This window comes from Nocardia stercoris, assembly GCF_003696265.1.
GTDB lineage: Bacteria > Actinomycetota > Actinomycetes > Mycobacteriales > Mycobacteriaceae > Nocardia > Nocardia stercoris.
In genome coordinates this window covers 971073-1026109 of record NZ_RFFH01000001.1, presented here as the reverse complement: position 1 = coordinate 1026109, position 55037 = coordinate 971073, and the positions used below count along the sequence as shown (strand labels likewise).

58 protein-coding genes and 2 tRNA genes (2 of these 60 cut by a window edge) are annotated in these 55037 nt (G+C 69.7%); 31 read left to right on the top strand and 29 right to left on the bottom strand.

The features are described from left to right. Positions 1–567, bottom strand: the 5' portion of a protein-coding gene (locus EBN03_RS04650; RefSeq protein ID WP_122186515.1) for a dihydrofolate reductase family protein. Its footprint begins 18 nt before the window's first position; only the first 567 of its 585 coding nucleotides appear in the window; it begins with the start codon at positions 565–567; its stop codon lies off the left edge, out of view. Positions 568–798: 231 nt separating this feature from the next. Between EBN03_RS04650 and mutM the strand changes: the two genes are divergently transcribed. Beyond that, entirely contained in the window at positions 799–1650 is an 852-nt protein-coding gene (gene mutM / locus EBN03_RS04645; protein WP_122186514.1) for a bifunctional DNA-formamidopyrimidine glycosylase/DNA-(apurinic or apyrimidinic site) lyase, read from the top strand. Positions 1651–1689: 39 nt separating this feature from the next. Here mutM and EBN03_RS04640 read toward each other — a convergent pair whose 3' ends face one another. Both EBN03_RS04640 and EBN03_RS04635 read right to left on the bottom strand, forming a co-directional pair. Further along, entirely contained in the window at positions 1690–2331 is a 642-nt protein-coding gene (locus tag EBN03_RS04640) for an NAD(P)-dependent oxidoreductase (protein WP_122186513.1), read from the bottom strand. Then, positions 2328–3248, bottom strand: a complete 921-nt coding sequence (locus EBN03_RS04635; RefSeq protein ID WP_122186512.1) for an EamA family transporter — start codon at positions 3246–3248, stop codon at positions 2328–2330. The genes EBN03_RS04640 and EBN03_RS04635 overlap by 4 nt, the downstream gene beginning before the upstream one ends. Before the next feature lie 78 nt (positions 3249–3326). Between EBN03_RS04635 and EBN03_RS04630 the strand changes: the two genes are divergently transcribed. From EBN03_RS04630 to EBN03_RS04620, 3 genes are read left to right on the top strand one after another with little or no spacing between them, the layout of a single operon-like run. Continuing rightward, positions 3327–4208, top strand: coding sequence for a LysR family transcriptional regulator (locus EBN03_RS04630; RefSeq protein WP_122186511.1), 882 nt, complete (start codon positions 3327–3329; stop codon positions 4206–4208). A gap of 55 nt (positions 4209–4263) precedes the next feature. Beyond that, on the top strand, positions 4264–5016 hold the full coding sequence (locus tag EBN03_RS04625; protein WP_122186510.1) for a FadR/GntR family transcriptional regulator: 753 nt from the start codon (positions 4264–4266) through the stop codon (positions 5014–5016). 2 nt (positions 5017–5018) lie between these two features. Continuing rightward, positions 5019–5684 carry a sterol desaturase family protein gene (locus tag EBN03_RS04620; protein ID WP_407671077.1) on the top strand — a complete coding sequence of 222 codons (666 nt, stop codon included), beginning with the start codon at positions 5019–5021 and terminating at the stop codon, positions 5682–5684. A 127-nt stretch (positions 5685–5811) separates the two neighbouring features. On the opposite strand, the gene rnc is transcribed toward EBN03_RS04620, so the two are convergent. From rnc to EBN03_RS04600, 4 genes are all read right to left on the bottom strand, one after another. After that, on the bottom strand, positions 5812–6549 hold the full coding sequence (rnc, locus tag EBN03_RS04615) for a ribonuclease III (protein WP_122186508.1): 738 nt from the start codon (positions 6547–6549) through the stop codon (positions 5812–5814). Positions 6550–6569: 20 nt separating this feature from the next. Continuing rightward, entirely contained in the window at positions 6570–6752 is a 183-nt protein-coding gene (rpmF, locus tag EBN03_RS04610; protein ID WP_122186507.1) for a 50S ribosomal protein L32, read from the bottom strand. A gap of 2 nt (positions 6753–6754) precedes the next feature. Continuing rightward, complete coding sequence (locus tag EBN03_RS04605) at positions 6755–7432, bottom strand: YceD family protein (RefSeq protein WP_199742620.1); 678 nt, start codon at positions 7430–7432, stop codon at positions 6755–6757. Between the two features lie 130 nt (positions 7433–7562). Next, positions 7563–8312 (bottom strand): DivIVA domain-containing protein, encoded by a 750-nt coding sequence (locus EBN03_RS04600; RefSeq protein WP_122186506.1) that lies wholly within the window; start codon positions 8310–8312, stop codon positions 7563–7565. A gap of 272 nt (positions 8313–8584) precedes the next feature. Here EBN03_RS04600 and EBN03_RS04595 point away from each other — a divergent pair, with 272 nt between their 5' ends. The 3 genes from EBN03_RS04595 to coaD all read left to right on the top strand — a co-directional run bounded on the left by EBN03_RS04595 (position 8585) and on the right by coaD (position 10639). After that, positions 8585–9061: a GtrA family protein gene (locus EBN03_RS04595; protein WP_122186505.1), complete on the top strand. Its 477-nt coding sequence runs from the start codon at positions 8585–8587 to the stop codon at positions 9059–9061. A gap of 90 nt (positions 9062–9151) precedes the next feature. Then, a complete protein-coding gene (locus EBN03_RS04590; protein ID WP_122186504.1) occupies positions 9152–10111 on the top strand; it encodes a hypothetical protein in 960 nt (319 codons plus the stop codon). Positions 10112–10144: 33 nt separating this feature from the next. Continuing rightward, positions 10145–10639: a pantetheine-phosphate adenylyltransferase gene (gene coaD / locus EBN03_RS04585; protein ID WP_122186503.1), complete on the top strand. Its 495-nt coding sequence runs from the start codon at positions 10145–10147 to the stop codon at positions 10637–10639. Positions 10640–10683: 44 nt separating this feature from the next. Here the strand turns inward: coaD and EBN03_RS04580 are convergent, their stop codons facing one another. Next, positions 10684–11304: a TetR/AcrR family transcriptional regulator gene (locus tag EBN03_RS04580; protein ID WP_233608116.1), complete on the bottom strand. Its 621-nt coding sequence runs from the start codon at positions 11302–11304 to the stop codon at positions 10684–10686. A gap of 163 nt (positions 11305–11467) precedes the next feature. On the opposite strand from EBN03_RS04580, the gene EBN03_RS04575 reads away from it, so the two are divergent. Then, positions 11468–12274 carry a tyrosine-protein phosphatase gene (locus EBN03_RS04575; protein WP_122186502.1) on the top strand — a complete coding sequence of 269 codons (807 nt, stop codon included), beginning with the start codon at positions 11468–11470 and terminating at the stop codon, positions 12272–12274. A gap of 116 nt (positions 12275–12390) precedes the next feature. On the opposite strand, the gene rsmD is transcribed toward EBN03_RS04575, so the two are convergent. Both rsmD and EBN03_RS04565 read right to left on the bottom strand, forming a co-directional pair. After that, on the bottom strand, positions 12391–12951 hold the full coding sequence (gene rsmD / locus EBN03_RS04570; protein ID WP_122186501.1) for a 16S rRNA (guanine(966)-N(2))-methyltransferase RsmD: 561 nt from the start codon (positions 12949–12951) through the stop codon (positions 12391–12393). Further along, complete coding sequence (locus tag EBN03_RS04565; protein WP_122186500.1) at positions 12948–16352, bottom strand: pyruvate carboxylase; 3405 nt, start codon at positions 16350–16352, stop codon at positions 12948–12950. The genes rsmD and EBN03_RS04565 overlap by 4 nt, the downstream gene beginning before the upstream one ends. Before the next feature lie 348 nt (positions 16353–16700). On the opposite strand from EBN03_RS04565, the gene EBN03_RS04560 reads away from it, so the two are divergent. Beyond that, positions 16701–18116, top strand: coding sequence for a short-chain fatty acyl-CoA regulator family protein (locus EBN03_RS04560; protein WP_199742619.1), 1416 nt, complete (start codon positions 16701–16703; stop codon positions 18114–18116). Between the two features lie 81 nt (positions 18117–18197). Here EBN03_RS04560 and recG read toward each other — a convergent pair whose 3' ends face one another. Together recG and EBN03_RS04550 are read right to left on the bottom strand one after the other, a co-directional pair. Next, complete coding sequence (recG, locus tag EBN03_RS04555) at positions 18198–20468, bottom strand: ATP-dependent DNA helicase RecG (protein WP_122186498.1); 2271 nt, start codon at positions 20466–20468, stop codon at positions 18198–18200. Further along, positions 20469–22070 (bottom strand): DAK2 domain-containing protein, encoded by a 1602-nt coding sequence (locus EBN03_RS04550; RefSeq protein WP_233608115.1) that lies wholly within the window; start codon positions 22068–22070, stop codon positions 20469–20471. Positions 22071–22381: 311 nt separating this feature from the next. Here EBN03_RS04550 and rpmB point away from each other — a divergent pair, with 311 nt between their 5' ends. Together rpmB and EBN03_RS04540 are read left to right on the top strand one after the other, a co-directional pair. Beyond that, positions 22382–22573 (top strand): 50S ribosomal protein L28, encoded by a 192-nt coding sequence (rpmB, locus tag EBN03_RS04545; RefSeq protein WP_122186496.1) that lies wholly within the window; start codon positions 22382–22384, stop codon positions 22571–22573. A gap of 84 nt (positions 22574–22657) precedes the next feature. Further along, positions 22658–23170, top strand: a complete 513-nt coding sequence (locus EBN03_RS04540) for a GNAT family N-acetyltransferase (protein WP_122186495.1) — start codon at positions 22658–22660, stop codon at positions 23168–23170. Here EBN03_RS04540 and EBN03_RS04535 read toward each other — a convergent pair. Then, the gene (locus EBN03_RS04535; protein WP_122186821.1) at positions 23167–24006 is read right to left on the bottom strand and encodes an NAD(P)H-binding protein; all 840 of its coding nucleotides are present in this window, start codon (positions 24004–24006) and stop codon (positions 23167–23169) included. The genes EBN03_RS04540 and EBN03_RS04535 overlap by 4 nt on opposite strands. Before the next feature lie 82 nt (positions 24007–24088). On the opposite strand from EBN03_RS04535, the gene EBN03_RS04530 reads away from it, so the two are divergent. Next, a complete protein-coding gene (locus EBN03_RS04530) occupies positions 24089–25015 on the top strand; it encodes an AraC family transcriptional regulator (RefSeq protein WP_122186820.1) in 927 nt (308 codons plus the stop codon). On the opposite strand, the gene EBN03_RS04525 is transcribed toward EBN03_RS04530, so the two are convergent. From EBN03_RS04525 to EBN03_RS04515, 3 genes are all read right to left on the bottom strand, one after another. Next, positions 25012–25254 carry a hypothetical protein gene (locus tag EBN03_RS04525; RefSeq protein WP_122186494.1) on the bottom strand — a complete coding sequence of 81 codons (243 nt, stop codon included), beginning with the start codon at positions 25252–25254 and terminating at the stop codon, positions 25012–25014. The two genes, EBN03_RS04530 and EBN03_RS04525, sit on opposite strands and share 4 nt — an antisense overlap. Before the next feature lie 67 nt (positions 25255–25321). Then, positions 25322–25999 (bottom strand): uracil-DNA glycosylase, encoded by a 678-nt coding sequence (locus tag EBN03_RS04520; protein ID WP_122186493.1) that lies wholly within the window; start codon positions 25997–25999, stop codon positions 25322–25324. 49 nt (positions 26000–26048) lie between these two features. Further along, positions 26049–27023 carry a thiamine-phosphate kinase gene (locus EBN03_RS04515; protein ID WP_233608113.1) on the bottom strand — a complete coding sequence of 325 codons (975 nt, stop codon included), beginning with the start codon at positions 27021–27023 and terminating at the stop codon, positions 26049–26051. Positions 27024–27162: 139 nt separating this feature from the next. On the opposite strand from EBN03_RS04515, the gene EBN03_RS04510 reads away from it, so the two are divergent. Together EBN03_RS04510 and EBN03_RS04505 are read left to right on the top strand one after the other, a co-directional pair. Beyond that, positions 27163–27792, top strand: coding sequence for a DUF3515 domain-containing protein (locus tag EBN03_RS04510; RefSeq protein ID WP_122186492.1), 630 nt, complete (start codon positions 27163–27165; stop codon positions 27790–27792). A gap of 7 nt (positions 27793–27799) precedes the next feature. Then, positions 27800–28171 (top strand): DUF488 domain-containing protein, encoded by a 372-nt coding sequence (locus EBN03_RS04505; protein WP_122186491.1) that lies wholly within the window; start codon positions 27800–27802, stop codon positions 28169–28171. Positions 28172–28204: 33 nt separating this feature from the next. Here EBN03_RS04505 and EBN03_RS04500 read toward each other — a convergent pair whose 3' ends face one another. From EBN03_RS04500 to EBN03_RS04490, 3 genes are all read right to left on the bottom strand, one after another. After that, on the bottom strand, positions 28205–28510 hold the full coding sequence (locus EBN03_RS04500) for a DUF6191 domain-containing protein (protein ID WP_233608112.1): 306 nt from the start codon (positions 28508–28510) through the stop codon (positions 28205–28207). A 17-nt stretch (positions 28511–28527) separates the two neighbouring features. Continuing rightward, positions 28528–29604, bottom strand: coding sequence for a D-alanine--D-alanine ligase family protein (locus EBN03_RS04495; protein ID WP_122186489.1), 1077 nt, complete (start codon positions 29602–29604; stop codon positions 28528–28530). Between the two features lie 75 nt (positions 29605–29679). Further along, positions 29680–30675 (bottom strand): NAD(P)H-dependent glycerol-3-phosphate dehydrogenase, encoded by a 996-nt coding sequence (locus EBN03_RS04490; protein WP_122186818.1) that lies wholly within the window; start codon positions 30673–30675, stop codon positions 29680–29682. Positions 30676–30758: 83 nt separating this feature from the next. On the opposite strand from EBN03_RS04490, the gene cofC reads away from it, so the two are divergent. The 3 genes from cofC (at position 30759) to EBN03_RS04475 (ending at position 34596) form a co-directional block, all read left to right on the top strand. Further along, entirely contained in the window at positions 30759–31442 is a 684-nt protein-coding gene (cofC, locus tag EBN03_RS04485; protein ID WP_122186488.1) for a 2-phospho-L-lactate guanylyltransferase, read from the top strand. A gap of 62 nt (positions 31443–31504) precedes the next feature. Beyond that, a complete protein-coding gene (locus EBN03_RS04480; protein WP_122186487.1) occupies positions 31505–33685 on the top strand; it encodes an RNA degradosome polyphosphate kinase in 2181 nt (726 codons plus the stop codon). Then, a complete protein-coding gene (locus EBN03_RS04475; RefSeq protein WP_122186486.1) occupies positions 33682–34596 on the top strand; it encodes an NUDIX hydrolase in 915 nt (304 codons plus the stop codon). The genes EBN03_RS04480 and EBN03_RS04475 overlap by 4 nt, the downstream gene beginning before the upstream one ends. Positions 34597–34669: 73 nt before the next feature. Here EBN03_RS04475 and EBN03_RS04470 read toward each other — a convergent pair whose 3' ends face one another. From EBN03_RS04470 to leuC, 3 genes are all read right to left on the bottom strand, one after another. Next, positions 34670–35257 (bottom strand): HU family DNA-binding protein, encoded by a 588-nt coding sequence (locus EBN03_RS04470; RefSeq protein WP_122186485.1) that lies wholly within the window; start codon positions 35255–35257, stop codon positions 34670–34672. Positions 35258–35423: 166 nt separating this feature from the next. Next, on the bottom strand, positions 35424–36023 hold the full coding sequence (gene leuD, locus EBN03_RS04465) for a 3-isopropylmalate dehydratase small subunit (protein ID WP_122186484.1): 600 nt from the start codon (positions 36021–36023) through the stop codon (positions 35424–35426). 35 nt (positions 36024–36058) lie between these two features. Continuing rightward, entirely contained in the window at positions 36059–37483 is a 1425-nt protein-coding gene (gene leuC, locus EBN03_RS04460) for a 3-isopropylmalate dehydratase large subunit (protein WP_122186483.1), read from the bottom strand. Positions 37484–37542: 59 nt separating this feature from the next. On the opposite strand from leuC, the gene EBN03_RS04455 reads away from it, so the two are divergent. Together EBN03_RS04455 and EBN03_RS04450 are read left to right on the top strand one after the other, a co-directional pair. Then, on the top strand, positions 37543–38253 hold the full coding sequence (locus tag EBN03_RS04455; RefSeq protein WP_122186482.1) for an IclR family transcriptional regulator: 711 nt from the start codon (positions 37543–37545) through the stop codon (positions 38251–38253). Positions 38254–38263: 10 nt separating this feature from the next. Continuing rightward, positions 38264–38764, top strand: a complete 501-nt coding sequence (locus EBN03_RS04450) for a pyridoxamine 5'-phosphate oxidase family protein (protein ID WP_122186481.1) — start codon at positions 38264–38266, stop codon at positions 38762–38764. 43 nt (positions 38765–38807) lie between these two features. Here EBN03_RS04450 and EBN03_RS04445 read toward each other — a convergent pair. The 4 genes from EBN03_RS04445 to EBN03_RS04430 all read right to left on the bottom strand — a co-directional run bounded on the left by EBN03_RS04445 (position 38808) and on the right by EBN03_RS04430 (position 41440). Next, positions 38808–38880: transfer RNA gene (locus EBN03_RS04445), tRNA-Glu, on the bottom strand. 34 nt (positions 38881–38914) lie between these two features. After that, a tRNA-Gln gene (locus tag EBN03_RS04440) sits at positions 38915–38986 on the bottom strand. Positions 38987–39168: 182 nt separating this feature from the next. Then, complete coding sequence (gene gltX / locus EBN03_RS04435) at positions 39169–40629, bottom strand: glutamate--tRNA ligase (RefSeq protein ID WP_122186480.1); 1461 nt, start codon at positions 40627–40629, stop codon at positions 39169–39171. 13 nt (positions 40630–40642) lie between these two features. Then, positions 40643–41440, bottom strand: a complete 798-nt coding sequence (locus tag EBN03_RS04430; RefSeq protein WP_122186479.1) for a fumarylacetoacetate hydrolase family protein — start codon at positions 41438–41440, stop codon at positions 40643–40645. Between the two features lie 174 nt (positions 41441–41614). On the opposite strand from EBN03_RS04430, the gene EBN03_RS04425 reads away from it, so the two are divergent. The 4 genes from EBN03_RS04425 to EBN03_RS04410 all read left to right on the top strand — a co-directional run bounded on the left by EBN03_RS04425 (position 41615) and on the right by EBN03_RS04410 (position 46590). Next, a complete protein-coding gene (locus tag EBN03_RS04425) occupies positions 41615–42802 on the top strand; it encodes an MFS transporter (RefSeq protein ID WP_199742618.1) in 1188 nt (395 codons plus the stop codon). A gap of 269 nt (positions 42803–43071) precedes the next feature. Then, positions 43072–43668: a TetR/AcrR family transcriptional regulator gene (locus EBN03_RS04420; protein ID WP_158675536.1), complete on the top strand. Its 597-nt coding sequence runs from the start codon at positions 43072–43074 to the stop codon at positions 43666–43668. A gap of 2 nt (positions 43669–43670) precedes the next feature. Further along, complete coding sequence (locus EBN03_RS04415) at positions 43671–43973, top strand: antibiotic biosynthesis monooxygenase family protein (protein WP_158675535.1); 303 nt, start codon at positions 43671–43673, stop codon at positions 43971–43973. Positions 43974–44085: 112 nt separating this feature from the next. After that, complete coding sequence (locus EBN03_RS04410) at positions 44086–46590, top strand: serine/threonine-protein kinase (protein WP_122186477.1); 2505 nt, start codon at positions 44086–44088, stop codon at positions 46588–46590. Here EBN03_RS04410 and EBN03_RS04405 read toward each other — a convergent pair. Further along, complete coding sequence (locus tag EBN03_RS04405) at positions 46571–47233, bottom strand: response regulator (RefSeq protein WP_122186476.1); 663 nt, start codon at positions 47231–47233, stop codon at positions 46571–46573. The two genes, EBN03_RS04410 and EBN03_RS04405, sit on opposite strands and share 20 nt — an antisense overlap. Then, the gene (locus EBN03_RS04400) at positions 47230–48402 is read right to left on the bottom strand and encodes a sensor histidine kinase (protein WP_122186475.1); all 1173 of its coding nucleotides are present in this window, start codon (positions 48400–48402) and stop codon (positions 47230–47232) included. Before EBN03_RS04400 ends, EBN03_RS04405 begins: the two co-directional genes overlap by 4 nt. Positions 48403–48554: 152 nt before the next feature. Here EBN03_RS04400 and EBN03_RS04395 point away from each other — a divergent pair, with 152 nt between their 5' ends. Further along, positions 48555–49430, top strand: coding sequence for a sterol desaturase family protein (locus EBN03_RS04395; protein ID WP_122186474.1), 876 nt, complete (start codon positions 48555–48557; stop codon positions 49428–49430). A gap of 194 nt (positions 49431–49624) precedes the next feature. Beyond that, positions 49625–49786: a hypothetical protein gene (locus tag EBN03_RS34015; protein ID WP_158675534.1), complete on the top strand. Its 162-nt coding sequence runs from the start codon at positions 49625–49627 to the stop codon at positions 49784–49786. Between the two features lie 110 nt (positions 49787–49896). Here the strand turns inward: EBN03_RS34015 and EBN03_RS04390 are convergent, their stop codons facing one another. Further along, positions 49897–50904: a 3-isopropylmalate dehydrogenase gene (locus EBN03_RS04390; protein ID WP_122186815.1), complete on the bottom strand. Its 1008-nt coding sequence runs from the start codon at positions 50902–50904 to the stop codon at positions 49897–49899. 168 nt (positions 50905–51072) lie between these two features. On the opposite strand from EBN03_RS04390, the gene EBN03_RS04385 reads away from it, so the two are divergent. The 6 genes from EBN03_RS04385 to EBN03_RS04365 all read left to right on the top strand — a co-directional run. Further along, positions 51073–51312, top strand: coding sequence for a type II toxin-antitoxin system Phd/YefM family antitoxin (locus EBN03_RS04385; protein WP_147471462.1), 240 nt, complete (start codon positions 51073–51075; stop codon positions 51310–51312). 291 nt (positions 51313–51603) lie between these two features. Further along, entirely contained in the window at positions 51604–51855 is a 252-nt protein-coding gene (locus EBN03_RS04380) for a type II toxin-antitoxin system Phd/YefM family antitoxin (RefSeq protein WP_122186472.1), read from the top strand. Next, on the top strand, positions 51848–52270 hold the full coding sequence (locus EBN03_RS04375) for a type II toxin-antitoxin system VapC family toxin (RefSeq protein WP_122186471.1): 423 nt from the start codon (positions 51848–51850) through the stop codon (positions 52268–52270). Before EBN03_RS04380 ends, EBN03_RS04375 begins: the two co-directional genes overlap by 8 nt. 29 nt (positions 52271–52299) lie before the next feature. Further along, complete coding sequence (locus tag EBN03_RS33600) at positions 52300–52614, top strand: hypothetical protein (RefSeq protein WP_147471461.1); 315 nt, start codon at positions 52300–52302, stop codon at positions 52612–52614. A 186-nt stretch (positions 52615–52800) separates the two neighbouring features. After that, the gene (locus EBN03_RS04370; RefSeq protein WP_122186470.1) at positions 52801–54126 is read left to right on the top strand and encodes a purine-cytosine permease family protein; all 1326 of its coding nucleotides are present in this window, start codon (positions 52801–52803) and stop codon (positions 54124–54126) included. 11 nt (positions 54127–54137) lie between these two features. Next, positions 54138–55037, top strand: the 5' portion of a protein-coding gene (locus EBN03_RS04365) for an amidase (protein WP_122186469.1). 573 nt of this gene lie beyond the right edge of the window; only the first 900 of its 1473 coding nucleotides appear in the window; it begins with the start codon at positions 54138–54140; the stop codon falls past the right edge of the window.

Sequence of the window (55037 nt, the reverse complement as noted above, 5' to 3'; positions counted from 1 at the left end):
CTTGACGAAGGCCACCCCGTCCTCGAACACCCGGCTGCTCAGCACCCGGAACCGATTCGGCGCGGGCAGTGCGGGTCCCGCGCCGAACATCCGCCGGCCCGCCCCCAGCACGATCGGGTGCAGCTTGAGCATGATCTGGTCGATCTCCGGCAGCAGCACCTGCGCCAGCTCACCACCGCCGCACAACCAGATCCCGAGTCCCTTCTCGCGCTTGAGCTCTCGCACCCGGCGCAGCGGATCTGCGGCGATCAGTTCGACATTCGGCGCGGGCGGCTCCGGCAGCGTGGTCGACACCACGAACTGCCGCAGATGCTCGAACGGGCTGGCCGTGCCGGTGCGCACGGCGAAATCGTGGGTCTTGCGGCCCATCAGCACGGTGTCGAAGGTGGTGCCGGGACTGCGGTCGATGCCGAGCGCCTCGCGCACCTTCGTGGGGAGCGTCTCGGGGTACTGCCGGTTCGTCGCGTCCCGATGGTCGGAGCCGATCGGGAAGAAGTCGACGTCGCCCGCCTCGGTGGCGATGAAGCCATCGATCGTCGCGGATACGTAATAGGTCAGCTTGCGCATCGGGTCTCCTCGACGACGGGTCCGCAGTCGTAGGTGCCGGCAGCCCAACCGAGCTCCCCCGCCGAGCCTGCGAGATCGAACTACACCTCACGGTAACTCGCCCGAGCCTTCCCGTCATCGGGAACCGACGCCGGATTTGCCCGATATACCCCGGCGGGGTTCCGCGCACCGGCCGCCGGATCCACCCCCTGACCGGCGGGCTCGCGAACCCGCCCGACTAAGCTCGACGGCATGCCCGAGCTGCCCGAGGTCGAGGTGGTGCGGCGCGGTCTGGCAGACCATGTCGTCGGCCGCACCCTGCTGTCCGTCGACGTGAACCATCCCCGCTCGGTTCGCCGGCACCTGGCCGGAGCCCCGGATCTGGTCGCGCGGCTCACCGGGAGCCGGGTCGCCGGCGCGCACCGCCGCGGCAAGTTCCTCTGGCTGACCTTCGCCGATCAGGACGACGCGCTCATGGTGCATCTGGGTATGAGCGGCCAGATGCTGATCCGCCCCTCCGATACACCCCGCGACAAGCACGCCCACATCGTCGCGGAGCTGGGCGGCACCCAGCTGTCCTTCGTGGACCAGCGCACCTTCGGCGGCTGGTGGCTCGACCCGATGGTCGAGGTGGACGGCACCGTCGTCCCGGAGTCGGTGGCGCACATCGCCCGTGACCCGTTCGACCCCGCCTTCGACCCGAAAGCCGCTGCGGCGCGGCTACGTTCGAAGCGCAGTGAGATCAAACGGGTCCTACTCGACCAGACCGCCGGCCTGTCCGGCATCGGCAACATCTACGCCGACGAATCACTGTGGCGCGCGAAGATTCACCCGAGCCGCGCGGCCGGCGAACTGAGTGCCGCGGCCGCCCGCAAGCTGGTCGACGCGGCCGGCGAGGTGATGGCGGAGGCGCTCGCCGCCGGCGGCACCTCGTTCGACTCGCTGTACGTGAACGTCAACGGCAACTCCGGCTACTTCTCCCGCTCGCTGAATGCCTATGGGCGCGAAGAGGAACCGTGCGGCCGCTGCGGCGCCGCGATCCGCCGGGAGAAGTTCATGAACCGCTCGTCCTACTACTGCCCCCGCTGCCAGCGCCCCATTTGACCGGCCGAGGCGGTCAGCGCTACAGCCGAACGCACGATGTCAGACGGCCGCGGCGATCGTGAAATGGCGGTCGGGGCCGGGCATTTCGAGTTCGTCGACGACAGCGATCGCGAGATCGGGTGCGGTGATCCGCGAGGTGCCGTCGTCGTCGACGAGCAGGGTGTCCGTTCCACGCCGGTACCGGCCGCTGCGGTCCCCTGGTTCGAGGATCGCGGGCGGGCTGAGATACACCCAGTCGCCGTAGGAGTGCTCGTGGCAGGCGTGGAACTGGGCGAGGCTGGCCCGAGCGACCTCACGCCAGGCCGCGGGCACGCGGACGGGGTCGTCGATCAGTAGCCGGCCGGGGCGATCCGGGGAGCGGAGAGGCGCAGCGCCGCCGACGACGAGCACCCGGGTGCCGTGCCGCTGCGCGACGTCGAGGAAGGTGCGGGTGAGCGGTGCGAGGCGCGATTCGTCGCCGGGGGCGAGCCGGATGGTCAGGACCGCGGCGTCCACGTCCGCGAGCGCGGGGCCCAGTGCGGCGGGGTCGGCGGCGTCGACCGCGCGCACGGTCAGCCGGACACCGGGCCGGGCCGGTGCCGGGCGGCGTGCGAGCGCCGTGAGGTGGTGACCGCGGTCGAGGGCTTCGGAGACGATCGCGCTTCCGGCCGTGCCGGTCGCACCGAGGACGGCGATTCTCATGAGGTCGGTGCTTCCTTCTTCTCGGATGGGGCGAGCTGGCCGGCGACCATCGCGGTCAGTGCGAGGGCGAAGCCGGTCAGTTGGACGGCAGTGAGGCCTTCTCCGGCGACGGCCGCGCCGAGGACCGCGGCGACGAGGGGGGAGAGCAGGCCGAGGAGCGCAGTCGCGGTCACGGGGAGCTGACGGATGCCGGAGAACCAGAGCGTGTAGGTCAGCAGCGCGCCGATCAGGCCGAGCCACAGGTAGCCACCGATCGCCGGGACGTCGATGCCCGGGGGTATGCCGTCGATGGCGAGGGCGGGGACCAGCAGGACGAGGCCGGCGGCGGTCAGCTGCCATCCGGCGAGGCCGACAGCCGAGACTCCGTCGGGGCGGCCCCACTTCTTGGTGAGCACGACCCCGGTACCCATCGAAACGGCTCCGGCGAGGCCGGCGAGGATCCCGAGGGGGTCCAGAGCCGCGGCGGGCCCGATGACGACGAGCCCGACGCCGACTATTCCGACTGTCCCCCAGAGGATCCGCCACCGGGACAGGCGTTCGTGCAGGACGGCGACGGCCAGGAACGCGACTACCAGGGGCTGCGCGGCTCCCAGGGTCGCGGCGACACCGCCGGGCAGTCGCTGGGCGGCGAGGAAGAGCAGTGGGAAGAACACGCCCATGTTCAGCGTGCCGAGCACCAGGCTCTTCCACCACCACGAGCCGTGCGGTAGGCGGCGGGCGATCAGCAGGCCGATCACTCCGGCCGGCAGGGTGCGCATCAGCGCGGCGAACAGGGGGTGCCCGGCGGGCAGCAGATGCGTGGTGACGATGTAGGTCGTGCCCCAGGCCGCAGGGGCGATGGCAGTCAGCCAGATCCGGGCGGCACGGCCGGTCGCGGGGCGCTGCAGGATCGGGGTGGGGCTGGTCGTTGTGCTCACAGGTTTATGCTCCCGAGCCGTGCAGGATGAGTCCAACGCATTGTTGTCATGTGATCAATGCACTGCAATCATTGATTAATGGAGCTTCAGCAGATGCGGTACGTCCTTGCGGTGGCGCAGGAGCGGAACTTCACTCGGGCGGCGGAGCGGTGCCATGTCGTACAGTCCGCACTCAGCCATCAGATCAAGGCACTGGAACGCGAGCTCGGGGTGGAGCTGTTCGCCCGCACCAGCCGTCGCGTCGAACCGACCGCCGCCGGCGAGGCGTTTCTGGCGTCCGCCCGGGCCAGCCTGGACGCCGCCGATCGTGCGATCGCCGATGCCGCCGCGGCATCGGGGAAGATCCGCGGCACGCTGACCATCGGATTGATCCCCACCGTCACCGCGATCGACGTCCCGGCCACACTCGCACGATTCCATCGGACGCATCCCGAGGTACGGATCAACGTCCGCACCGGCGCCAGTGACGAGTTCATCGCCGCCATCGAGGGCGGCGCCATGGACGTGGCCGTGCTCGGGCTGCCCGCCGAGCAGTCACATCGCGGAGTGACCATGCAGGTGCTGGCTCGAGAACGCCTCGTCGCAGTCGTGGCCGCCGGCCACCCGCTCGCCGGCCGACGACGAGTGCGCTTGGCGGAACTGGCCGACGAGACCTTCGTCGACTTCCCCGACCGGACGCCGGGACGCGCCCAGTCCGATCTCGCCTTTCAAGCCGCCGGCGTCCGCCGCGACGTCGCGTTCGAGGCGATGAGCACGGACCTGATCCTGGGCCTCGTCGCACAGGGTCTCGGGGTCGCCCTGCTCGCCCCGGGCCTGGTCCCCGACGGGAACGGCCTGCACGCGATCCCCGTCACCGATGGACCGACTCGTGTCCAGTGCCTGGCGTGGAGCGGCTTCAACGCCTCACCCGCGGCACAAGCCTTCGTCCAGGGGTTTCCGGGAGACGGCGACACACACTGAACCGCGACTGGTCTGACCACTTGACCACCGGACCACAAGGGCGCAGAGTGGTCGTATGGCATGGACACCTGTGGTGAAACGCTCCGTCGCCGGCGATGTGTTCGAACAGATCGCCGACGAGGTACTCAGCGGAGAACTGGCGGTCGGCAGCTCGCTACCCAGCGAACGACAGCTCGCCGAGGCCTTGGGCGTTTCGCGGCCGGCCGTCCGCGAAGCACTGCAACGACTGTCGGCAGCCGGACTCGTCTCCGTCCGCCAGGGCGGCACCACGACCGTCCTCGACTACCGGCGCAGCGCCGGGCTCGAGGTGCTCCCCCGACTGCTGCTACGCGGCCGGACCATCGATCCGGCCGTGGCACGCAGCGTGCTGGAGGCCCGGCTGCACAACGGACCCAAGATCGCCGAACTGGCCGCTGCGCGCGTCCGCGCACACCCCCGTCATGCCCAGGTCGTCACCGTCCTTCGCGAACTGGACGAGACGACCGATCGCCTGGCGGAATCCACCGATCCGCTGGCACAACAGCTCATCGCACTCGAGTACTGGGACCACGTCCTCGATCTCGCCGACTCGATCGCTTTCCGGCTGATGTATTCCATGCTGCGCGCGGCCTACGAGCCCGCGCTCCCCGCACTGGCTCCGGTCATGTCCGCCGAGGTGGGCAATATCGGCGCCTACCGACATCTGGCCGCCGCGATCGGCGCGGGCGCGCCCGACCTGGCAGCCGACCGGGCACGCGCCCTCCTCACCCCGGCCACCACCGCACTGCTCGACGCGCTCGACGCGGCGACACCCACCGACGAGGTATGACCATGTCCGACACCGAACGCACCCTGCGCCGCGGCCTCACACTGCGGGCGGCCGCCCGCGAATTCGCCCGGCACCCGTCCCCCTGGATGATCGGCGTCACCCTGATGGTGAGCCTGACCGCGCGAATCCTGCTGGGCGACTGGCAGATCACCGATGCGATCGTTCCTGTCGCGATCATCGGCCTGTTCCCAATGTACGAGTGGGTGATCCACGTGACGATCCTGCACTGGCGCCCACGCACTCTCGGACCGCTCACCCTCGACAGCGAACTCGCCCGCGAACACCGCAAGCATCATGTCGACCCGCGCGCGATCCCGCTCATCTTCATCCCGACCCGCTCGCTCGCGGTGGTCATCGCGGTGCTCGCCGCGATCGCCCTGCTGGTCTTCCCCCGCGTCGCACTGGGCCTGACCTTCGTGCTCACCGTCACCGTCGTCGGACTGGTCTACGAGTGGACCCACTATCTCATCCACACCGACTACAAGCCGAAACACGCGATGTACCGGGCGATCTGGCGCAACCATCGCCACCACCACTACAAGAACGAGCACTACTGGTTCACGGTCACCACGGCGAACACCGCCGATCGACTCTTCGGTACCGCCCCCGACCCGGCGGCCGTCCCGACGTCGCGCACCGCACGTCATCTGCACGGAGAACCAGCGTGAGCGACAACGGAATTCGCGAACCGATCAGCTGATCAGCGGCAGCCGACACCGGACAGCAGTGTGGTCCGGAGACAGCAGTGTGGCCCCGGCAGAGAGCCGAGGCCACACACGTACTGCGCGAAGTAGTTCAGGCTTCCGCCGTCAGGGCCTGCCAGGCGGCGCCGGCGGCCTTCTGCTCGGCTTCCTTCTTGGAGCGCCCCACGCCCTGACCGTAACCCTGACCGCCGACCATGGCCGTGGCGGTGAATTCCTTGTCGTGGTCGGGACCGGTGGAGGTGATCTCGTAACTGGGCACGCCGAGTCCGCGTTCGGCGGTCAGCTCCTGCAGGCTGGTCTTCCAGTCCAGACCGGCGCCCATGCGCGGACCGCGCTCGAGCAGGTCGGCGAAAAGCCGCAGCACCACGCTGCGCGCCACCTCGATGCCGTGCTGCAGGTGAACCGCGCCGAGCAGCGACTCCATGCCGTCGGCCAGGATGCTGGCCTTGTCGCGGCCGCCGGTGAGTTCCTCGCCCTTGCCGAGCAGCAGGTAGCGGCCCAGGCCGCCGTCGCCCAGCAGGCGGGCGACCTCGGCGAGCGCGTGCATGTTCACCACGCTCGCGCGCAGCTTCGCCAGCTCGCCCTCGGACTTGTCCGGGTGCTCGAGGTACAGCCGCTCGGTGATGCTCAGACCGAGCACCGAGTCGCCCAGGAACTCCAGGCGCTCGTTGGTCGGCAATCCGCCGTTCTCGTACGCGAAGGAGCGATGTGTCAACGCGAGCCGGAGCAGCTCCGGCTCCACCTCGACACCGAGCGCGGCGGTCAGGCTGGAATGATCGGCGGCCTCACCCACAGCGGGTGAGGCCGAGCCGTCCTTGCCTGTTGTCATTGTCGCCTACCCGGACCGGGTCAGACGGCAGCGGTGACCTGGCGGCCCTTGTAGGTGCCGCAGCTCGGGCACGCGATGTGCGGCAGCGTCGGCTGACCGCAGGCGCGGTTCGGGCAGGTGATCAGGGCGGGCGCAGTGGCCTTCCACTGGCTGCGCCGCGAGTGGGTGTTCGAACGGGACATCCGGCGCTTCGGAACGGCCACGACTACTTCTCCTCTGTCGTCGAACTCGCCGACCCGTTCCGGGCGGCAAGCGATCGGTCTACGTGTGATTCATCGGTGTCGTCGACACCGGTGCCGGGGGCCCCGTCTCCGGGAGCCTCAGCCGCGAACTTCGCAAGCTTGGCCCAGCGAGGGTCCAGTATCTCATGACTGTGATCCGGACCCGCAATCGCCATCCGCACTCCACATTCCGAGCAGAGCCCGGGACAGTCGGGTTCGCACAGCGGCTGCAGCGGCAGCTCCAGGCCCACCACGTCCGCGATCACCGGTTCCAGGTCGATCTCGTCGTCGACCAGGCGGTGGATCTCGTCCTCGGTGGTGGTCTGCTCGGTGGCACTGTCCGGGTAGGCGAACAGCTCCGTGATCGATACCTCGAGTTCGTCGGTGAACGACTCGAGGCAGCGGGTGCATTCACCGGCCAGCGGCGCGGTGAGCGTGCCGGTGACCAGCACACCCTCCGAAACCGACTGCAGCGTCAGGTCGAGTTCGACCTCGGCGCCCGCCGCAATGGCCACCATGTCCAGCCCGATCCGTTCCGGTGCGGTGACGACCCGATGCTCCTCGCGCATCGACCCCGGCTTGCGGCCGAGGCTGCGGACATCCAGCACGAAGGGCGCGTCGCCGTGACGGCGACGCGAACCGGAACCGGATTCGGCGGGCATCGAGAACTCACTCACGATCTACGGAAGGGGACGTGGACAACCAGGGAATCCTACACCGGGGCATGCCCGGTTCCCCAATCGGCGCCGCGGCCCGGAACCCGTCCGGCCGGTGTGAGCTGCGGATATCCCGCTACCGGCGGAACTCCGCCGCATAGTCCATGACCGCGCCGGCGCCGCTGCGCAGCTGCTGCCGGCCCCGGCCGACCTGCCGCAGCGTCGAGTTCATCAGCTCCTCGAAGTCCGCCAGCTTGGTGTCGACATAGTGGTCGCATTCGGCGCGCAACCGGTCGGCCTCGGCCTGCCCGGCGTCGATGACCCGCGCCGACTCGGCGTGTGCCGCCCGGACCACCTCGGTGGCCTCGACCAGACGCTGCTGCTCGGCCTTGCCCTCCGCGACCGATCGGTCGAACGACGCCTGCCCGGCCTGGATCATCCGCTCGGACTCGGTGCGGGCCCGGCCGGTGACCGCCTCGAACTCGGCCTTGCCCTCGGCCACGGTCCGCTCGGCCTCGGTCTGCGCGGCGGCCACCGTGCGGTCGGCGTGGGCGCGGGCCTCCGACACCATGCGGTCGGCGTGCGCCTTCGCGTCGGCGAGGATGCGGTCGGCCTCCTCGCGCGCCTTGGATACGGTCAGCCGCGCCTGCTCGGTGGCGGTGGTCACCGCGGTCTCGGCGGAGGTGCGGGCGTCGTTGACGATCTTGTCGCGGTGGTCGAGAACGTCCTGCGCGTCGTCGAGTTCGCCGGGCAGGGCCTCGCGGACGTCGTCGAGCAATTCGAGGACGTCGCCGCGCGGGACCAGGCAATTGCGGGTCGGCGGGAGGCCGCGTGCCTCCTCGACAATGGCCACCAGTTCGTCGAGCGCCTCGAATACGCGGTACATGGTGCCTTCCCCACTTTCGTGCAGAGCTGTTGCGCTGGTGCGACGTCGGTTGCGCAAGTGCGCCGCGCGACGCCGGTTCCACTCCCAGCCCAGTGTGCCCCTGGTCACGATCCGGTGCCCAGTCCGTTCCCGGTGTGTCGGCCGAGCTGTTTCCTAAGACACAGTCGAACAAGGGGAGGAATTCCCTCCGCTTCGGTAGCGTTCAGTACCGGCCGGTACCCCGGCGCGGGCTCGAGCCGTCCGGGCCCGCGAGTTCGATCGGATTGTTGACGATGAGTGTCCTGGAGCCGGCCTGCCCCGGTACGCCCTCGGCGCCACCCTCGGTGGCGCCGAGCCGCTCCGCACGATTCGGCGCCTTCGTCCGGGGTGACCGCTGGCAGCAGCAACTCGCGCGCTTCACGATCGTCGGCGTCCTCAGCAATATCGGCTACTTCCTGTTGTTCCTGCTCTGCTACCGCGAGGGCTCCGAGGTGGCCAATGTCGTCGGCGCGCTCGTGAGCACCGCCATCGCCAACGAACTGCACCGCCGCTTGACTTTCCGTGCCGCCGATCGCGTCGGCTGGCTGGCCGCACAGTTGGAGGGCGGCGGCATCGCCGTGGCCGGGCTGATCGCCACATCGACCGTGCTGGCCGTGCTGAACCACACCGTGCGCAGTCCGGGCAGCGCCGCCGAGGCCGGGACGGTGATCGTGGTGACCGGGCTGGTGGGCGCGGTGCGCTTCGTCCTGCTGCGCCGCTGGGTGTATTAGCCGGAACCGCACGGTTGCCGGGAACCGTTCGCCCCCTTGCGGCGTCGAAGCCCTACGAATCCGTTTCGCCGACCGAACAGCGAGGTTCGTATGCAGCAATGTCAGGGGATCCCGCGCAGCGCCGACGAGGAGATCCGCCGGGTGTGCAGCGGCGGTTACCGCCAGCGGCTCCGCCGGGCCACCAGAACCCATCCGGCCGCGCGGACCGCCGCCGCCACCCATGATCGCCACCGCAGCACCGTGCTGGCCACGCTGCGAAACCTGGCGCCCGGCAGCATCGTCAGCCATCAGTCGGCGGCGCTGCTGTACCGGGTGCCGGTGGAGCTGTCACTGCTCGACCGCGTGCACGTGACCCGCAATCGCAATCACGGCGGCCGGATCACCCCGACCCTGGCCGTACACGTCGCCGCCGTGGACACGGTCGCCGAACTCGCCGGCCTGGCGGTCACCACGCCCGCACGCACCGTGGTCGACTTGGCCCGGACCGTGCCGTTCGAGGCCGCGGTGGTCGCCGGCGACGCGCTCGCCCGCGAATACGGGGTCACCGCAACCGATCTCACCGCCGAACTGCACCGCGCCGCCCGCCGGGTGGGCATCGGCACCGCCCGCCAGGTAGTGGCGTTCCTGGACCCGCGCAGCCCCGGCATCGGTCACTCGCGCAGCCGAGTCATGTTGCGCCGCCTCGGCATACCGCAACCCCGCTCGCAGGGCGATGTCCAGTCCCACGACCGGCGCCGGCTCGGCCGCGTCGACTTCTGGTTCGGCGACACCGGAGTGGTCGGGGTCTTCGACGGCCATCTCCGCTACGGGCGGGCCGTCCATCCCGGCGGCGACGTGGTCGAGGCCCTGGCCCGGGAGCAGAGCCGCGAGGAAGCCCTGCGCCGCCACGGATTCCAGGTGGTCCGCTGGACCTGGGACGAACTGGCCGACGGCACGGCCGCGGCCCGCATCCGTGCCGCCCTGGCCCGCGCCGGCCGGCATCGCCCGCAGGGGCACATCCGTCCGGCCGAACTACCCGCGCCCCGGCCGCTCACGCTCCGGCCGCTCTGACCGCCGCCACCGGTGGCTGTTAGCGTTTCGCTCATGGCAGGAGCAGTGTGCCCCGGATCCTTCGATCCGGTGACCAACGGACATCTCGACGTCATCCGGCGGGCGGCGACGCAATTCGACGAGGTCGTCGTCGCGGTGCTGTTCAACCAGAGCAAGCAGGGCATGTTCACCGCCGACGAGCGCATCGAGATGCTGCGCGAGGTGACCGCGGACCTGCCGAACGTGCGGGTGACGGCGGGATCCGGCCTGGTCGTGGACTTCACTCGCGCGCAAGGCTTCTCGGCGATCGTGAAGGGCCTGCGCGACGCGACCGACTTCGGGTACGAAGTGCAGATGGCGCAGATGAACCGGCACATCAGCGGTGTCGACACGTTCTTCGTCACCACCGATGCCCGCTACAGCTTCGTCTCCAGCAGCCTGGTCAAGGAGGTGGCCGCCTACGGTGGCGACATCTCCGAGCTGGTGCCGAAGCCGGTGCACGCCCGGCTGCTGGCCAAGATCGCCGAGCGCAAGGCCGAGCAGGGCTGAACCCGAATGCCACCCGCCGAGCACGAGCGGGTGGCACCGGGCGCTCAGCCCGGTTCCGTCCCCGGAATCCGCAGCGCCGGGAACCAGATGTCGGCGAGGACCTCGGCGGCCCGCTCGGCCGAGACGTCGATCGTGCCGTGCAACGCCCAGCGGGTGAAGAACCGTTCCAGTTGCGCGACAAGAAGTTCCACGCGCAGCGCGGCCTCTTCCCGACGATCGGCGGGCCAGCGGGACAGGTAGCCGGTCATGCCGGTCGCCATCGCGGCGATCCCTTCGCGGGCGACGGCACGGAACTCCGGTTCCAGCACCGCGGCCTCGTCCCAGGCTGGTAGCAGGTCCTTGTTCTCCTCGAACCAGGCGATGGATTGCCGTACCCAGGCGACGAATTCGGTGCGTGAATCGGTGCGCAGCGCGTGCTCGAGGTTCTCGAAGGAGCGCGCCACACCCATCGAGGTGGCCTCGGCACCGATCTCCCGCAGTACGTCGACCTTGCCGTTGAAGTACAGGTAGAAGGTCGCCCGGCTGCAGCCGACGACGGCCGCGATGTCGTCGATGCGGACCGCGCCGTAGCCCTGCTCGGCGAACAGCTGCCGGGCCGCCTCGACCAGCCGGGCCCGGGTCTGCTTCTTCTGTTCCTCGCGTAGCGAGGTCCGGCGTGCGTTCACGGGGCACGGTAACACCAGGCGAATAGTCCGGTTCCACCCCCACGCGGTGTTCACTGACTGTATATCTATTCGCTAGACATCATGTCAGTCAAATGCTCGACCGTCGTGCCACAGTGCTCTGTGGCCCGGCGGATGCCGGGGCTTCAACCGAAAGGGAACACCCATGATCCGACCTCGCACGATCGGCGCGACCGTCGTTCTGGCCGCCGCCCTGACCTTCGGGGTCTCACCGGGCCTGGCGTTCGCGGTCGACCCGCCGACGCCGACCCCCAGCGTCGTACTCGACCCGACCGCGCGCTCGCTCAACCTCTCCGGCGTGATCAACGCCCGCGACGTCGGCGGATACAAGACCACCGACGGACACACCGTCCGCACCGGCCTGGTGTTCCGCACCGCCGCGCTGAACGCGGCCACCACCACCGACGTCGCCGCCCTGGCCGCCCACAACGTGGTCTCCGTCCACGATCTGCGCACCAACTACGAGCAGCTGCTCTCCGGTGCCGACAAGATCCCCGCCGGTGCCACCGAACACCACGACGACGTCCTCGGCGGCCTCCCGCCGACCTCGGGGTCTGCCACCCTGTCGAACGCGGCCAACGCGTACCCGGAATTCATCACCGCGCCGGGCGCGAACGCGGGCTTCGCCGACGTGATCAAGGACATCGCGTACAACAACGGCGGCGTCCTGTTCCACTGCACCGCGGGCAAGGACCGCACCGGCTGGGCGGGCGCGGTGCTGCTCACCCTGCTGGGTGTCGACAAGGCCACCGTGTACTACGACTTCATGCTGTCGAGCTACTACCGCGACGCCGCACCCGGTGACGTCAACAACGGCGTGACCGCCGCCGAGCTCGATTCGGCCTTCGCCCAGGTGAATACGACCTACGGCAGCTTCGACAACTACGTGAGCACCGGTCTCGGCCTCACCGCCGCCGATATCGCCGCCCTGAAGGCCAAGCTGCTGTCCTGACGACACCCGCCCGCACCCGGCGAAACCGGGTGCGGGCCACGGCAATCCCGCGCTACTCGGCGCCGGCCGGCTCGGATCGACCCCGATCCCGGACCGAATCCGGTACCGGCCGAATCCTATTCGGAGTCGAAGGTCGCCAGATCCAGCCGGGTCTCGCCGTACTTGCGCGACTTCTCGGCGGACATCCCCGCCGGCCAGGCGGTCTCCGGCGTACGGGTGCCGCGCTCCACGATCACCAGCGCGTCCGGTGCCAGCCAGCCGTTACCGGCCAGCGCGGCCAGATCGGCGGCGACCTCGGCCGTGTCCACCGCGTACGGCGGATCGGACAACACCAGGTCGTAGGGTTCCACGGGCGCCCCGGCCAGCACCGAAGTGACTGTGCTCTGCCGCAATTCGGCGCCCGGCAAGCCCAGCACGGCGATATTGGCGCGGATCACCGCCGCCGCGGCGCGATCGGACTCCACCAGCAGCGCGTGCGCCGCGCCGCGCGACAGCGCCTCCAGTCCCAGCGCGCCCGAACCCGCGTACAGGTCCAGCACGCGCAGTCCCGCGAAATCGAACCGCGCGCCGACCACGTTGAACAGCGCCTCCCGCACCCGATCCGAGGTGGGCCGGGTACCGGCGGGCGGCACCTTCAGGCGCCGGCCACCGGCCGACCCGGCCACGATCCGCGTCATTGCGCCGCGGTCTCGTTGAGCCGCAAGGCGACCAGCAGGTCACCGCCCTCGACCTGCTGCACCGGACCGATGGCGATCCGCTCGACCACACCCGCGCGCGGCGCGGTGATCGCGGCCTCCATCTTCATGGCCTCGATGGTGCCGATTGCACCGCCCGCCTCGACCACGTCCCCCTCGGCGACGGCCAGGGTCACCGCACCGGCGAACGGCGCCGCGACGTGGCCGGGGTTGGTCTTGTCGGCCTTCTCCGCCACCGGGATCTCGCTGGCGATCGACCGGTCCCGCACCTGGACCGGCCGCAACTGGCCGTTGAGGATGCACATCACGGTCCGCATGCCGCGGTCGTCGGGTTCGGAGATGGCTTCCAGCCCGATGAGCAGCGTGACACCCTTCTCCAGCTGCACCCGGTGTTCCTCTTCCGGCCGCAGGCCGTAGAAGAACTGGTTCGCCGACAACATCGACGTGTCGCCGTACTTCTCGCGGTGCGTGAGGAATTCGGCGGCCGGGCCGGGGAACAGCAAGCGGTTCAACGTCTCCCGGCGCTGCTGCGAGGTGCCGTCCAGACCGGCGCGGTCCTCGCTGGTCAGCTCGGTCTCCGGCTTGGCCGGACCGCGGCCGGCCAGGGCCCGGGTGCGGAACGGCTCCGGCCAGCCACCGGCCGGAGTGCCCAATTCGCCACGCAGGAAACCGATCACGGAATCGGGGATGTCGTAGCGGGCCGGGTCGGCGGCGAAGTCCTCCACCGACACACCGGAACCGACCAGCGACAGCGCCAGGTCGCCGACCACCTTGGACGACGGGGTCACCTTCACCAGACGGCCCAGAAGACGGTCCGCCGCGGCGTATTTGGCCTCGACCTCCTCGAAGCGGTCGCCCAGGCCGAGCGCGATCGCCTGCTGCCGCAGGTTCGACAGCTGACCGCCCGGGATCTCGTGGGTGTACACGCGCCCGGTCGGCGACGGCAGCCCGGACTCGAACGGCGCGTACACCTTGCGCAGCGCCTCCCAGTAGGGCTCCAGATCGCACACGGCCTGCAGGTCCAGCCCGGTGTCGCGCGGCGAATTCGCCGCTGCCGCAACGATCGCCGACAGCGCGGGCTGGGACGTGGTGCCCGCCATGGGCGCCGACGCACCGTCGACCGCGTCCGCGCCGGCCTGCCACGCCGCCAGATAGGTGGCGAGCTGGCCGCCCGGGGTGTCGTGGGTGTGCACGTGCACCGGCAGGTCGAAGTTCTCCCGCAGCGCGGTGACCAGGGTGTGCGCGGCCGGCGCCCGCAGCAGCCCGGCCATGTCCTTGATGGCCAGCACGTGCGCACCGGCCTCCACGATCTGCTCGGCCAGCTTCAGGTAGTAGTCGAGGGTGTAGAGGTCCTCGGCCGGGTTCGACAGGTCACCGGTGTAGGACATCGCGACCTCGGCGAGCGCGGTCCCGGTCTCGCGGACCGCGTCGATGGCGGGGCGCATCTGGTCGATGTTGTTGAGCGCGTCGAAGATCCGGAAGATGTCGATGCCGGTGTCGGTGGCCTCGCGGACGAACGCCCGGGTGACCTTCTCCGGATACGGGGTGTAGCCCACCGTGTTCCGGCCGCGCAGCAGCATCTGCAGGTTGATGTTCGGGATCGCCTCGCGCAGCGCCGCCAGCCGCTCCCACGGGTCCTCGTGCAGGAAGCGCAGCGCCACATCGTAAGTCGCGCCACCCCAGCACTCGACCGACAGCAGCTCCGGCGTGAGCCGGGCCACGTGCCCGGCCACCTGCAGCAGGCCGTTGGTCCGCACCCGGGTGGCCAGCAGCGACTGGTGGGCGTCGCGGAAGGTGGTGTCGGTGACGGCCAGCGCAGGCTGTTCCCGCAGGGCCCGCGCGAAACCCTCCGGCCCCAGCGCGAGCAGCCGCTGCCGCGAGCCGGGCGGCGGCGGCACGGTCAGGTCCAGCGCGGGCAGCTTGTCGTGCGCGTAGATCTTCGACGGCCGGGCGCCGTGCGGCTGATTGACCGTGATGTCGGCCAGGTAGCGCAGGATCTTGGTGCCGCGGTCGGCCGAGCCGCGCTGCGTCAGCAGGTAGGGCCGCTCGTCGATGAACGAGGTGGTGACCCGCCCGGCCCGGAAGTCCGGGTCGTCGAGCACCGCCTGCAGGAACGGGATGTTGGTGGCCACACCACGGATCCGGAACTCGGCCACCGCCCGGCGCGCCCGCGCCACGGCCTGCCCGAAATCCCGTCCGCGACAGGTCAATTTGACCAGCATCGAGTCGAAGTGGGCGCTGACCTCGGCACCGAGATTGGCCCCGCCGTCGAGCCGGATACCGCCACCGCCGGGGCTGCGGTAGGCGGTGATCCGGCCGGTGTCGGGCCGGAACCCGTTGGCCGGATCCTCGGTGGTGATCCGGCACTGCAGGGCGGCACCGCGGATGTGGATCGAATCCTGGCTCAGGCCGAGGTCTGCCAGCGACTCACCGGACGCGATGCGCAGCTGCGCCTGCACCAGGTCGACATCGGTGATCTCCTCGGTCACCGTGTGCTCGACCTGGATCCGCGGATTCATCTCGATGAAGACGTGGTTGCCGCGCTCGTCGAGCAGGAACTCGACGGTACCGGCGCAGCTGTACCCGATCTGCCGGGCGAACGCCACGGCGTCCGCGCAGATCCGTTCCCGCAGTTCGGGATCCAGGTTCGGCGCGGGTGCCAGCTCGATCACCTTCTGGTGCCGGCGCTGCAGCGAGCAGTCTCGCTCGAACAGGTGGATGACGTTGCCCTGCTGGTCGGCGAGGATCTGCACCTCGATGTGGCGGGGGTTGACCACCGCCTGCTCCAGGAACACCGTCGGGTCGCCGAACGCCGACTCCGCCTCGCGGGCGGCCGCCTCGATCGACTCGCGCAGTTGCGCCCGGTCGGCGACCCGGCGCATGCCGCGCCCGCCACCGCCGGCGACGGCCTTCACGAACAGCGGGAAGTGCATCGACTCGGCGGCCGTCAGCAGCTCCTCGACATCGGCCGAGGGGGCGCTGGAGTCCAGGACCGGCAGTCCGGCCGCGCGGGCGGCCGCGATCGCGCGCGCCTTGTTACCGGTCAGCTCCAGCACCTCGGCCGACGGGCCGATGAAGGTGATGCCGGACTCGGCGCACGCGGCGGCCAGGTCGGGGTTCTCCGACAGGAAGCCGTACCCGGGGTAGATCGCGTCCGCGCCCGCGGTGCGGGCGGCCTTCATGATCTCGGCGATCGACAGGTACGCCCGGACCGGGTGACCCGGGACGCCGATCTGGTACGCCTCGTCGGCCTTGAGCCGGTGCACCGAGTTGCGGTCCTCGTACGGGAAGACCGCCACGGTCCCGACACCCAGTTCGTAGGCGGCACGGAAAGCCCGGATCGCGATCTCGCCGCGGTTGGCGACCAGCACTTTGGAGAACATCCGCTCAACCTACCCGGTGGCGAGTCGGCACGAACGGCGAGCGCAGGGGTCGGTACAAACATGGTCACGCCCCGGTCGGCGGTGTGAGGATCAGGACACATACGACAGTCCGGTCGGTTCCCGGCGCACCCGGGGCTATTTTTCCGGCGCGCGTTCCCGACCCCGTTCGGCACCGCCCGCCGCACCCCGGAAAGCCCGCTGTCCAGCATCCCGGCAGAACGGACCGCTTCGCATACTCCACAGTAGTTCGATCTTGGAACGGCCTAGGGTGGCAGGAGTTATCGCGTGTTGACATCAAAATTGCAATGATTGCGAAGGCTTCTGGGTAGCATCTGCGGCGTGCGCAAGATGTATGCGGGCGCTCGGTTACGCCGGTTGCGCGAGGAACGTCACATGACCCAGGCGGCACTGGCGAAGTCCCTGGATCTGTCGCCCAGCTACCTGAACCAGCTCGAGCGCGACCAGCGTCCGCTGACCGTTCCGGTACTGCTGAAACTGAACTCCACGTTCGACCTCGACGTCCAGTTCTTCGCCGCCGACTCCGACGCCCGGCTGGTGTCGGACCTGCACGAGGTGCTCGTGGAAGCCGCCGGCGGCACCCCGCCGCCCGCCGCCGAGGTCGAGGACCTCGCCAGCCGGCTCCCCGAGGTCGCCAAGACCATCGTGGCCATGCACCGGCGGCTGCGCGCCGCCACCGACCAGCTCGACCTGCTGTCGTCGAAGGTCTCCACCCCCACCGGGGTCACCGGCGTGCCGATGCCCTACGAGGAGGTCCGCGACTTCTTCTACGACCACCACAACCACATCGCCACCCTCGACCTGGCCGCCGAGCGGCTCTTCGACGAGTGCGGGCTGACCATCGGCTCGATCGACCGCCAGCTGGCGCGCGTCGCCGAGGAACGCGCCGGGGTGACCGTGCTGGTCCGCGGCGACGGCGCCGACCCCACCATCCCGAAGCGCCACTACGACCCCGACACCCGCACCCTCACGCTGGCCCGCCGGCTGCGGCCCGGGCAACGCGCGTTCCAGATCGCCACCACCATCGGATTCCTGCTGTACGGCAAGACGATCGACGACGTGCTCGCCCAAACCCCCTCGCTCACCGGCGAATCCCGGGCCCTGGCCCGGGTCGGCATGGCGAACTACTTCGCCGGCGCGCTGATCCTGCCCTACAGCCGGTTCCTGCGCTCCGCGGAGGAGCTGCACTACGACATCGACCTGCTCAGCCTGCGGTTCGAGGTCGGCTTCGAGACCGTCTGCCACCGGCTGTCCACCCTGCAGCGCCAGGGACAGCGCGGCGTCCCGTTCTTCTTCGTCCGCACCGACCGTGCCGGCAATATCTCGAAACGCCAGTCCGCCACCGCGTTCCACTTCTCCCGGGTCGGCGGCAGCTGCCCGCTGTGGGTGGTGCACGAGGCGTTCGACCAGCCCGGCCGCACCCTCACCCAGGTCGCCGCGATGCCCGACGGGCGCCGCTACCTGTGGATCGCGCGCACCACCCATCCGAGCCCGCACGGATACGGCACCGCGGCAAAGGAATTCGCGGTGGGCCTGGGCTGCGATATCGAATACGCCGACCAGCTGGTGTACTCGCGCGGCCTGCAGCTCGACGACCCGGCCGCGGCCGTGCCGATCGGCGCCGGCTGCAAGGTGTGCGACCGCACCGCCTGCCCGCAACGCGCTTTCCCGCAGATCGGGCGGACCCTGGCGGTACCGGAGAACACAGCCACCGACCTGCCGTACCCGCGTTTGAACGGCCGGTAGCGCAGCAGCCGAAACCCGTGCGCCGCAGTCGAAGTCCGGATCGTCGACCGGGACGAACCCGCCCACTCGGCGGCCGGGCACTCACGACTTGGCCAGGTACTCCAGGCGTTCACCGTCCACGGCGGCCCGCATCATGCTGGCCAGACCGGGATGCCGGGACAGATCCGGGTCGCCGTCGACCACCGTGCGCGCCAGCTGCTGCGCGGTGGTGATGACCTCCAGGTCGTCGAGCAACGACAGCAGCTTCAGCGTGCGCGCGGTACCGGACTGCGCCGACCCCAGCACATCGCCCTCCCGGCGTTGCCGCAGGTCCAGCACCGACAGCTCGAAACCGTCCAGGCTGCCGGCCACCGCGTTCAGCCGGGCCATGGAGGTGCCGGCCGGCGAGGCCTCGGTGATCAGCAGACACAGCCCCGGATGTCCACCCCGGCCCACTCGCCCGCGCAGCTGGTGCAGCTGACTGACGCCGAACCGGTCGGCGTCGAGTATCGCCATCACGGTGGCGTTCGGCACGTCGACACCGACCTCGACGACGGTGGTGCAGACCAGGACGTCGATGCCGCCGTCGTTGAATTCCCGCATCACGCGGTCCTTCTCGTCGGCGGGCAGCCGGCCGTGCAGCAGCCCGACCCGCAGACCCGCGAGCGCACCGGCCCGCAGCGTCTCGAACACGTCGATCGCCGCCGCGGTGGTCGGCTCCTCCTTCTCCTCGGCCGCCTTACCCTTGCGGCCCTTGGCTTTCGCCGCGGTCTCCTCGTCCTCTCCGATCCGGGAGCAGACCACGTACGCCTGCCGCCCGGCACCGACCTCCTCCCGGATCCGCTCCCACGCCCGGTCCACCCAGGCCGGATGCTGCTTGGCCGGAACAACTTTCGTCACGATCGGCGAGCGCCCGCGGGGCAGTTCGGTGAGCGTGGAGGTCTCCAGGTCGCCCAGGGTGGTCATCGCGATGGTGCGCGGGATCGGGGTCGCGGTCATGACCAGCAGGTGCGGGCTCGAGCCCTCCTTCGCCTTGGCCCGCAACGCATCCCGCTGCTCGACACCGAAGCGGTGCTGCTCGTCGACCACGACCATGCCGAGATCGAAGAACTCGACGTTGTCCTGGATCAGGGCATGGGTGCCGATCACGATCCCGGCGGTACCGGTCATCGCGTCCAGCAACGCCGCCTTCTTCGCCGCCGCGGGCATCGAACCGGTCACCAGGACCAGGCGGGTGGCCTTGTCGTCGGCGCCCAGTTCACCGGCCGACCCCAGATCGCCGAGCATCTTCTGCAGCGATCGATAGTGCTGGGCGGCAAGCACTTCGGTTGGGGCCAGCAGCGCGCACTGCCGTCCGGCGTCCACCACCTGCAGCATGGCCTGCAGCGCGACGATGGTCTTGCCCGAGCCGACCTCACCCTGCAGCAGCCGGTGCATGGGATGCGAGCGACTCAGGTCGTCGGAGATCTCGCCGACCACCTTCTGCTGGCCGGCCGTCAACTCGAACGGCAGCCGGTGCTGGAACGCCGCCGCGATCCCGTCCGGCACCGGCGGGCAGCGCTCGGCGGTGCGGGCCTCGGCGTCGTGCCGCCGCGCGGCCAGCACCAGCTGCAGCGCCAGCGCCTCGTCGAAGCGCAGCCGCTCGCGGGCCTGCTCGATATCGGATTTCCGTTCCGGCAGATGGATCAGGCGCAGCGCGTCCGAGACCGGCATCAGACCGGAATCGGCGCGCAGATCCTCGGGCAGCGGCTCGTCGATGGGGTCGAGGATGTCGAGCACCTGGCGCACGCAGTGCACCAGATCCCAGCTCTGCACCTTCGCGGTCGCCGGATAGACCGGGATGAACTCTCGCTGGAAGAACGAGGTGTCCACTCCCCCTTCACCTTTGGACGCTTCGGCCAGCCCGCGCAGGCTGCCGCCGCCGCGTACCTCGGTCAGGCTCTCCACCGTCTGCCCGGCCTCGGGCAGGATCAGATAGGAGGGATGGGTGAGGTTCCAGCGGTCCGGCTTCCAGTAGTGGACGGTGCCCGACATCATCGCGCGCACACCGGTTTTCACCAGATACGCGACCTTGTCGCCGTTGAAGAAGGTGATCTCGATCGGGCGGGTGTTGCCGACGTCGAGTTCCACCTTGAGGATCGAACCCCGACGCTGACGCATCGGCCGTTTCTCGGCCTTGGTGACCCGGCCGACCACGGTGAGATGGGCGCCCTCCTCGGGCGCGTCCTCGGTCAGCTCCTGCCCCTGCGTGGCGTACCGCAGCGGATAGTGCCGCAGCAGATCCTCGACGGTCTCGAAATCGAAGGATTCGGCCAGCTTCTCGGCAGCCTTCACTCCGAGTACGTGATCGAGCCGATCGGTCAGTTTCGCCATCTACTCCACCCCGATCTGCACCAGGTCGACGCGTTGGCCCCCGGTGTAACAGGCGACCTCGACACCGGGGAATCCGGCCTCGACGTGTGCGGCCAGTTCCGCCCCGAACCCCGGCGGCGCGTCGGCACCCACGAGCAGGGTCACCAGCTCGCCTCCGAGGTCGAGCATCCGGCTCAGCAGCGTGCGAGCGGCTCGGCGCACGTCGACGTCGATGACCACGACATCGTCACCGACCAGGCCCAGGCCGTCGCCGGGCGCGCAGGTGCCGACGATGGTCAGGGCCCGTTCGGTCGCCACCCGCACCGCGCCCGAGCGGGTACCCGCGGCGGCCTCGGCCATGGCGACCGCGTCCTCCACGGTGAGCCGGCCCGCGTCGTGCACCGCCAGCGCCGCCAAGCCCTGCGGCACCGAGCCGCTCGGCAACATCAGCACCTCGCGACGTCCGGCCCGCGCGGCCGCGGCCACCGCGACCAGTTCCTGCGCCGGAATCGCGCCGTTGGGCAGCACGAGGACCTCGTGGTGCGGCATCCGCCGGATCGCCGCCAGCAGGTCGTCGGCGGTCGCCGGGCCGTCGAGCACGACCGCGCCCGCGTCCTCGAACAGCCGGGCCGCACCCGTACCGGCGGTGAGCGCCAGCACACCCCGATCGCCGGCGGCCGGCGGGTGCACGACCAGCGATTCGATCCGGATCGCGCTGGGCCGGCCGGCCGCCAGGCCCGCCTCGACGGCAGCACCGGCGTCGGCACAGTGCACGTGCGCCGACCAGCCGCCCGCACCGTCACCCACCACGACAACCGAATCACCCAGTGCCGCAAGGCTTTCCCGCAACACATCGATATCCGCGGGGGTGGCCTCGCCGACCCGGTACATCACCTCGAACTCGGGAACCGGGCCGGCCACGGGCACCACATCGCAGGCTTGCCCCGGGGTCCGGCGCGCACGGTCACCGCGCCGCCGCTGGGCCGGACCCTGATACTCCGGCCGCACCGGCGCTCCCGCACCGGCGACGACCACCAGCGCGTCCAACAGCACCAGCAGCCCCCGTGCGCCCGCGTCGACCACCCCCGCCGCGCGCAGGGCGTCGAGGTGTTCGGGCGTCTCGTCGAGCGCCTTGGCCGCACCGTCGGCCGCCGCCCGCGCGACCGCGGCCAGTTCGGGTTCCACACAGTCGGCCGCGCTGTCCGCGGCGGCCTCCAGCACGGTCAGCATGGTGCCCCGCACCGGCACACTCAACGCTTCCCGGACCAGCACCGCGCTGCGCCGCAGCCCGTCGCGCAGCCGCGCGGCCGTCATCTCACCTTCGGGCACCGCCTCGGCCAGGCCGCGCAGCAGCTGCGACAGGATGATGCCCGAGTTGCCGCGCGCACCGGCCGTACCGGCGCGAGCCATGGCCCGCAGGACCTCGTGCGCGCCGGCGGACCCCCGGGCGCCGTCCACCGCGGCGCGCATGGTGGTGAGCAGATTGGTGCCGGTGTCGGCGTCGGCGACGGGGAAGACGTTCAGGGCATTGATCTCGTCCCGGTGCCGGTGCAGCGCCTCGACGCAGCGTTCCCCCCATGTGACGAGCTGCGTCCCGTCGAGCGACCGCGGATCCCCGGGCACCGCCACCGTCCTTCCACACCTGCCGCACCAGCTGCCGATTCCGTGTCCGCCAGGGTAGTCGGCCGCACCGACAGCTCCCCGGCAGGCGCCGGGCGGCCGCGCACCGGCCCCGCCACGGGCGATCGAGTCCGTACGGGGGCGATTTGGCATCGCCGGACCGCGACCGCTACTCTTGCAGGGTTGCCTGACGCGACCGTCGGTCGGTTGCGTGCGCCAGCGGATCACCGCAGGCGGGCATTGACATATTAGGTTTCCGGACTGCCGCCTGTTGTGGACGGCTGTTCGAACATGACATGAAGGAGCTCGCGACTATGGCTGCCGTCTGCGACGTCTGCGCCAAGGGCCCCGGCTTCGGGAAGTCGGTTTCGCACTCGCACCGGCGCACCAACCGTCGCTGGAACCCGAACATCCAGACCGTGCGTGCCCAGGTCGCTCCGGGCAACTCGCGCCGGATGAACGTGTGCACCTCTTGCCTGAAGGCCGGTAAGGTCGTCCGCGGCTGAGGCCGCACCTGCTTACCACTGAGCCCCGGTTCACCATTGGTGGATCGGGGCTCGGTCGTGTTCCGGTCAGCCGCGGGCGGGCCCGTGGCTGACCAGGACTGGCAGGTGCTCCCGCTGGGCGCGGCACACACCCGCTCGCTGGCCGTCTGCCACATCGAGTGCTGGCGCGAGGCGCACTGGCACCTGGTGCCGCGGCACCTGATGGACGCCTTCGACGTCGACCGCCGCGCTGCCCAATGGGAACGACAGCGGGTGCGCGGGCTGTCGACGACCGTGGTCGCCGTCGCGACGGGCACCACCGAGGTGATCGGCTTCGCCGACGCCGGCGCGCCCCGCGACCTGCCGGCCGCCGCGACCGCCGAACTCTGCGGCCTGTACGTGCGGGCCGCCTGGTACGGCACCGGACTGGCCCGAGAACTGCTGGACACCGTCCTCGATCCCGCGACCGACACCTCACTGTGGGTCTTCGACGACAACCCTCGCGCACAGGCCTTCTACCGGAAGTCCGGTTTCCGCCCCGACGGCACGCGCCGCCCGGAGCCGTTCACCCTGGCCCCGGAGATCCGGATGATCCGGCCCGGCACCCCGCCGCGCTAGCTCTCCCCCACCCACGCCCCGGCCGCGGCGGCCCGGGTGACGAAGTCCTCGAACGTTCCGGCCGGACGGCCCAGCGCCCGGGACACGTCCGAGGTCACCGTGGCACCCACACCGTCCGCCAGGTCGCCGAGGATCCCGGCCAGCAGTCGGGCGGCCGGCTCCGGAACCCCGAATCCGGTATGGAGCGCCACGAATTCGTCCACCGTACCGGGCACATAGCGCACGTCACGGCCGGTCGCCGCGCCGATCAGCTCGACCGCCTCCGCGAATCCGATCGCCCGCGGACCGGTGAGTTCGTAGATCCCACCGTCGAATTCGTCACCCGTCAGCGCCCGGGCCGCCACCGCCGCGATGTCCTCGGCATCCACGAACGGCGCCCCGCCGGCACCGGCCGGCAACGAGAGCACGCCCGCCAGAACGTCTGCCCGCCAGAAACTCTCGCTGAAGTTCTGCGCGAACCAGTTGGGCCGCAGCACCGTCCAGTCGATCCCGCTCTCGCGCACCGCTGCCTCGGCAGCGTGGAGCGGATGGTCGGGGTGGCCCGCGCCCGGCGCGGACAACAGCACCAGGCGCCGCACACCCGCCGCGACCGCGGCCGCGACGAAACGCGGAATCCGTTGCCGGCCCGCAGGTTCGAACTGCAACTGCGGTTCCACGAGGTAGACGGCCTCGGCGCCGTCCACTGCGGCGGCCCAGGTCGCCGGGTCACCGAGATCCACCGCGAGATCGGCGCCGGAGCGGGCGGCCGTCCGCGGCCGGTGGCCCGCGGCCGTCAGGTGCTGTGCGACGCGGCGCCCGGTCTTACCGGTGCCGCCGAGAACCAGAATGTGAGTCATGTTCTTCATCCAAGGCCGGACCGGCGAGACGATCCATGGGAATCAGTCCACGATCCCTCGGTGATCGTCTACCGTTGCGGTGGTGGATGTGTTGAGCGACCTGCTGATCCGCGCCCGTGTCGGTCATACCGACGTCCACCTGCTGCGGCAGAGTCCGCCGTGGTCGCTGGCGTTCGCCGCGGGTGGCGACGACGAGATCGTCGTGCTGGCGACGCTCGGTGGCCCGGCACATCTGCGGACCGACAGCGGCCACGACGCTCCGCTGGGCGCCGACGCCGTCATGGTCGTCAAGGCCACCGGATACACCGTCGCCGACAACCCGGCGACGGCACCGCAGGCACTGATCAAGGACGGACGCAAGATCCTCCTCGGATCGGAGGTGGCCGCCATCCGCCCGCTCGCGGCCCGCACCTACGGCGACGGCTCGGCCCACGGCCTGCTGCGCGGCGCGTATCGGCTGCACGGCGCGGTCGGCGCCCGCCTGCTGGACCTGCTCCCCGAAGTTTCGGTCACGCCCGCCGATCCCCGCGTCGGCACTCTGCTGAATCTCCTTGCCGCCGAGGCCTCCCGATCCGAGCCCGGCCAGGACGCGGTGCTGCACCGTTTGCTGGAATCGGTGCTGGTGCTGTCCCTGCGCGGACTACTGGACCGACCGGGGTTCACGCCGCCGGGCTGGTATCTCGCCACCGCCGACCCGCAGCTGGGCGGCGCACTGCAGGCCATGCACGACGATCCCGGCGCCGGCTGGACCGTCGCCACGCTGGCCGCCGCGGCGGGCCTGTCCCGCGCCCGGTTCGCCGCGCGCTTCACCGAGGTCGTCGGGCATCCGCCGCTGACCTACCTCACCGAATGGCGAATGACGTTGGCCGCCGACGCACTTCGCGACACCGACGACACCGTGGCAGCGATCGCCCGCCGCGTCGGGTACGGAGACCCGTTCGCCTTCAGTGTCGCGTTCAAACGGGTCACCGGTGTCGGCCCGTCGGCATGGCGGCGTGACGGTCCCTAGCGGGCGCCGTTCACGCAGTTCAGCGCCGGCCCGCCGGACAGGGACTGCACGACGGTCTGCACCAGGCAGGCGGTGGTGGCGGTCACGTTCGAGGAGATCGAGGACGAACCGGTCTGGGGATCCCACAGCGCGGCCACCGGCTGGACCGGCAGCACCGGATCGGCTTGTGCGACAGCCGGACCGGCCAGGACGGCGAGGGCGGCACCGGCGAACGCGGCGCCGCGGAACGTGATCGGCATACACAAACTCCTGACTCGGCGAATGGTCATGGAATGCGGTACATCACGAGCGGCGCCGCCGCGGGGGTCAGGGCAGGCGCCAGTCCACAGGCGCGGCACCCAGACCTTCGAGCAGTTCGTTGGTCCGGGAGAACGGGCGGGAACCGAAGAAGCCGCGGGAGGCGGACAGCGGTGAGGGATGGGCGGATTCGATGTAGGGCACCGACCCGAGCATGGGCTCGAGGGTGGCCGCGTCACGGCCCCACAGGATGGCCACCAGCGGCTGGTCGCGGGCCACCAGCGCGCGAATCGCCTGCTCGGTGACCGCCTCCCAGCCCTTGCCCCGGTGCGAGGCGGGCTGGCCGGGAGCCACGGTGAGGACGCGGTTCAGCATGAGCACGCCCTGGTCGGACCACGGTGACAGGTCGCCGCAGCTCGGCGTCGGGTGCCCGAGGTCCTTGGTGTACTCGGAGAAGATATTGGCCAGGCTGCGCGGCACCGGCGAAACATCCGGCGCGACAGAGAAACTCAGGCCCATGGCGTGACCGGGCGTCGGGTACGGGTCCTGGCCGACGATGAGTACCCGCACCTTGTCGAACGGACGCTGGAACGCACGTAGCACGTTCTCGCCACGCGGCAGGTAACCACGCCCGGCCTCGTTCTCCAGTCGCAGGAATTCACCCATCTCGGTGATCCGCTCGGCAACGGGGGCCAACGCCTCGGCCCAGCCGGTATCGATGATCTCCGCCAACGGTTTCGCGCCCATAGCGGAACAACTTACAACCAGACCCGCGGGGCGCGGGGTCGGCCCCGGGCTACTCACCGGTCTCGGCCGAGAAGGATTCCCACCCCGCACTTCCGGACCACGCCGCACCGTCCACGGTGACCCCGTGACCTGGTCCGACGCTGCCGATCGCCCGCCAGCCTGGCGGCAGCGGCCGGTTCGGCTCGAAGGTGGCGGCGAACGCGTGGTCCTCCCCGCCGCGCAGCGCCCACGCCAGCGGCTCGCCGCCCAGTGCCGCCGCGACCGGATCCAGCAGCGGATCGCGCAATGTCGCACTGTCCAGATCCACTGCGACACCGGACAATTCGGCGATATGCCCGAGGTCGGCGAGCAGCCCATCCGAGACATCGGTGAGGGCGTGGATCCCGCTGTCCGCCACCAGATCCAGCACTGCGCGATACGGCGGTCGCGGAACCCGGTGCGCGGCAACGACATCGATCATCTCCGGCTCGTCAGCGCGGCCGGCCACGAAGGCCGCGAGCCCGGCGGCGGACCGCCCCGGAACTCCCGCGACGGCCACCACGTCCCCCGGCCGCGCGCCCGACCGCAACACCGGCTCCCGCCCCGCCGGATCACCGAACGCGGTGACCGACAGCACCAGCAGCGGACTGCGCACCAGGTCACCGCCCGCGATCGACCCGCCGGCCCGCCGCGCCTCCGCCCACAACCCGTCCGCCAGCTCGTCGACGAACGCGACCGGCGTATCCGCCGGGCACCCGAGGGCCACCACGAACGCGGTCGGCACCGCCCCCATGGCCACCACGTCGGCCGCGTTCTGCGCGATCGCCTTCCGCCCGATATCGCCCGGCCCGGACCAGTCCAGCCGGAAGTGCCGGTCCTGCACCAGCATGTCGGTGGTCACCACGAACCGCCCGCTCGGCGCCCCCACGACCGCCGCGTCGTCTCCCGGCCCCACCAGGACGTCCGGCGCCTGCACCCGCCCACGGTTGATCCGCGCGATCAACGCGAACTCCCCCAGTTCCCGCACCGTCGGCCCGCTGTTCACGCACCGACCGTACCGCCCGCGCACCCCCGTCCCGGAACCCGCGCCCGGCGGACAACGCTGCGCGGTGCGGATCACACGACCGGATTCGCTAGGCTCGCCACAGCGGTGTCAGCAGCGCGGAACGGAGAACGACAGCCGGATGAGCAGCAGCGATCAGTCAGGACCGGCCACGGACGAGACCGAGGCGGCCGACGCGACGGCCGAGGCGGCCACCACCGGCTCCGACGACCTCCCCAAGCTGTCCCCCGCCGTCCTGGCGACCGCCATCGCCCTGCCCGTGATGCTGATCGTCGGTGTCCTGGTCATGGCGGTCCTGGCCCGGCAGCATCCCGGCCGCGAGCCGCTCGCGCTGGGCTCGGCGCCGGCGCCGCAGGCCGACAGCGCGAACTGCCACACCCTGCTGCCGCTGCTCCCGGACTCGCTCGGCTCCTACACCCGTTCCGAGCTGGCCCAGCCGGCGCCGGCCGCCGCCGCGGCCTGGCAGCAGGCCGACGGCGGTGAGGCGATCGTCCTGCGCTGCGGCCTGGAACGCCCGCAGGAGTTCACCAAGGCCGCCGGCCTGCAGGTGATCGACACCGTGAACTGGTTCCAGGTCCGCGACCCGAACACGGGCGCGAACGCCGGCACCTGGTACGTCGTCGACCGCGGCACCTACATCGCGGTCACCCTCCCCGACAGCGCCGGCCCGACCGCGCTGCAGACGGTCTCCGACCTGATCACCAAGAATCTGCCCGCCCAGCCGATGGATCCCGCACCGATTCCGAATTGAGTCGCCGATGACCGAGCGTGTGCGGTACCGCCGGGCGTACGACCTGGTACACCCTGACGACGGCGCTCGGATCCTGGTCGATCGCCTGTGGCCGCGCGGCATCCGCAAGGAGACGCTGGACCTGACCGCCTGGCTGCGCGATATCGCGCCATCCCCCGAACTGCGGAAGTGGTACGGACACCAGCCGGACCTGTTCCCCGAGTTCCGCCGCCGCTATCTGGCCGAACTCACCGACGCCGACCACGCGGCGGCCGCCGATCAGCTGCGCGAGTACGCCGAGCGGGGCCCGGTCACCCTGCTCACCGGCTCGAAGGCGGTCGACATCAGCGACGCTGCCGTCCTGGCCGAGTGGCTCACCGGCAGCTCGTCCGCGAGCTGAGGCGGTTCGCGCGGCGGTCGTCGACCACGCGACCTAACCGGGATTCCGCGGCAGCCGCACCCGCCCGGAGTCCAAGTCGAGCTCGGACTCGCCCGGGGTGCCGTCGCCGGGATTCTCCCGGTACATCGACATGGTCTCCCGCTCCTCGAACTCGTGCCGTCGCGCGGGATTGAAGGCGGCGTCGAACTGCTCCAGCCCGATCGCCCCCACCCCGTGGCGGGTGTCGTCGCGCATCCACGGCAGCGCGGCCCGCCCGGTCACCTTGCGATACAACACCTCACCGCACGCCAGCACCACGATCAGTACCGCCAGTCCCGGGATGGTCATCGCAACGATCACCCCGCCCAGGGTACGGCTCAGCGCAGGCCGGTGCCCCGAGCGATCGCGGTCTCGACCAGAGTGCCGAGCAGGGTGCGGTTGTCGACGCCGGCGGCGTCCCACATGCGCGGGTACATCGAGATCGAGGTCATGCCGGGCATGGTGTTGATCTCGTTGATCACCGGTCCGTGCTCGGTGACGAAGAAGTCGACGCGGCCCAGTCCCTGGCAGTCCAGGGCGCGGAACGCCCGCACCGCCAGCTCCCGGATGCGGTCGGCGGCATCGTCGTTCAGCTTCGCCGGGATGTCGAATTCACAGACGTCGTCGAGGTATTTGGTGTCGAAGTCGTAGAAGTCGGGCAGCTCGCCCTCCTCCGGCATCCGGATCTCCGCGATCGCGCTGGCCTGCATCCGGCCGTCCGGGAATTCCAGGACACCGCACTCGACTTCGCGTCCGACGATCGCCGCCTCGATGAGCACCTTCGGATCGTGCTGTCGCGCAAAGGCGATCGCGGCGCCGAGGTCCTCCCACCGGTCGACCTTGGTGATACCGATCGAGGATCCGGCGCGCGCGGGCTTGACGAACACCGGCAGGCCGAGCCGGTCCCGTTGCGCCGCAGTCGGTTCCGCGACCCCCGGCCGCAGCACCACGTAGTCGCCGACCGGCAGCCCGTCGGCGGCCAGCAGCTTCTTCATGAACTCCTTGTCCATGCCCGCCGCGCTGGCCAGCACGCCCGGTCCCACGTACGGCACGTCCGCCAGTTCCAGCAGTCCCTGAACGGTCCCGTCCTCGCCGAAGGGTCCGTGCAGCACGGGGAACACGACGTCGACCGGGCCGGGCCCGCCGTCGCCGGCCACCTCCCGCAGCTCGCCGCCGCTGAGCACCAGCTGGGCTCCGGTGTCCTCGACCGTGGGCAGGACCCCGTCGGTGATGGCGTGGTCGCGGGCATCGGCGCTGCCCTGCACCCACGCGCCGGTCTTGGTGATCCCGACGGGGATCACCTCGTACCGCTCCGGATCCAGGTTGCGCAGCACGAAGCCCGCCGAGACGCACGACACCGCATGCTCGCTACTGCGGCCGCCGAACAGCACCGCCACCTTGATCCGGTCACTCATGCCCAAACCGTACCCGGAAACAGGGGGGTTCCAATCCACCTGTGCCGGGGAGCGAGCCCGGTGGGGGTGTCGCTGTCACTCCGGCTTGACGCGGCGCCCGAGCAGTAGCCCGACGGCGTCGTCCACGGAGAGCCCCTCGTGGCAGATCTGATGAACCACACTGGTCAACGGCATCTCGACACCGTGCCGCTGGGACAGGGCCCGAATCGATGTGCACGATTTCACACCTTCGGCGACCTGGCCATGAGTGGCCTCCTGGGCGGCGGCCATCGACCCGCCCGATCCGAGCACATACCCGAACGACCGATTCCGCGACAGCGGCGACGTGCAGGTGGCGACCAGGTCGCCGACACCGGCGAGCCCGGCGAGGGTGACCGGGTTGGCGCCCAGTGCGACGCCGAGCCGGATCGTCTCGGCCAGGCCGCGGGTGAGCAGGCTGGCGACGGCGTTGGTGCCCAGGCCCATTCCGGAGGCGATACCGCACGCCATCGCGATGACGTTCTTGCTGGCGCCGCCGATCTCGCAGCCCACCACATCGGTGTTGGTGTAGGGCCGGAAGTAGCCGGTGGCGCACGCCTGCTGAGCCTGTTCGGCGCGCGCGGTGTCGGGGCAGGCGATCACCGCGGCGGCGGGCTGCCGGGCGGCGACCTCGTGCGACAGGTTCGGGCCCGACAGCACCGCGATCCGGTCGAAGCCGATCCCGCCGGCGTCGGCGATCACCTCGCTCATCCGCAGCAGGGTGCCGGTCTCGACGCCCTTGGCCAGGCTGAGCACGGTCGCGCCGGCGGGGATGGCGTCGCGCCAGTCGGTGAGGTTGGCCCGCAGCGTCTGCGACGGCACCACCAGCACCACGATGTCGGCACCGGCCAGGACGGCGGCGGGATCGCTGTCGGCGACGATGCCGGTGAGGTCGACACCCGGTAGATAGTCGGGGTTCTGGTTGGAGGCGGTGATCGCCTCGGCCACCTCGGGCCGCCGGGCCCACATCGCCACCTCGGTCCCCGCGTCGTTGAGTACCTTCGCGAACGCGGTACCCCACGAGCCCGCACCCATCACTGCCGCCCTCGTCACATCGGCCACTATCCCACTCGGGTCCCGCCCGGCGGAAGCAACGGTGCCGGGCCGTTGCCGGAGCGACATGGGACCATGGATTCATGCGTGCGCACACCGTCCACGCCGTCATCGCGGTGAAGGGTCTGGAGCTGGCCAAGACCCGGCTCGCCGACCGGCTGCCCGCTGCCGCGCGCGCCCGGCTGGTGTTGGCGATGCTGACCGACACCGTGACGGCCGCGGCGGCGGGTGGTGTCGGGGCGGTCACCGTGGTCACCCCCGATGCGACGGTCGCCGCGACCGCGCGCGAACTCGGTGCGCACGTCCTGCCCGATCCGGCCGCCGGTCTGAATGCGGCGCTGTCCGCCGGTGCCGCCGCCGCGCGCGCTACCGGGCCGGTGGATGTGCTTGCGCTGCAAGCCGACCTGCCGGCGTTGCGCCCGTCGGAGGTGCGGCACCTGCTGGCCGTCGCGCCCGCGCGGGGGCGCGCGCTGGTCCGCGACCACACCGGCGAGGGCACCGCCGCGCTGCTGGCCCGCGCCGAAACGGCGGCCCTGGACCCCCGCTTCGGGCCGGATTCCGCGGTACGGCATCTCGGTTCGGGCGCGGTGGAGCCGACCGGGTCGTGGCCGGGCCTGCGCCTGGACGTGGACACCGCGGCGGACCTGTCGGCGGCGGTGACGCTGGGTGTCGGGCGGGCCACCGCGGCGGTCCTCGATGACCTGCCATGGCCGGTTCACCGGGACGTCACGTGCGGCGCCGCACCCGGTCACACGTGTGCTGGATGATCGCCATCGGATCGCGGTGGCTGGACAGCGGTGCTCGATAGGCATCGCCGAGGGAATAGGGAATGATCATGAGGGTGAGTGAAACGGAAATCGTGCAGCAGCCGCGACTACCGGTCCCGCCCCCGGCGGCGACTCCGGCGGCAGACACCGCGGTGACCAGGAGTTTGCCACCCGATCGTTATCTGAACCGTGAGCTGAGCTGGCTGGACTTCAACGCCCGGGTCCTCGCCCTGGCCGAGGATCGCTCCGAACCCTTGCTGGAGCGCGCGAAGTTCCTCGCGATCTTCGCCTCCAATCTGGACGAGTTCTACATGGTCCGGGTCGCCGGGCTCAAGCGCCGCGCCGAGACCGGCCTGTCGGTGCGCTCGGCCGACGGCCTGACCCCGAGCGAACAGCTCGCCCTGATCGCGGTCCGCACTCAGGAACTCGCGGTCCGGCACGCCAAAGTCTTTCTCGACCAGGTCAATCCGGCGCTGCGCGCCACCGGCATCGAGATCATCAGCTGGGCCGAGCTCGACGACGACGAACGGCAGCGGCTGTCCGGGTACTTCCAGGACCAGGTGTTCCCGGTGCTGACCCCGCTGGCGGTCGACCCCGCGCACCCGTTCCCCTACATCAGCGGCCTGAGCCTGAATCTGGCTGTGACGGTGAAGGATTCCGACACCGGCGGCGAGCACTTCGCTCGCGTGAAGGTGCCCGACAACGTGGACCGCTTCGTGCGGGTGCGCCGCAACGTGTCCCTCGAGGGATCGAATTCGGCTGTGGCGGCGTTCCTTCCGATGGAGGACCTGATCGCGGCGCACCTCGACCAGCTGTTCCCGGGAATGGATGTGGTCGAACACCATTCGTTCCGGATCACCCGCAACGCCGATTTCGAGGTCGACGAGGACCGTGACGAGGACCTGCTGCAGGCGCTGGAGCGTGAGCTCGCCCGCCGCCGGTTCGGTTCGCCGGTGCGGCTCGAGGTCTCCGACGACATGACCGAGCACATGCTCGAATTGCTGCTGCGCGAACTGGATGTCGACCCCGCCGACGTGATCCAGGTGCCCGGCCTGCTGGATCTGTCGTGCCTGTGGGAGGTGTACGGCGTCGACCGTCCCGCGCTCAAGGACGCGCCCTACGTGCCCGCCACCCCACCGGCCTTCGGCGAACGCGAAACGCCCCGAAACGTTTTCGCCGCCCTGCGCGAGAACGACGTACTCGTACAGCACCCGTACGACTCGTTCTCCACCAGCGTGCAGCGGTTCATCGAGCAGGCCGCCGCGGACCCGCAGGTGCTGGCCATCAAGCAGACCCTGTACCGCACCTCCGGTGACTCGCCGATCGTCAACGCGCTCATCGACGCCGCCGAGGCCGGCAAGCAGGTGGTGGCGCTGGTCGAGATCAAGGCCCGCTTCGACGAACAGGCCAACATCAAGTGGGCGCGCGCGCTGGAACAAGCCGGCGTGCACGTGGTCTACGGCCTGATCGGCCTCAAGACCCACTGCAAGACCTGTCTGGTGGTGCGCCGCGAGGGCGCCACCATCCGGCGGTACTGCCACATCGGCACCGGAAACTACAACCCGAAGACCGCGCGCCTGTACGAGGACGTCGGGTTGCTCACCGCCGCACCGGAAATCGGCGCCGACCTGACCGACCTGTTCAACTCGCTCACCGGGTACTCGCGAAAGGCCAACTACCGCAACCTGATGGTGGCGCCGCTGGGGGTGCGGACCGGCATCATCGAGCGGATCGAACGCGAGATCGCGCTCGCCGAGCAGGGCGCCGCGGCGCGAATTCGGTTGAAGGTCAACTCGATCGTCGACGAGCAGATCATCGACGCGCTGTATCGCGCGTCCCAGGCCGGTGTTCCGGTGGAGATCGTGGTGCGCGGCATCTGCGGGCTGCGTCCCGGCATCCCGGGGATGAGCGAGAACATCCACGTCCGCTCGATTCTCGGCCGCTTCCTGGAACATTCGCGCATCCTGCACTTCCAGGCGCAAGAGGAGTTCTGGATCGGCAGCGCGGACATGATGCACCGCAACCTCGATCGCCGCGTGGAAGTGACCGCGCAGGTGAAGGATCCGCGTGCGTGCGAGCAGCTGACCGAGATCCTCGACTCCGCCCTGTATCCCACGACCCGCTGCTGGGTGCTGGAACCCGACGGCAGCTGGCGGGCCAGCCCCGATCCGGAACAGGTCGGCGGTCACGTCCGTGACCATCAGGCCTACCTCATGCGGTTGCGACGGCCGGAGCATCAGTGACCCGATCCGAGGCCGCGGTCACGGTGATCCGGGCCGCGGGTGCGGTGCTGTGGCGCCACGGTGCGGGCGGTGCGCTCGAGATCGCGGTCGTGCACCGGCCCAAGTACAACGATTGGTCGCTGCCCAAGGGCAAACTCGATCCCGGTGAGACCTCGATGGTGGCCGCGGCCCGCGAGGTGACCGAGGAGACCGGCCTGCACTGCCGCCTGGGCCGCTTCCTGGGCCACGTCACCTATCCGATCACCGGTCACCGCAAGCTGAAGCGGGTCGACTACTGGGCGGCGTGGGTGTGCGACGGGAAATTCGAGCCCAATTCCGAGGTGGACGTCCTGCGCTGGGTACCGGTCGACCGCGTGATGGACGCCCTGTCGTATCCGATGGATCGCCAGATCGTGCGTACGTTCCTGCGGTTACCGGCCGATACGGCCACGCTGATCGTGGTCCGGCACGCGAAAGCGGGGCGGCGGGGCCAATTCGCCGGCCCGGACGACGAACGGCCGCTGGACAAGGCCGGTCGCGGCCAGGCGGCGGCCCTGGTGGCGCCGCTGTCGACCTTCGGTCCGGCACGGGTGTTCTCGGCGCCGCCGCTGCGCTGTGTGCAGACCGTCGAGCCGCTGGCCGCCGAGATCGGTTCCGGCATCGAGCTGGAACCGCTGCTGTCGGAGACCGGCTACGCCCTGCACGCCGAACAGGCCCTGGACCGGGCGCGGGAACTGGTTTCCGGCACCGAGGTGCGGGTGCTGTGCAGTCAGGGCAAGGTGATTCCGTTCCTGCTTCAGTCGTGGGCCGAAATCGACGGCCTCGCACTGCCGCCGGCCCGTAATCGCAAGGGCTCGTTCTGGGTGCTGTCGGTGCACGAGGGCCGGCTGGTGGCCGCCGACCACGTCGACCGCCTGCTGCGGGTGGAGTGACCGCTGGAACCACATTTCGATAACGAAACGACCCCCGAGCCGTCCGGCCGGGGGTCGTTTTCGCGGATGCGGGTCAGCGAGTCCGCTTGGCAGCGGTCTTCTTCGCCGCGGTCTTCTTCGCGGGAGCCTTCTTCGCCACCGTCTTCTTGGCGGCGGTGACCTTCGTAGCCTTCTTGGCCGCGGTGACCTTGGTGGCGGCCTTCTTCGCCACCGTCTTCTTGGCGGCCGTCTTCTTGGCGGCCGTGCGGGTGGCGGGGGCCTTGGTGGCGGCCTTCTTGGCCGGCGCCTTGCTCGCCTTCTTGGCGGCGGCCTTCTTGGCAGCTGCGCCCGACACCGGTGCGGCGACACCGCGTTTCACGGCCGGTCCACTGGCGGCGATCTTCTGCTTCCCCGCGATGATCGCCTTGAACTGTGCACCGGGACGGAAAGCCGGCACGGACGTCGGCTTCACCTTGACGGTTTCGCCGGTCCGGGGGTTACGAGCCACCCGGGCGGCGCGCTTACGCTGCTCGAAGACACCGAATCCGGTGATGGTGACGCTCTGTCCCTTGTTCACCGCGCGCACGATCGTGTCGACAATCTCCTCGACTGCCGCCGTGGCCGTGCGCCTGTCAGTACCCAACTTCTCGGTCAGAACATCGATCAGTTCCGCCTTGTTCATTGAATCCTCCGCAGACTAATGGCCCGTCGTCGGACCGACTAGGTACCACGGTAAACCCAATGCTGGCAAGAGTCTATGTGCCACGCCAAATTTCATCGTGGCGTGGCACACCTCCAGCTACTGCCTTCGGAGACCCCCGGACAACACCGGTGTCAGTTTGCCGGATCTATTCGGTCACCTGAATGGTGGTCGGTTTCCAAGACGGCCTTGTTTTTTCGAAGTCCGTGATCGCGTCCTCCTGCCGGAGCGTCAACCCGATGTCGTCCAGGCCCTCCAACAGGCGCCACCGGGTGTAGTCGTCAATATCGAACGGCAGCACAGTTGTTCCGGCGGTCACGGTGCGGGCCTCGAGATCCACGACCAATTCCAGGCCGGGCTGTTCCTCGAGCAACTTCCAGATCAATTCGACGTCGTGCTGGGACATCCGGGCCGCCAGCAGGCCGTCCTTACCGGCGTTGCCGCGGAAGATGTCGGCGAACCGGGACGAGATCACGACCCGGAACCCGTAGTCCTTCAGTGCCCAGACGGCGTGCTCACGGGAGGAACCCGTGCCGAAATCCGGACCGGCGACCAGGACTGTGCCGCTCTTGAAGGGCTCGACGTTCAGAACGAAGGCCGGATCCGTACGCCAACCTGCGAAAAGTCCGTCCTCGAATCCCGTTCGGGTGACCCGCTTCAGGTAGACGGCGGGGATGATCTGGTCGGTGTCGACGTTGGATCGGCGCAGTGGCACGCCGATTCCCCGGTGCACCTTGAAGGCTTCCATGAGTGTTGTCTCCTTGTGCGAGGTATCGGGCCGGGTCAGTTCAGATCCGCCGGTGCGGACAGCGTTCCGCGGACCGCCGTGGCGGCTGCGACCAGCGGCGAAACCAGGTGGGTGCGGCCACCTTTACCCTGCCGCCCCTCGAAGTTGCGGTTCGATGTCGAAGCACAGCGCTGACCGGGGGAAAGCTGATCCGGGTTCATGCCCAGGCACATCGAACAACCGGCCTGCCGCCACTCCGCGCCGGCCGCGGTGAAAATCTCGCCCAACCCCTCGGATTCGGCCTGCGCGCGCACCCGCATCGAGCCCGGCACGATCAGCATGCGGACGCCGTCGGCGACCTTGCGGCCCTTCAGCACGTCGGCGACCTCGCGCAGGTCCTCGATCCGGCCGTTGGTACACGAACCCACGAACACGGTGTCGACGGCGACCTCGCGCAGCGGCATACCCGGTTCCAGATCCATGTAGCGCAGCGCCTTCTCGGCGGTCTCGCGCTCGACCTCGTCGGCGATCTCGGCCGGAACCGGCACCGTCGAGCCCAGCGGCGCACCCTGACCGGGGTTGGTTCCCCAGGTCACGAAGGGGGTCAGCGTGGACGCGTCGATGTGGACCTCGGCGTCGAACTCGGCGCCCTCGTCGGTTTTCAGCGCGTCCCACGCGGCCACGGCGGCATCCCAGTCCGCGCCCTTGGGCGCGTGCGGGCGGCCCTTCAGGAATTCGTAGGTGACCTCGTCGGGAGCCACCATGCCGGCCCGGGCGCCCGCCTCGATGGACATGTTGCACATGGTCATCCGGGCTTCCATGGACATCGCCCGCACGGCCTCGCCGCGGTACTCCAGCACGTAACCCTGGCCGCCACCGGTGCCGATCTTCGCGATCACGGCCAGGATGACGTCCTTGCTGGTCACGCCCGGGGGCAGCTGGCCGTCGATGGTGATCGCCATGGTCTTGAACGGCCGCAGCGACAGCGTCTGCGTGGCCAGCACGTGCTCGACCTCGCTGGTGCCGATGCCCATGGCCAGCGCGCCGAACGCGCCGTGCGTGGAGGTGTGCGAGTCGCCGCAGACCACGGTGGTGCCGGGCTGGGTCAGGCCGAGTTGCGGTCCCACCACGTGGACGATGCCCTGTTCGATGTCGCCCATCGAGTGCAGGCGGACCCCGAACTCGGCGCAGTTGCGGCGCAGGGTCTCGACCTGGGTGCGGGAGACCGGGTCGGCGATCGGCTTGTCGATGTCGACGGTGGGGACGTTGTGGTCCTCGGTGGCGATGGTGAGATCGGTCCGGCGGACCCGACGCCCGGCGGCGCGCAGGCCGTCGAACGCCTGCGGGCTGGTCACCTCGTGCACCAGGTGCAGGTCGATGTAGATCAGGTCGGGCTCGCGGGCGTCGCCTTCACCGCTACCGCGGGATACGACGTGGTCGTCCCAGACCTTCTCAGCCAGGGTGCGTGGCCGCTCGGCCATGGCTATCACCTTTTCCCTAAGACTTGGATTCTCAGTATGCGAGACGATAATATCGTTCTATGAGACAGCATAGCGGCATCGGGGTCCTCGACAAAGCCATGGTGGTGTTGCACGCGGTAGCGGAGTCCCCCTGTGGCCTGGCCGACCTGTGCGCCCGCACCGGGCTGCCCCGGGCCACCGCGCACCGCCTGGCGGTGGGCTTGGAAACGCATCGCATGCTGGCCCGCGACGCCGCCGGCCTCTGGCGGCCGGGTCCGGCCCTGTCGGAGCTGGCCACCACCGCCGGCGACCCCCTGCTCGACGCCGCGTCCACGATCCTGCCCCGGCTGCGCGAGATCACCGGCGAGAGCGTGCAGATCTACCGCCGCGACGGACAGGCCCGCGTGTGCATCGCCGCGGTCGAACCCGCCGCCGGCCTGCGCGACACCGTCCCGGTCGGCGCCCGGCTGCCGCTCACCGCGGGTTCCGCGGCGAAGGTGCTTCTGGCCTGGGCCGACGCCGAGGTACAGCGCAGCGTGCTGGCCGACGCGGTGTTCGGCGAACGCGCGCTGGCCGAGGTCCGCCGGCGCGGCTGGGCGCAGAGCGCCGCCGAACGGGCGGCCGGCGTGGCCAGCATCTCGGCCCCGATCCGCGACGGCGGCGGCGCGGTCGTGGCCGCGGTCTCGGTGTCCGGTCCGATCGACCGCATGGGACGCCGCCCAGGAGCCCGCTGGGCGGCCGATCTGGTCGCGGCGGCGGATGCACTCCACAAACGCGTCCACGCCCCATAGAGTCGCCGTTATGGGTGTTAATCAACGGGCACAGATCGTGATGTCCGACGCCGAGATCGCCGAGTTCCTGCAGCGCAGCCGCATCGCGACGCTGGCGACCGTCGGCAAGAACGGCCAGCCGCATCTCACCGCCATGTGGTACGGCGTGATCGACGGCGAGCTGTGGTTCGAGACGAAGGCGAAGTCGCAGAAGGCCGTCAACCTGGTCCGCGACCCGCGGGTCACCGTGCTGGTCGAGGCGGGTGACACCTACGACCAGCTGCGCGGGGTGTCGATCGAGGGCCGCGCCGAGATCGTCGACGACCCGCAGGCGCTGTTCCGGCTCGGCATCGACGTCTGGGAGCGCTACACCGGGCCGTACACCGAGGAACTGCGCCCGATGGTCGAGGCGATGCTGAACAAGCGCGTGGCGGTCCGCGTGGTCGCCGACCGCACCCGCAGCTGGGACCACCGCAAGCTGAGCCTGCCCGCCATGCCGCTGAGCGGTTCCACCTGGCCCCCGACCGCATAGAAAACGAAGAAGACCCGTGCTCGCTGAGCACGGGTCTTCGTTGTAGTCCCGAAGGGATTCGAACCCTCGCTACCGCCGTGAGAGGGCGGCGTCCTAGGCCGCTAGACGACGGGACCAGGCGCGATCACCTCGACGAGGAGGCGATCTCCGCTGGGGTACCAGGACTCGAACCTAGAATGGCTGAACCAGAATCAGCTGTGTTGCCAATTACACCATACCCCAATGACCAGGCACTTTACCGCGAGCCACTGGGATCACCAGGGGCTGTGCGGACCGTGTTCCGGCCGAGAAGAAGAGTACCAAACACCAGTAGGTCAACTACAAATCGCCTGGTCAGACCCTGTTTTCGAGGCCGAAATGCACTGAAGGCCACCCACATCCGCAGGTGGGTGGCCTTCGCTCGCTCAGGCGGGCAGCGCCGCCCGCAGCCGGGCCATCGTCTGCTCGCGACCCAGCAGTTCCATCGACTCGTACAGCGGCGGGCTGATGTGCGAGCCGGTGACCGCCACCCGCACCGGCGCGAACGCCTTGCGCGGTTTGAGCTCCAGTTCGTCGATCAGCGCGGTCTTCAGGGCCTCCTCCAGGACCGGGGTCGACCAGTTCGTCACCGGCTCCAGCGCCGCGACCGCGGCCCGCAACACCGGGACCGAGTCCGGGCCGAGATTCTTCGCCGCCGCGGCCTCGTCGACGGTGAAGTCCGCCGGCGCCACGAAGAGGAATTTCAGCAGGTCCCAGGCATCGCCCAGCACCACGATACGGGTCTGCACCAAGTCGGCCGCCGTCGCGAAGACCTTCTCGTCGACCTCCGCACCGATGTGCCCGTGCGTGGTCAGGTACACCCGCAGGCGCTCCGCGAAATCGGCCGGTTCGAGCAATCGAATGTGCTCGGCGTTGAGCGCATCGGCCTTCTTCTGGTCGAAGCGGGCCGGATTCGAATTCACTTTCGATATGTCGAACGCGGCGACCATCTCGGCCATGGAGAACAGGTCGCGATCCTCGGCGATGCTCCAACCGAGCAGCGAGAGATAATTCAGCAAACCTTCGGGAATGAAGCCGCGGTCGCGATGGACGAACAGATTCGACTCGGGATCACGTTTCGACAACTTCTTGTTGCCCTGACCCATCACGAACGGCAGATGACCGAACTCCGGAGTGAACTCCGCGATACCGATCCGCCGCAATGCGGCATACAACGCCAGTTGCCGCGGAGTCGACGAGAGCAGATCCTCACCGCGTAACACATGTGTGATTCGCATGGTCGCATCGTCGACCGGATTCACCAGCGTATAGAGCGGGTCGCCGTTTCCGCGGGTCAAAGCGAAATCGGGGACGGTTCCGGCCTTGAAGGTGGTTTCGCCGCGGACCAGATCGTTCCAGGTCAGGTCCTCGTCCGGCATCCGCAGCCGGACCACCGGGGGGCGGCCCTCGGCGCGATAGGCCGCGATCTGCTCCGGGGTCAGGTCGCGGTCGAAGTTGTCGTAACCGAGTTTGGGGTCGCGGCCGGCCGCCCTGTGGCGGGCCTCGACCTCCTCGGGGGTGGAGAAGGATTCGTAGGCCTCGCCGGCCGCCAGCAGCTTCGCCACGACCTCGCGGTGCAGGTCCTTGCGCTGCGACTGCCGGTACGGCTCGTAGGGGCCGCCGACCTCCGGGCCCTCGTCCCAGGTCAGGCCCAGCCAGCGCAGCGCGTCCAGCAGCGCCGCGTAGGACTCCTCGGAGTCGCGGGCGGCGTCGGTGTCCTCGATCCGGAACACGAAGGTGCCGCCGTGGTGACGGGCGAAGGCCCAGTTGAACAGCGCTGTGCGGATCAGCCCCACATGCGGTGTGCCCGTGGGTGACGGGCAGAAGCGCACCCGTACGTCGGTCATGTCTACCTTTCGATCAGCGTTTGGCGGCAACGGGATTGGTGAGGGTGCCGATTCCGGAGACAGTCACCGATACTGTCTGCCCATCCTTCATCGGCCCTACACCTTCCGGGGTCCCGGTGAGGATGACATCGCCGGGCAGCAGGGTCATGACCGCGGAGATCCACTCGATCATCTCCGGGATGTCGTGCAGGAACAGCGAAGTCCGGCTGCGCTGGCGCACCTCACCGTCGAGTTCGGTCACGATCTCCAGATCGGCTGGGTCCAGCCGGGTTTCGATCCAGGGGCCGAGCGGGCAGAAAGTGTCGTAACCCTTTCCGCGTGTCCACTGTCCGTCGTGGCGCTGGTGATCACGCGCGGTGACGTCGTTGGCCACGGTGTAACCGAGGATGACGTCGCGGGCGCGGGCGGCCGGTACGTCCTTGCACGGACGGCCGATCACGACCGCGAGCTCACCCTCGTAGTCGACCTGGGAGGAACTGGGCGGCAACACGATCGGCGCGCCCGGGCCCACGATGGAGGTGCTCGGCTTCATGAAGATCACCGGATCCACCGGTGCCTCACCGCCCATTTCGGCGGCGTGCGCGGCGTAGTTCTTGCCGACACAGATCACCTTGCTGGCCAGGATCGGGGCGAGCAGCCGCACATCTTGCAGCTTCCACTGTCGGCCGGTGAATGTCGGCGTACCGAACGGATGTTCGGCGATCTCCCGGGCGATCGCTTCGCTGTCGCCGGCGGTAACGGCTTCGCCGTCTACTCCCTCGATGCTGACGAACGCGACCCCATCGGGACTGGCAACTCGACCTAGACGCATGCGTCGCAGTCTAGGCGCCACTGTCGATCGCTTTTACGCGGCCCGTACCGGTGCGATCTGCGACACGTTGCGGCCCCACCTGGGCAAATGGCGGCGGGCACCTGTCACGGCTCCCACACCGTGCCGTATGGTGTTCACAGAGTAAGACTTGCATCCCAATATATGAGACATGAGGTGATGGCCGTGGCCACCGTGACACAGATCGGAACGAACCGGCGCTGGGTCATGCTGGCGCTCGGCGTCTTCGCGCAGGGCACCAGCGCGGTGGTGTCGAGCGGCACACCGTTCCTGCTGCCGGCCCTGACCGAGCGCGGAATGTCCTTGGCCACAGCCGGTTTGCTGGTCGCGATGCCCATGGTCGGCATGGTGTTCGCGCTGATTCCATGGGGTTACGTGGTCGACCGCGTCGGCGAACACAAAGTTCTGGTAACCGGCTGCGCGCTGATGTGCGTCGCGGCCGCGGCCGCCGCGACGGTGACGAACTATGTCGCACTGGGCATTCTGCTGCTGGCGGCCGGACTGGGCGCGGCCAGCACGAACAGCGCGAGCGGCCGGGTCATCGCCGGCTGGTTCCCGCCGGAGCAGCGCGGGCTGGCGATGGGGATCCGCCAGTCGGCCCAGCCGCTGGGCGTCGCGATCGCGGCCCTGACCGTTCCGACGATCGCTGCGGCACACGGCTTCTCCACCGCGATGCTGGTTCCGGCGATCATGGGCGGACTGGCCGCGGTCGGCTGCCTGGTGGGCATCGTCGACCCGCCGCGCCCCGCGCTGACCACCACCGAACGGCCCGCCAATCCCTACCGCGGCGACTCGACGCTGTGGCGGATCCACGGCGTCTCGGTGCTGCTGGTGATTCCGCAGGCCACGGTGTGGACCTTCGCCCTGCTGTGGCTGCACCGCGACGCGGGCCTGTCGCTGCCGGTCGCCGGCGTGCTGGTCACCGCGACCCAGTTCCTGGGCGCCGCCGCCCGCATCGGCGCCGGCATGTGGTCGGACCGGGTGGGCAGCCGGCTGCGGCCGCTGCGCACGGTCGCCGTCGCCGCCGTGGTGGCCATGGTCGCCTTGGCCGTCACGGCCGGGCTGCACTGGTGGTGGATGGCGTTGCCGGTACTGGCCGCCGCCAGCGCCATCACGGTCGCCGACAACGGCTTGGCCTTCACCGCGGTCGCCGAGATCGCCGGCCCGTTCTGGTCGGGCCGCGGCCTGGGTGTCCAGAACACCGGCCAGCACTTGGCCATGGCCGCGGTCGCGCCCCTGTTCGGCGCGCTGATCACCGCCGCGGGCTTCCCGGCGGCATTCTTGGCCGCTGCCGTAACCGCCGCTGCCGCAGTGCCGTTGGTTCCCCGAGATCGACAGCACTGAAGACATCGGTGGGACCGCGAATTCCCCCGGCTCGGCAGCTTCCGGTCCGCGACCGCACGCGGACAGGTATCGGCAGGCTCGCCGGCAGCGCGTTGCTCGCAATGATCAGCGGGACCGATCCGGCGTCCGGCACCAGCCATGGCTGATCGCCTGGTCACGGTGTCTGCGAGCAGCCGAAGACCGGATGCCGTTGGCCACGGTTGTTGATTTAGCGACACCGTGTCGCTAACCTCCTGATGGCGACGCAGTGTCGCCATCAGGAGGTGCGCATGCCGAGGATCGACGCCGCGTCGATCGCGGAACATCGAGCGAACCAGGAACGCGTCCTGCTCGCCGCGGCCCGCGAGCTGCTGGTGACGAGCGGTCGCACCGCCGTGACCCCCGCGGCGGTGGGTGCGGCAGCCGGTCTGGCCCGCAGCAGCGTCTACAAGTACTTCGCTTCCGCGGACGAGATTCTCGCCCGGATCGTGGCCGACGCCTTCCGCGACTGGGGCGTCCGAGTGGCGGCGGCCGTCGCGAGCGCGCCGACCCCGGGCGACCGGATCGACACCTATGTGCGAACCACCCTGGCCCTGGCCGCATCCGGCGAGCACCGGGTCGCGGTCCTGGGCGGCGACATCCCGCAGGACGAGCCGGGTCGGGCGAAACTCGCCGAGGCACATCACAACCTGGCCGCTCCGCTCCGGGAAGTCCTGCGGGACATGGCGGTCGCCGACCCGGGCCTCGTGGCCGAGCTCGTCGACGGCGCCCTCGGCAAGGCCATCGCCCGCCTCGACGCCGGCGAACCGATCGAACCGCTCACCACCCGCACCCTCGAATTCGTCCGGGGCGCGGTCGGACTCACCCGCAACAGCGATCAGGAGTAACCGTGTACACCGTTACCAACGAACTGTTCGTCGACCCCGCCGACACCGAGGTCTTCGAACGCAACTTCGCCGCCAGCATGCGCGGCACCCTCACCGGCGTACCGGGCCTGCGGGCCGCGCGACTGCTCCGCCCGGAGACCGCCGACCGGGGCTACCTGTCGGTCCTCGAATTCGAGGACGCCGCAGCCTATTCCGCCTACCGCTCCTCGGATGCCTTCACCGCCGCCCACACCTGGCCCGACCACGCGCCGATCCGCTCGGCCCGGCTCACCACCTACGACATGCTCAGCGAGGTCGCGCTGTAGCGCGGGGGTTTCCAGCGGCCACCGCGTGGACATTGCCGGCGAAGCCGAAACGATCTCAGACAATTAACCTGGAACGGTTAACCCCGCACCGCCCGAACGCGAGAATCTGTGCATGGAGCAACCAGCGCCCGGCCAGTCCTTCGCCGGGTTCACGATCGAGCGCGTGCTCGGCGCGGGCGGCATGGGCGTGGTGTATCTGGCGCGGCACCCCCGGCTGCCGCGCCGGATCGCGTTGAAACTGCTCAACCGGGACCGCACCGACGACGAAGAGATCCGGACCCGGTTCCTGCGCGAGGCCGAGAACGTCTCGCGGCTGGAGCATCCGAACATCGTCGGTGTCTACGACCGCGGCCAAGAGGCCGGGCAACTGTGGATCTCCATGCAGTACGTGGCCGGCGGGGACGCGGGTGCGGCCGTGCGGGCGGGCGGACCGCTGCCGCCTGCCCGCGCGGTACGGATCGTCACCGAGGCCGCGAAGGGCCTGGACTTCGCGCACTCCCAGGGCGTCCTGCACCGGGACGTGAAACCGGCGAACATCCTGCTGGCCGATGCCATCCCGGGCTGGGACGAGCGGATTCTGCTGGCCGACTTCGGCATCGCGAAGTCGCTGACCGACACCCGCAGTCTCACCGAGACCGGCACGCTGCTGGCCAGCCTCCACTACGCCGCACCGGAGGTGTTCGACTTCGAGGTCGAAACCGACTCCCGTGCCGACGTCTATTCCCTGGGCTGCACCCTCTATCAGCTCCTCACCGGCGAATTGCCCTACCGCGGCACCACACCCATGCAACTGCTGCACGGCCATATCTCCGCACCCGTCCCGAAACCCTCGCAACGCCACGCCCTCCCGCCCGGCCTGGACACCGTGATCGCCCGCGCCCTGGCCAAGAACCGCGACGACCGCTACCGCACCTGCGGGGAGCTGGCCTACGCCGCCCAGTCGGTCTTCGCCGACCCCGCCCGCCGCCTCTCGGCCACCACTCACCGCCCATCCCCGTCCGTCGCCGACGACATCCCCACCCGCACCGCCACCGACCTCCCCTCCCACCCCACCGACCCGGCCGATACGAGCGACCCGTCCTCGGTCCTCGGCTTCCCCGCGGTGCGCCCACCCGACCCACGGCGCCGCGCAGCCGACACCCACCCGGGACCCACTGCGCCAGGCCAGGATCCAGCCGACCACCGCTCCGGCACGCCCACCGGCGCTACCGCGCCCGGACCCGGCCGGGCCGGTTCCCGATCCGGGCCCCCACCAGGAGCCACTGCACCCCAGCAGGATCCGAACACCACCCGCCCCGGCCCAGCGGCATCCAGGCAAGATCCGAACACACGCCGCACCGGATCTACTGCACCCGAGCAGAATCCGGCCGCGTATCGCTCCGGACCGGCGACGCCCGGACAAGATCCGGCGACCCACCGCGCGGGCCCGACACCGGGACCCACCGCACCCCAGCAGGGCACCTACCGCTCCGGCCCCGCAGATTCCCGCGCACCCGGACCGGCTCCCCGCACCGGCCAGGCAGCGGGTTCCGAACCGCTCCGGGCACCGTCCGACGCGGACGCCGCACATGCGCAACCCACCACGAAGTCCCGCAATCGTGTTGTCCTGGTGGGTGTCTCGGTGGCCGGTGTGCTGGCACTCGTCGCGGCCGTCCTGTACGCACTGCACGGACGGGGAGCGGCGAACGATCACTCGGCGTCGAGCGGTTCGGCCGGCGCCGCCACGAACGTGATGCCGGTAGCCCGGGCGACCGGCTCCGTCCCGGTCGCGCCCAGCCCGACCGCGGCCGCCTTCGACGTGGAACGCCGCACGCTCTATGTCACCGACTCCCGGCGCAATTCCGTCAGCCTCGTCGATGTCACGCGGGATCAGGTCGTCGGAACCGTCGCGGTCGGGGCGAATCCGTGCGGCCTGGCGCTCGACGCCGCCGCGCACACGCTCTATACCGCTAATGTCGACGACCAGACTGTGTCGGCGATCGACACCGGGACCCGGGCGGTCACCAGCATCCAGGTCGGCAAGGTCACCGCGCGGGTGGCGGTCGACGAGTCGACGCACACCGTCTTCGCCTCGAACCCGAACGACAACACGGTCACCGTCATCGACGGCACCACCGCGAAGGTTGTGGATACTGTTGCGGTTCCGGCGTTTCCGTGGAGCCTGGCGGTCGATTCGAGCTCGCACCGGCTGTATGTGGCTGCCGCCCAGGCCAACCAGGTCGCCGTCGTCGACACCGCGACACATTCCGTGGTCGCCAAGATCCGGACGACACCGAACCCCGGCCGGTTCGCGATCGACGCGGCGATGCACACCGCGTACCTGACCCACGAGGACGCCAACCTGGTCTCCGTGATCGACCTCGCCACCCAACAAGTGACCGACACGATCCCGGTGGGCGCCAAGCCGATCGGGATCGCGCTCGATGCCGCGGCCCACTCGGTGTACGTGTCGAACCTGAACGGCGGCACCATCTCGGTGATCGACACCCGCTCGCCGGCCACACCCACCACGCTCCCCGCGAAGCCCGGGGTCTCGGCACTGGCCGTCGACCCCGCGACCCACATCCTCTACGCCACGAACGAACCCGAGAGCACGGTCACGATCTACCGGAGCTAGGCCCGACCAGTCCCTGCCGGTACGCGTACACCACGGCCTGGATCCGGTCGCGCACACCGAGTTTCGCCAGAATCCGGGACACGTGGGTCTTCACCGTCTCCTCCCCCACCTGCAACGCCGCCGCGATCTCGGCATTGCTGCGCGCGTCCGCGACGAGCAGCAGAACCTCACGCTCGCGCGCGGTCAACTGGGCCAACTCGGGCGGCTCGACCGGCGGCGCGATGCCCGCCGCGAGCCGCGCCGCGAGCCGGCGCGTCATCGACGGGTCGATCACCGCGTCGCCGCGCACGGCGACCCGGATCGCCGCGACCAGTTCCTCCGGCGGCAGACTCTTCAACAGGAACCCGCTGGCCCCGGCCGACAGTGCCCGATGCAGGTTCGCCTCGCTGTCATAGGTGGTCAGCAGCAACACCCGGGTGCGGCCGGCGGCCACGATGGCCTCGGTGGCGGCCAGCCCGTCGAGTTTGGGCATCCGCACGTCCAGGATCGCCACATCCGGATGGGTACGCAGTGCCGCCTCGATCGCGGCCCGGCCGTCGTCCACCTCGGCCACACACTCCAGGTCCGGGTGCGCGTCGACCACGGCGCGCAGGCCGGACCGGAAGACCGCGTGATCGTCGGCGATCAGTACGGTGATGCTCACGCCACTCCTATCGGCACGGAAACGGTAATGTCCCACCACGTTCCGGCGGCGTCCCGCCCGCCGGTGACGGTCCCGTCGAACAGTTCGACGCGGCGGCGGATTCCCTCCAGCCCGCGCGGCAGCTCGGAGCTCGCACTCACCGCGGCAACGGGATTCGCCTCCCGGATCTCGATTCGCCCCGGGCGGTAGGCGATCTCGAGTTCGGCGGGATCGCGCCCGTGCCGCAACGCATTGGTCAGCAGTTCCTGCACCACCCGGTACAGGGTCACGTCCAGTGAGCCGGGCAGCACCACCGGCGTACCGGTTTCACGCACCCGCACGGTCAGACCGGCGCCGCGCACCCGCTGCACCAGCTCGTCGATGTCGGCCAGGCCGGGCTGTCGTTCGCCGTCGTGGTCGCGGCCGTGCAGCAGATCCAGCTGGCGGCGCAGGTCCACCATGGCCGCCCGGCTACTGTTCTCCACGGCGGTGACCGAGGTGGTGGCGCGGTCGATATCGGCCGCCGCCAATGCCATTCGCGCGACACCGGCATGGATCCCGATCGCGCTCACGTGATGGGAGATCACGTCGTGCAGGTCCCGGGCGATCGCCTCCCGCTCGTCGGCCAGCGCGCGGTCCAGCGCGGTGCGTTGTTCCTGCCCCCGCAACTGTTCGCGCTGCTCGAGTTCGGCGATGTAGGCACCGCGCGCGGCGTTGTACCGGCCCACCAGCCACGGCACCACCCCGGCACCGGCGGCGAACACCAGCGGGCGCGGGTCGTGGATCGACGGCGGGCCGGTCACCGGGTTCCCGGTGATCAGGTTGTTCGCCATCGAACCGCCCGCCAGCAACAGCATGGTCAGCACCGACCGGCTTCCGCTGAGCCACGCGCCGGCCAGATAGCCCGCCACCAGGAAACCGACGTCGAGCACGCGACCGGTGAGCCCGAAGTGGTGCACGAACCCGGCCACCCCCAGTTTCACCACCACCTGCGCCACGGCCACCAACGGCACGGTCGCGGCCGGCGCCGCCAGGGCCAGGTCGGCGGCGGTGGTGGCGACGGTCAGCACCGTCGCGAGGACCGGCGCCGCACCGAACGCGCCGCAGAGCACCAGCTGCGCCGCGTCCAGCAGCGCCGCCACCGCAGCCACCAGCAGCGACTGGCGGGTCAGCGACCGGCTCGTGTCCATGGCGCGAGGGTACCGGCAGTGCGCGCCACCAGCCGCGATCCGCCGCCGCTGTCCCCCGCACGGGTGATGCGGAATCCCCCGGCGGCGGGGCGACCGGGCCCGGATCGCTGACTACCGTCGAATCGTCACCATCGCATCGGCCGGGAGTTCGCATGTATCAACAGACGTTCATCTTCGCCGTTCCGGCGTTCGCGCTCTTGATGGCGGTCGAATGGTTCACCGACCGCCGCGACCCCGACCGGCCGGCCAACGGCATCTCCGGCCGGGATACCGCGTCCAATATCGCCACCTTCGTGCTCGGCCGGATCAGCAAGCCGATCCTGGCGCAGGCCGGGCTGTTCTTCGCGGTCGTGCTCGCCGCGCACGTCAGCCCGGTGCATCTGTCGCCGCGGCACTGGTGGGTGTGGGCGCTGGGCTTGGTGGTGACCGACTTCTGCTACTACTGGATGCATCGGGCCGATCACCGGGTGCGTGTGCTGTGGACCGCGCACAGCGTCCATCACTCCAGCCGGTTCTTCAATTTCTCCACCGCACTGCGACTTTCGTGGCTGAATCCGGTGGCGACCGTCGGGCAGACCCTGTTCTACATCCCCGCGGCACTGCTGGGCTTCCCCGCCTGGATGATCTTCCTGTTGCAGAGCATCGGCCTGCTCTACCAGTTCCCGCTGCACACCCAGCGCATCGGAAAGCTGTGGGCGCCGATCGAATTCGTTTTCAACACCCCGGCCCACCATCGCGTCCACCACGGCTCCAACAACCCGTACCTGGACAAGAACTACGGTGGCATCCTGATGATCTGGGACCGCGTATTCGGCAGCTTCGCCCCGGAGATCGAGCCGATCCGCTACGGACTGACCAAGGACATCGGCACCGACAACCCGATCAAGGTCAACTATCGGGAACTGGCGAACCTGGTCGGGGACGTCCGCCACGCCGAAACCTGGCGCGGCCGTGTGGGTTACGTCTTCGGCCCGCCCGGCTGGACCGAGCAACCCGCCCCGGCATCCGCCGAACCGATCGCGATTTGATCGGCCGATGCACCGTCGGGCACGGATGATTCCTCCGGAAGACACTGGGCGGCAACATATCTGCCAGACCGAGAGGTTTCCTTCGCGGAACACCGGACAGCTGCGCAAATCCCGGGCAGACTTCTGACGTTCGTTCGTTTCACCTGTTTGTCGTTACACACCTGATGATGCGCAGTCTACGAAGGAGCTTCACCATGTCCGCAGTTCTCGACCTGCTCTGCAACCCGATCAGCTCCGCCGGTTCGGCCGGCGACTCCGCCTCGAGCGCCCTGTCCTCCGGCAACGCCGGCTCCGGCCTCGCCGCCGCGTCCAGCGTCGCGGGCCACCTGTTCGTGAGCCTCAGCGGCGGCTGCTGACCTCCCGCCACCACCGCCCCGGGTTCATCGAACCCGGGGCGGTTCACGTTCCGCGGCAACGAGAAACGCCCCGGACCCGACGAATCAGGTACGGGGCGTTCGGAATTCGATCAGACCGACGCGGCGATCCGGTCGCCGATCTCCACGGTCGTCGCGGCACCGCTGCGCGAGGCCAGGTCCTTGGCGACCGCGGCCTCGATGCGGCCCGCGGCCTCGGTGTTGCCGAGGTGGTTGAGCAGCAGCGCCGCGGACAGGATCGCGGCGGTCGGGTCGGCCTTGGACTGGCCGGCGATGTCGGGGGCGCTGCCGTGCACCGGCTCGAACATGGACGCGTTCACGCCGGAGGCGTCGATATTGCCGGACGCGGCCAGGCCGATCCCACCGGAGACCGCGGCCGCCAGGTCGGTGATGATGTCACCGAACAGGTTGTCGGTGACGATCACGTCGAAGCGGCCCGGGTCGGTGACCATGTGGATGGTCGCGGCGTCGATGTGCTGGTAGGCGATGGTGACGTCGGGGAACTCGGCGCCGACCGCACGCACCGTGCGCTCCCACAGCGAACCGGCGAACGACAGCACATTGGTCTTGTGCACCAGGGTGAGGTGCTTACGCCGCTGCGTCGCCTTCGCGAACGCGTAGCGCACCACACGCTCGACACCGAACCGGGTGTTGGTGCTGACCTCGGTCGCCACCTCGTGCGGGGTGCCGACGCGGATCGCGCCACCGGTGCCGGTGTAGGGACCCTCGGTGCCCTCGCGCACCACGACGAAGTCGATGTCGGGGTTGCCGCTCAGCGGGCTCGACACACCCGGGAACAGCTTCGACGGCCGCAGGTTGACGTGGTGGTCCATGGCGAACCGCAGCTTCAGCAGCAGCCCGCGCTCCAGGATGCCGGGCGTGACCGACGGGTCGCCGATGGCACCGAGCAGGATCGCGTCGTGCTGCTTCAGTTCCTCGATCACCGATTCCGGCAGCAGTTCACCGGTCCGGTGGTACCGCGCGGCACCCAGGTCGTACTCGACCTTCTCCGCCCCCGGCGCCACCACATCGAGCACCTTGAGCGCCTCGGTGACAACCTCGGGTCCGATACCGTCACCGGCGATCACTGCCAGCTTCATGAACAGCACTCCATTCGTTCGTCAGCAACACCCGGATTACGGGTGACGCGCCGCAAATGCCGCCAGCCTAGCGCCCACCCCACCGCCGCTATATACCAGGTCAGACGGGTCCCAACCCGTGAGATCGAAGTGCGGGAATCCGCATCCGCCCGGGAGTACGCTCGGAATATGGCGAAGCAGATTACCGATAGTCACCTTCGCGAACACTGCGCGGAGGTCCTCGACGAGCTCGACGCGGGACAAGAGTTCGTCATCATCCGAGACGGCCACCCGATCGGCGAACTCCACGCGACACCCCGGCGCCGGGAGATCACCACCGCCGAGCTACAGGCCCGGCTCGCCCTGTTCCCCTGGAACGATTCCGGCAACGACGTCCTCGCCGAGATCGACGCCGTCTTCCCCTTCTGACCGGCCGAGATTGTGGTCGTTCACCTCCGGAATCCGGCGGTGGACGACCACAATTTCGTGCCCGCTCCCTAGGTGCGACGAGGCAACCGCCGCAGGATCGCCTCGACCCCGCTCGGCCGCTCGGGCCACCGCTCCGGAATCCGTTGCAGCGCATCGCGAATCCGCTCGTAATCCGCAGCCAAGTCCGGCGGGACGGGCGGATCGACGATAGGCCGATCAGCGACTCGAGTACCGGCAGCAACGACGGATCACCGCATAGCATGCGATAGCATGCGGTGCTATCTTCAAGGCATGGCCAGGATGATCACCCAAGCAGAGCTACGCAACGGCAGCGCCGGGATCATGGATGCCCTCGAGGCCGGTGAAGAGTTCATCATCACCCGTAACGGCCGCCCGGTCGGCGAGCTTCGCCCCATCGCGCCGCGCCGCGACGTGCCGATCTCCGAGATCAAGGCGCTGATGGCGCCGTTCCGCAGCATCCGAAGCGAGCAGGTTCGTGCCGAGATAGACGCGGTATTCAGAGAGGAACGCCTGGATGACTGAGAGCGCGGCCGCCCCCTTCCGATGCCCGGTCGGCCTGCTGGATACATGCGTTCTGATCGACATCGACTCGATCGACGACGTGAAGTTGCCGCTCCAGGGCCGAATCAGTTCGGTGACCATGGCCGAGATCGGCCTCGGCATCGCGGTCGCCGCGACACCGGAAGACCTCGCGCTGCGCACCGAGCAGATGTTCGGGATCGAGCACACCTTCGACCCGTTGCCCTTCACGACCGCCGCGGCGCGCCGCTTCACCTCCATGGCCAAGCTGGTCGTCGCGACCGGCCGAAACCCGAAGCCGCGCAAGGTAGATCTGATGATCGCGGCGGTCGCCTCGGTGAACGACATCCCGCTCTTCACCCGAAATCCGGACGACTTCAAGGGAATCGAGAATCTGCTCACGGTGTATGCGGTCTGATCCCACGTCGCGGACCGCATACTGATCCCATGCTCGACCCCCGACAGCCGCCGATCGACCAGCGCCTGGACCGGCTGGAACGCAAGCTCGACCTGATCCTGGGACATCTGGGTCTGGAGTACGTCGAGCCCGGCGAGCTCGACCGGCTGCACACCGAGGCCGAGATCGATGCGCTCGTCCGGCAGGGCAATCGCATCGAGGCGATCAGGCGCTACCGCGCCCTGCATCCGGACATCAGCCTGATGCAGGCTCGCATCATCATCGAATCCCGCACCGGCACAAAGCCGCCCGCCGATCCGCAGGGGTGGGAACCGACACCCTGGGAGCCCCAGGACCGGCTCTGAAACGACCGAAGCCAGCACCTCGCGAACGAGGGGGCGGGCTTCGGCACACAGAACTCGGCTCAGGTCGGCCAGGGCGATGCCGGATCGCCGCGCTTGTTACCTCACCGTCAAAGATGGTGCACCCGAACGAAACACATGGATCGTATACAAAGAAGGTCCGGTTTCACGCTAGCAAGGGGCTGCACCATGAGCGCTTCGGTCGAGTCGTCCGGCGAATTCGCCGCAGAGGAATACGAGCATGAACCGGTTCCGCCGACCGCGCGGCGCAGCCTGCTCGCCGTATCGGCGGTCTGGGCGGGGTTCCCGATGTGCCTGGGGAATGCCGTTTTCGGCGGACTTATCGTATACAACCAGGGTATGATCCGGGGCTTCTGGGCCATCCTGCTGGGGAATCTGCTGCTCTTCGGGTACGTGGGGACACTCAGCTGGATCGCCGGCGAGAGCGGGCGGAACTTCCCGCTCCAGGCCGAGGCGGCCTTCGGCCGGCGCGGTCGCGCGGTGGTGGTCGGGTTCCTGGCCACCGTGGTGATCGGATGGTTCTCGTATCAGATCGGATTGACCGGAACGACCCTGCAGAGCGTGTTCGGCTGGAATCCCCTGTGGGGCGGACTGTTGGGGGCGCTGATCTACATCGCGATCACCGCCCTGGGCATTCGGGCGCTGTCGGTGATCGGGATGATCGGAACGCCACTGTTCTTGGTCATGGCCGGAGTCGCACTGTATTTCGGCCTCGACCGGAACGGACAGTCACTGTCCCATGTGTTCTCGTACCCGGCAGCGGGCCACACGCTCGGATTCTGGGCGTGCGTCGGGATCGTGGTCGCCGGTTTCGCCGACTCCGGAACCATGACGGCGGATTTCACCCGATGGGCTCGGGACGGACGCTCCGGCGTCGTCGCCGCCGCGTCGGCATTCCCCGTCGCCAACACCGTCGCATTCCTGATCGGCGGCCTGGTCGTGGCGATCGGCGGTGCCGACGACCCCGCGTCGAACGGCGGCGCCTTCCTCGGCCTGCTCACCGGACACGGCGCGCTCCTGACCGGGCTGGCAGTCCTGTTCGTGCTGGCGAATCTGGGCTCGGTGGCAGCGCACTGCCTGTACAACGCCGCGGTCGGCTGGTCGGGACTGACGCCGCTGCGCATGCGGGCCCTCGCGCTGCTGCTCGGCGCGGTGGGCACGTTCGTAGCACTCACCGGGATCTGGAGCCACATCGTGAACTGGCTGGAGCTGCTGGGTGTGATCGTGCCGCCGATCGGCGCGGTGCTGATCATCGGCCAGTTGCTGTCGGAGCGGACGAAACCCCTGGTGGTGGCAGGCGTCGCACCCATCGCGTTCGCGGCGTGGGCGATCGGCGCGCTGGCCGCCGCCATCGCCCACTACCACCTGCCGGGGTCGGTGGACGCCGTGGTCGGCTTCGGGGCCGCCGCACTGACCTATGCGGGGCTGGCCCTGACCCGCGGGACGTGGCCGGCCGCGTCCGTGGAACCGCCCGTCGAAATCTCCGCGGCCTGAACGGTCAGCCGATGCGACGACATGAACGCGACGAGCTGTGCGGTCTGTCCGCCACGGAGATCGTCGATCGAGTCCGCCGGCGCGAGCTGTCCCCGGTGGAACTGGTGGATGCCGTGTTCGACCGCATGTGGGAGGTGGAGCCGACCCTGCACGCCTTCTGCACGCCGACCCCGGATCTGGCTCGCGCCCAAGCGATCCGGCTCGCCGACGCGCTGGCCCGGGGCGAAGCGGCCGGACCGCTGGCCGGTGTGCCGATGGGCATCAAGGATCTGCTGTCGACGGCGGGTGTGCGGACCACCTCCGGCTCCTGGGTCTACCGCGACTTCGTGCCGGACCAGGACGACATCGTGGTCGAACGCAGCCTGGCGGCCGGAGCACTGTGCGCCGGCAAGACCAATACCTCCGAATTCGGTTACAGCGCAACGGGACAGAACATGCTGTTCCCGATCACCCGCAACCCGTGGAATCCCGCGCTCACACCGGGCGGCTCCAGTGCCGGATCGGCCGCCGCGGTGGCGGCCGGAATCGTCCCCGTCGCGCTGGGCAGCGACGGCGGATGCTCGGTGCGGATCCCGGCGGCACTGTGCGGACTGGTCGGCTTCAAGCCCTCGATGGGCCGGGTGCCGGTCTATCCGGGCTGCCGGGACGACCGACTGCCCGGGGTTTCCGGCTGGGAGAGTCTGGAACACATCGGGCCGATCACCCGGACCGTGGACGATGCGGCCTTGCTGCTGTCGGTGCTCGCCGGACCCGACCCGCGCGACCGGCACACCGTCCCGTGCGGGGATATCGACTGGATCGGAGCGGCGCGGTCCGGCCGACGGGCCGGAGCGGTCGCCGGACTGCGCGTCGGATACAGCCCCGACCTCGGCTATCTGGCCGTCGATCCCCGCGTGCGCGGCGTCGTCGAC

What these genes read in the sequence shown, in the direction of transcription:
- mutM (WP_122186514.1), top strand. Translation starts at nt 799, where the DNA reads ATGCCCGAGCTGCCCGAGGTCGAGGTGGTGCGGCGCGGTCTGGCAGAC.
- EBN03_RS04640 (WP_122186513.1), bottom strand. Translation starts at nt 2,331, where the DNA reads ATGAGAATCGCCGTCCTCGGTGCGACCGGCACGGCCGGAAGCGCGATC.
- EBN03_RS04630 (WP_122186511.1), top strand. Translation starts at nt 3,327, where the DNA reads ATGGAGCTTCAGCAGATGCGGTACGTCCTTGCGGTGGCGCAGGAGCGG.
- EBN03_RS04625 (WP_122186510.1), top strand. Translation starts at nt 4,264, where the DNA reads ATGGCATGGACACCTGTGGTGAAACGCTCCGTCGCCGGCGATGTGTTC.
- EBN03_RS04620 (WP_407671077.1), top strand. Translation starts at nt 5,019, where the DNA reads ATGTCCGACACCGAACGCACCCTGCGCCGCGGCCTCACACTGCGGGCG.
- rnc (WP_122186508.1), bottom strand. Translation starts at nt 6,549, where the DNA reads ATGACAACAGGCAAGGACGGCTCGGCCTCACCCGCTGTGGGTGAGGCC.
- EBN03_RS04605 (WP_199742620.1), bottom strand. Translation starts at nt 7,432, where the DNA reads ATGCCCGCCGAATCCGGTTCCGGTTCGCGTCGCCGTCACGGCGACGCG.
- EBN03_RS04600 (WP_122186506.1), bottom strand. Translation starts at nt 8,312, where the DNA reads ATGTACCGCGTATTCGAGGCGCTCGACGAACTGGTGGCCATTGTCGAG.
- EBN03_RS04595 (WP_122186505.1), top strand. Translation starts at nt 8,585, where the DNA reads ATGAGTGTCCTGGAGCCGGCCTGCCCCGGTACGCCCTCGGCGCCACCC.
- EBN03_RS04590 (WP_122186504.1), top strand. Translation starts at nt 9,152, where the DNA reads ATGCAGCAATGTCAGGGGATCCCGCGCAGCGCCGACGAGGAGATCCGC.
- coaD (WP_122186503.1), top strand. Translation starts at nt 10,145, where the DNA reads ATGGCAGGAGCAGTGTGCCCCGGATCCTTCGATCCGGTGACCAACGGA.
- EBN03_RS04575 (WP_122186502.1), top strand. Translation starts at nt 11,468, where the DNA reads ATGATCCGACCTCGCACGATCGGCGCGACCGTCGTTCTGGCCGCCGCC.
- rsmD (WP_122186501.1), bottom strand. Translation starts at nt 12,951, where the DNA reads ATGACGCGGATCGTGGCCGGGTCGGCCGGTGGCCGGCGCCTGAAGGTG.
- EBN03_RS04565 (WP_122186500.1), bottom strand. Translation starts at nt 16,352, where the DNA reads ATGTTCTCCAAAGTGCTGGTCGCCAACCGCGGCGAGATCGCGATCCGG.
- EBN03_RS04560 (WP_199742619.1), top strand. Translation starts at nt 16,701, where the DNA reads ATGTATGCGGGCGCTCGGTTACGCCGGTTGCGCGAGGAACGTCACATG.
- recG (WP_122186498.1), bottom strand. Translation starts at nt 20,468, where the DNA reads ATGGCGAAACTGACCGATCGGCTCGATCACGTACTCGGAGTGAAGGCT.
- rpmB (WP_122186496.1), top strand. Translation starts at nt 22,382, where the DNA reads ATGGCTGCCGTCTGCGACGTCTGCGCCAAGGGCCCCGGCTTCGGGAAG.
- EBN03_RS04535 (WP_122186821.1), bottom strand. Translation starts at nt 24,006, where the DNA reads ATGACTCACATTCTGGTTCTCGGCGGCACCGGTAAGACCGGGCGCCGC.
- EBN03_RS04525 (WP_122186494.1), bottom strand. Translation starts at nt 25,254, where the DNA reads ATGCCGATCACGTTCCGCGGCGCCGCGTTCGCCGGTGCCGCCCTCGCC.
- EBN03_RS04520 (WP_122186493.1), bottom strand. Translation starts at nt 25,999, where the DNA reads ATGGGCGCGAAACCGTTGGCGGAGATCATCGATACCGGCTGGGCCGAG.
- EBN03_RS04510 (WP_122186492.1), top strand. Translation starts at nt 27,163, where the DNA reads ATGAGCAGCAGCGATCAGTCAGGACCGGCCACGGACGAGACCGAGGCG.
- EBN03_RS04505 (WP_122186491.1), top strand. Translation starts at nt 27,800, where the DNA reads ATGACCGAGCGTGTGCGGTACCGCCGGGCGTACGACCTGGTACACCCT.
- EBN03_RS04495 (WP_122186489.1), bottom strand. Translation starts at nt 29,604, where the DNA reads ATGAGTGACCGGATCAAGGTGGCGGTGCTGTTCGGCGGCCGCAGTAGC.
- cofC (WP_122186488.1), top strand. Translation starts at nt 30,759, where the DNA reads ATGCGTGCGCACACCGTCCACGCCGTCATCGCGGTGAAGGGTCTGGAG.
- EBN03_RS04480 (WP_122186487.1), top strand. Translation starts at nt 31,505, where the DNA reads ATGATCATGAGGGTGAGTGAAACGGAAATCGTGCAGCAGCCGCGACTA.
- EBN03_RS04470 (WP_122186485.1), bottom strand. Translation starts at nt 35,257, where the DNA reads ATGAACAAGGCGGAACTGATCGATGTTCTGACCGAGAAGTTGGGTACT.
- leuD (WP_122186484.1), bottom strand. Translation starts at nt 36,023, where the DNA reads ATGGAAGCCTTCAAGGTGCACCGGGGAATCGGCGTGCCACTGCGCCGA.
- leuC (WP_122186483.1), bottom strand. Translation starts at nt 37,483, where the DNA reads ATGGCCGAGCGGCCACGCACCCTGGCTGAGAAGGTCTGGGACGACCAC.
- EBN03_RS04455 (WP_122186482.1), top strand. Translation starts at nt 37,543, where the DNA reads ATGAGACAGCATAGCGGCATCGGGGTCCTCGACAAAGCCATGGTGGTG.
- EBN03_RS04450 (WP_122186481.1), top strand. Translation starts at nt 38,264, where the DNA reads ATGGGTGTTAATCAACGGGCACAGATCGTGATGTCCGACGCCGAGATC.
- gltX (WP_122186480.1), bottom strand. Translation starts at nt 40,629, where the DNA reads ATGACCGACGTACGGGTGCGCTTCTGCCCGTCACCCACGGGCACACCG.
- EBN03_RS04430 (WP_122186479.1), bottom strand. Translation starts at nt 41,440, where the DNA reads ATGCGTCTAGGTCGAGTTGCCAGTCCCGATGGGGTCGCGTTCGTCAGC.
- EBN03_RS04420 (WP_158675536.1), top strand. Translation starts at nt 43,072, where the DNA reads ATGCCGAGGATCGACGCCGCGTCGATCGCGGAACATCGAGCGAACCAG.
- EBN03_RS04410 (WP_122186477.1), top strand. Translation starts at nt 44,086, where the DNA reads ATGGAGCAACCAGCGCCCGGCCAGTCCTTCGCCGGGTTCACGATCGAG.
- EBN03_RS04400 (WP_122186475.1), bottom strand. Translation starts at nt 48,402, where the DNA reads ATGGACACGAGCCGGTCGCTGACCCGCCAGTCGCTGCTGGTGGCTGCG.
- EBN03_RS04395 (WP_122186474.1), top strand. Translation starts at nt 48,555, where the DNA reads ATGTATCAACAGACGTTCATCTTCGCCGTTCCGGCGTTCGCGCTCTTG.
- EBN03_RS34015 (WP_158675534.1), top strand. Translation starts at nt 49,625, where the DNA reads ATGTCCGCAGTTCTCGACCTGCTCTGCAACCCGATCAGCTCCGCCGGT.
- EBN03_RS04390 (WP_122186815.1), bottom strand. Translation starts at nt 50,904, where the DNA reads ATGAAGCTGGCAGTGATCGCCGGTGACGGTATCGGACCCGAGGTTGTC.
- EBN03_RS04385 (WP_147471462.1), top strand. Translation starts at nt 51,073, where the DNA reads ATGGCGAAGCAGATTACCGATAGTCACCTTCGCGAACACTGCGCGGAG.
- EBN03_RS04380 (WP_122186472.1), top strand. Translation starts at nt 51,604, where the DNA reads ATGGCCAGGATGATCACCCAAGCAGAGCTACGCAACGGCAGCGCCGGG.
- EBN03_RS04375 (WP_122186471.1), top strand. Translation starts at nt 51,848, where the DNA reads ATGACTGAGAGCGCGGCCGCCCCCTTCCGATGCCCGGTCGGCCTGCTG.
- EBN03_RS33600 (WP_147471461.1), top strand. Translation starts at nt 52,300, where the DNA reads ATGCTCGACCCCCGACAGCCGCCGATCGACCAGCGCCTGGACCGGCTG.
- EBN03_RS04370 (WP_122186470.1), top strand. Translation starts at nt 52,801, where the DNA reads ATGAGCGCTTCGGTCGAGTCGTCCGGCGAATTCGCCGCAGAGGAATAC.